Source organism: Spirillospora sp. NPDC048824, from assembly GCF_043198455.1.
Taxonomy (GTDB): Bacteria; Actinomycetota; Actinomycetes; order Streptosporangiales; family Streptosporangiaceae; genus Spirillospora.
Window position 1 is genome coordinate 220710 of the sequence record NZ_JBICUS010000005.1, and the last position, 57671, is coordinate 278380.

The window sequence follows — 57671 nt, forward strand, 5'->3', positions numbered from 1 at the left end:
GCACTTCACGTCGCTCCTCGACCAGTAGGCCGCCGCCCGGCCGCGCGTCAGAACCACGTCCGGACGTAGTCGACGACGGTGGGGTGCTCGGCGTCGGCGTCGTCGACGACCGGGATCATCGTCCACTTGTCGATCGCCGTGCAGGGGTGGGACGGTCCGAGCCTGACGACGTCGCCGACCTCGGCGGAGCCGTCCGCGAGATAGGCGTGCTGGTCGTTGAGCGCGGTGATCCGCGCGCCGTCCACGGGCTCCGCGCCCTTTCCGCGGACGAGCTGCGGCTCGGGCAGCCCCGCGTCGAACGGCAGGTCGCGCCGGCCCGCGTCCAGGATCGCGAGGGCGGGTTCGGGGCGGGACAGGACGCGCGCCCAGCCGTGCATCGCCGAACGCAGCCGCGCACCCGCGCCGCCCGCGCCCCGCGCGAACGGCGAGATGCCCCGGTAGAAGCCGTCGTCGTGGACGATGTACGCGCCCGACCGCAGCACGACCCGCCCCTCCAGGCCGCCGAGGACCTCCGCGACCTGGTCGAAGAACGCGCTGCCGCCCGCCGACACGACCGGCTCGCCGGTCTCGTACTCCAGGCCCTCGTGCAGGTTCGCGAGCCGGCGCAGGTAGGCGTCGACCGTGCCGCGCCCCTCCTCGGACGCGTCGTGGGCGAGGGCGCCCTCGTAGCCGGCGATCCCGGCGAGCCGGAGGGTACGGGCCTTGCGGACGGCGTCCGCGACCGTCCGGGCGTCGCCATCGTCCCGGACGCCCATGCGCCCGCCCGGCCCGCCGAGTTCGACGCACACGTCCACCTGGCGCTGGGCGCGGGCGAGGCGCAGCGCCTCGTCCATCAGCTCGACCGCGCGGACCGAGTCGACCCAGCACTGGAACTCGAACTCGGGGTTCCCGTCCAGCTCGGCCGCCAGCCACGCGAGACCGGCGGGGTCGAGGACGGTGTTGGCGAGCAGGACGCGGCGTACGCCGAACGCGCGGGCGACGCGGAGCTGCGGCAGGTTCGCGAGCGTGATGCCCCACGCGCCGGCGTCCAGCTGCATCCGCCACAAGGCCGGGGCCATCGTCGTCTTGCCGTGGGGGGCGAGGTGCAGTCCGGCCGCGTCCGCCCACTCCGCCATCACCCGGACGTTGTGGTCGAGGGCGCCGGCGTCCAGGGTCAGCAGCGGCGTCCCGAAGTCGTCCAGCGGCAGCCGAGCCCGGCGGGCCTCGCCGACCGTCAGCCCGTGCGCGGACGCCGGGATCGCCTTGAACCGCCAGTCGAGCCGCTCGTCGCCGAGCGCGTCCACGGCCTTGCCGTCGATTCCCACTTACGACCTCCCGTTCGAGACCGCGCCGTGCAGGCGCCCCGTCGCCACCGGTTCCAGTGTGACGAGGACCGCGATCGACCCGATGACCGGCAGCGCACGGCGGCCCGCACCGACGGGCATGCCGCGGGCGAGACCGAGATCACCCGAGTGGACCAGCAGCGCGGCCGAGACCGCGAGCGCGACGAGGACCAGCACCGACACCGGCCCGATCCCGGGGCCGCGCTCATCCGTCCGCCGATTGTGCCGATTGTGATCCCATAGCGCTCTCCTACCCCCTCAAAACACCGATAGCGTGGGGGTTGTGGAGGTTGATGTGGCAGGTGGGATATCCCGCCGCAAAGCTCTCTGGTTCTTGGGTGCGTTCACCGGCCTCACCGCCCTCGGCGCGGACACCGCCCGTCCACAGGACGGCTCCGGTGCGGCGTCGGCGGAGACCACTCCCCGTGCACGGCCGGTCATCCATCCGACCCCGACTCCGACCCCGACTCCGACCCCGACTCCGACTCCCCGTCCCGCAGCGTGGTCGCCGGCGAAGCTGACCGCGCTGGAGAAGCCCGTCCGGGAACTGTCGCAGCTGTCCCCGGCGCCGCCGCCGAACTCGATCGCGCTGACCCTCGACGACGGCCCGCACCCCGAGTGGACGCCGCGGATCCTCGACCTGCTGGCCGAGCAGCGGGTCCACGCCACGTTCTTCATCGTCGGCGAGCAGGTGAAGGAGTACCCGAAGCTCACCCGCCGCATCGCCGACGCCGGGCACCAGATCTGCAACCACACCGAGACGCACCCGATGTCCATCGCGAGGATGTCGGAGAAGAAGGTCCGCAAGGAGATCGTCGACGCGCACGACCGGATCGCCGACGCCACCGGCGTCGTCCCGCAGTTCTTCCGGTCGCCGGGCGGCGCCTGGTCCAAGACCGTCCTCGAAGTGACGGCCGAGAGCGGCATGCTGCCGATCGACTGGGCCGTCGACCCGCGCGACTGGGCGCGTCCGGGCGTCCGGCGCATCCGCAAGGCGCTGCTCAAGGGCAAGGACGGCAACATCCTGCTGTGCCACGACGGCGGCGGCGACCGCTCCCAGACCCTTGAGGCCCTGGAAGACGCCATCCCGAAGCTGAAAGAACGCGGCCTCACCTTCGTCGCCCTCTGACCGCCGGGCGCATGCTCGCCATCCCGGCCGCGCTGTCCGAGATCCCCGGAACCGTCGGCTCTTGCCCGGACGGGTTCGCGGTGCCCCGGTCCCACATCGCGACCATCGGGTGCCTCCGCCGCGACATGGCTCCGAACGGCGTCCCGAGGTGCACTCAGGTACACCCCGCCTTCGGGTTGCGGGCACACTGTGGTCGAGGACGCCCGCCGGAAGACTGGAGTCCGACGGCAAGCGACCTGCGGAGGAACCGGTGAACGGCGAATTGGTGAAAGAGACGCGGCTGCAACGGCACATGAGGACCCCGTGGCGGGGGCTGGCACTCTTGCTGCTCGGCATCCCGGCCACGCTCGTGGGCCTGTGGTTCCTCACGGTCATCTCGATGATCACGAGCTTCATCGGGGTGCTGCTGTTCCCGTCCGCGACGATGCTCATGCGCACCCAGCTCGACGCGTACCGCGCCCGGATCAACAAGTGGACGAACGTCAGGATCGAGCGGCCCTACCTGCCCGAGCCCGCCGAGGAGCCCGGTCTCAACGGCATCATCAAGCGGTTCGTGCGGCTGCTCACCGACCCGGCGACCTGGCGCGACTACCTGTGGGTGGTCGCCGACCCGGTGGTCGTCTGCTTCACCGCCGCGCTGCCCGGCCTGCTGATCCTGTACGGGCTGTGGGGGTACGCCCTCGCGGCGTTCGCCGGCGGGATGATCGGCCGCGCCGGCGGCTACGACTGGTACACTTGGATCCCCGTCCATTCCGGCTACGACGGCGACCCCGAGCGGATCGCGTCCACCGTCGTCGTCGCCACCGTCTGCATCGCCGCCGGGTTCGCGATCGCGCCGAAGATGATGACCGTGTACGGGCGCTGGGGGAAGCTGATCCTCGGCCCGACCAGGAAGTCGGAGCTGGCGCTGCGCGTCCGGCACCTCACCGAGACCCGGTCGGAGGCCGTGGACGCGTCCGCCGCCGAGCTGCGCCGCATCGAGCGCGACCTGCACGACGGCGCGCAGGCCCGCCTCGTCGCGATGGGGATGACCCTCGGCGCGATCGAGCACCTGCTCGACAAGGACCCCGAGAAGGCCCGGTTCCTGCTCGCCGAGACCCGCGCGTCGTCGGCGAAGGCGCTGCACGAGCTGCGCGACCTCGTCCGCGGCATCCACCCCCCGGTGCTCGCCGACCGCGGCATCGGTGACGCGGTCAAGGCCCTCGCACTCGACCACCCGCTGAAGACCGAGGTGGTCGCCGACCTGCCCGCGCGTCCCGAGCCGCCGGTCGAGTCCGCCGCCTACTTCGCGGTGTCGGAGATCCTCACCAACGCCGCCAAGCACTCCGGCGCGTCCCGCGTCTGGGTCGACATGCGGCACGAGAACGGGATGCTGCGGATCACCGTCACCGACGACGGCCGCGGCGGCGCCACGCTGGACGGCGGCACGGGCCTGCGCGGGATCGAGCGCAGGATCGGTACATTCGACGGCGTCCTCGCCCTCAGTTCACCGGTGGGCGGCCCGACGATCGTGACCATGGAGCTGCCGTGCGAGTTGTCATCGCCGAAGACCTCGCCCTCCTGAGGGAGGGGCTGGTCAGTCTTCTCGAGACGCACGACTTCGAGGTCGCGGCCGCCGTCGACAACGGCCCCTCGCTGCTGAAAGCACTTCTCGACCACCGCCCGGACGTGGCGGTGGTCGACGTGCGTCTGCCGCCGTCGTTCACCGACGAGGGCCTGCAGGCGGCGCTGGAGGCGCGCCGCCAGGTCCCGGGCATGCCCGTCCTGGTGCTGTCGCAGTACGTCGAGCAGCTCTACGCGCGGGAGCTGCTCGCCGACGGCAGCGGCGCCATCGGCTACCTGCTGAAGGACCGGGTGTTCGACGCGGCGCAGTTCGTCGACGCGGTCCGCCGGGTCGCGGCGGGCGGCACGGCGATGGACCCCGAGGTCATCTCCCGGCTCGTCGCCACCAGCACCCGCGACACGCCGCTGGGGCGCCTCACCCCGCGCGAGACGGAGGTCCTGGAGCTGATGGCGGAGGGACGCTCCAACGCCGCGATCGCGGAACGGCTCGTCGTCACGGAACGGGCGGTGACCAAGCACACCGCGAACATCTTCTCCAAACTCGACCTGGCCGTCACCGGCGACGACAACCGGCGCGTCCTGGCCGTTCTCGCCTACCTCAACCGCTGAGCGGGCCACCCTCGGCTTCCCTCTCCGCCATATCGGTCTATCCGGGCCCGCGCCGGGTGAAATAGGTTGCTCGGCGAGATGGCCCCGGGAGGGCGCGATGACGGTGATTCTGGTCCTGCTCTGCTTGGCGATCGCCGGGCGCGAGCTGTATTCGGCGTTCGAACGCAAACGCTCGCCGGGCGCGCCCGAGATCGCCGACATCCGCACCCAGCTCCGCGCGCTGAAGGGCACGCGGGACGAGCTGGAGGGCTTCCGCGCGTCCCAGCGGGAACGGCTGGACCGGCTGACGCGGGAGCAGGACCGCGACCGCGAGGCGCTCGGCGAGGCCGACGCCCGGATCCGGTCCCTGATCGCGCAGATCAACGACCGGATGGTCCCGGACGTCAACGACCGGCTGAACCTGCAGCGGGAGACCGCCGACCTGCAGCGCGCCGCCATGGAGCGGCTGGCCGCCGATATCGCCGGGTTCCGTGCGCACCTGGTCGGACGGCTCGACCAGGCCGTCGCCGCGTCCCTCGGCGCCGCCCCCGCCGACATGGTGGCCGGGGCCGTCACCGTCCGGCCGTCCGCGGTGCGGCCCTCGCTGACCGGCCCGTACGAGCGGTTCGCCGAACGGCACGGGCTGCGCGTCGAGCTGACCGACCGGGACCGCTACTACCTGTCGGGCCACAGTCCCCGTGTCCTGGAACGCGAGTTCACCGACCTGGTGCAGGGGCTGCGCACCAACTGTGCGACCTCCGTCGAGGAGGCCCGGCCGCTGCTGGACGCCCTCCGCGACACGGACCGGGGCGGTGTCCAGATCGGGCCCCTCGTCATCGTCCGGACACCGGAGTCGCTGGTCTGCGGGGTACTCCCGCTCGCCGAACTGCTCCGCCCCGGAAGCGCCGGGCTGCTGGACGACCCGGCCACCGCCGCACGCCGCCTCCACCGGCTCCCCGAAGGCCGCTTCTGCGACGTGACCGCACTCGCCGCCCGCGACCCGTCCGGGTGACGCGACCGGCCGCTCAGCGGGTGGGGGCCGTCCAGGTGAAGGCGGGCGGGCGGCGTTCCAGGAACGCGGCGGTGCCCTCCTCGAACTCGCCGACGGCGGCCATCTCCTCCAGCCACCACCGCGTCCTCTCCGCGACGGGGCCGGCGGCGGCGATGGCGTCGACGATGTCCTTCGTCGCCTGCTGGGTGAGCAGGGAGCGGGACGCGAGGGTCCCGGTGAACTGGTCGACCCGCTTGCGCAGGCCGTCCGCGGGGACGACCTCGTCCAGCAGCCCGATCCGCAGCGCGTGCCCGGCGTCGATCAGGTCCGCGGAGTACAGCAGGTACTTCGCGGCGGACGGGCCGACGAGGCGGACGAGACGCGTCGTCGCGGTGGCCGGGTAGACGAGGCCGAGCTTCGCCGGGGTGACCCCGAAGCGGGCGCCGTCCGCCGCGAACCGCAGGTCGCAGGCCGCCGCGAGCTGGCAGCCGCCGCCGACGCAGTACCCCTCGATCGCCGCGAGCGTCGGCTTCGGGAACGCGGCGAGGGCCTGCTCGGCGACCGTCGACAGGTGCGATTCGTCGTCGCGGTGGATGTCGGCCAGCTCGGAGATGTCGGCGCCCGCGCAGAAATCGCCGCCGGCCCCGGTCAGCACCACGACCCGCACGCCCGGGTCCGCGGCGAGGCCGTCCAGGATGCCGGGGAGTGCCCGCCACATGTCCGCCGACATGGCGTTGCGCTTGGCCGGCCGGTCGATCGTGATCGTCCCGACCCCTTCGGCGACCTCTGCGTTGAGCCCGGCGGCCATCGTCCCCCCTATGCTTCGACGCGGCTCATCGTACGAAGGTCTGTTCACCAGGATGATCCCCGGGGTGGTCTTCGACGCTTCTCACGTGGTCTCCTTGGAGACGCACGTCTGCGCCACAGGGGGGCCGCATGAAAGTCATCACGGAACTCCGGGAATGCGAAACCGTCCCGGAGTGCTGTATTGTCGAGACAGCGTCTTCAAGTTGCCACGATTGGCGGCGAGGTCGCTTCTTCCCCGCCCGGGCCATCTGAGAGCTCGGTGATCCCCGGTTCGGTACGCGCGCAGACCGGCGTTTCGAACCGCCGCACAAGGGAGTCGACGTCAGCCCGGTGAACGGAGCTGCATCTCTCACATTTCTCTCGCGTACGCGCCGCGGGTTCCGCCGCCGTACACGGGATTCGACCCCGGGCCGCGCGGAGTGTTCCGCACCGGCCTGAGAAGGGACCCACATGTCCACTTCCACCCTCACCACAGAACGGCCCGCCGCCGAGCGCCGCGCCGATCACAAGTCGCAGGCGCACGGTGTGCCCGCACAGGGCGCCCGGAAGAGCGGGCGCCAGGGACGGCGCCCCGCCGATGAAGGGCCGGTCGTCCCGTTCCACGGCATCCTCGCCGTCCAGGACAAGCACGCGTTCGTCCGCACCTCCGGCTACCACCCCGGGCAGGAGGACGTCCACGTCTCGCTCGCCCAGGTCAACTCCAGCAACCTGCGTCCCGGCGACGCCGTCACCGGCACCGCGAGGCCGCCGAAGTCGGGCCGCGACAAGTTCCCCACCCTCGCCGCCGTCGAGACCGTGAACGGGGTGACGCCCGCCGAGGCGGCGAACCGCCCCGAGTTCGGCATGCTCACGCCGCTGTTCCCCGACGAGCGGCTGCGCCTGGACACCGGCCCGCTCGCCACCCGCGTCATCGACCTGATCGCACCGATCGGCAAGGGGCAGCGGGGGCTCATCGTGTCGCCGCCCAAGGTCGGCAAGACGATGGTCATGCAGGCCCTCGCCAACGCGATCGCGGAGAACAACCCCGAGGTCCACCTCATGGTCGTGCTCGTCGACGAGCGTCCCGAGGAGGTGACCGACCTGGAGCGGTCGGTGCGCGGCGAGGTGATCCACTCGACGTTCGACCGTCCGGCGAAGGACCACACGGCGCTCGCCGAACTGGCCATCGAGCGGGCCAAGCGCCTCGTCGAGCAGGGCCACGACGTGGTCATGCTGCTCGACTCGATCACCCGGCTCGGCCGCGCCTACAACCTGGCGGCGCCGTCCAGCAGCCGCATCCTGGCCGGCGGTGTCGCGACGACCGCGATCTACCCGCCGAAGAAGTTCTTCGGCGCCGCCCGCAACATCGAGAACGGCGGCTCGCTGACCATCCTCGCCACCGCGCTGGTGGAGACCGGGTCCCGCATGGACGACGTGTTCTTCGAGGAGTACAAGGGCACCGGCAACATGGAGCTGAAGCTCGACCGGAGCCTCGCCGACCGCCGCATCTTCCCCGCCGTCGACATCGAGGCGTCCGGCACGCGCCGCGACGAGCTGCTCATGTCCCCCGAGGAACTCGCGCTCTCCTGGCGGCTGCGCCGCGCCCTCCAGGGCCTGGACAGGCAGCAGGCCGTCGAGCAGCTCCTGGAGAAGATGAAGGGCACCTCGTCCAACGCCGAGTTCCTCCTGCGCCTCCAGCAGTCGACCTGACGGGACGTCCAGGCGACTCGTCTCAGCCCCGCTCCGGACGGAACGAATCCAGGACCTTGTCGTAGAGGCGCTGGCCCGGCGTCCACCCCCGGTCGGGCGCGTAGAAGCAGAACTCGTACCCCTCCGCCCGGCTGCACAGCACATGCCTGACGCCGTTCTCGTACGTGCGGGTGACCTCACCCCTCCAGGTGAACTCCCATTCCGCCGCGCCGGCGATGACCTCGGGGGCGGCCTGGAGCCGCAGCCGCCGGTATCCGGGGTAGCGGTGCTCCGCCGCGGCCTCCCGTTCCACGGCGCGCAGCCCGGCCAGAGGGTCGCCCGGCGCCGGGGAGATGCGCAGCCCCCGCCCCGTGCGGACGTCCTTCCAGCGCATCACCGGCCCGTACCGCTCGGCCTGCCAGCCCGCCGGGACGCGCACCGAGTAGCCGCCCGCCTCCCTGTACTTCGTCGTCTTGGCCGTCACACCCGCCGCCGGACGCAGCGCGACCGAGTCGCCCTTGCCGATCGCCGTCCACCGGGCCGCCCACGTGCCGGTACCGGCCGCGAGGACGGCGAGCACCGCCACACCGGCGACGGCGCCCGGCCGGACCCTGCGCCCCGCCGCCAGTGCCGGGACGCGCGGCCTCCACCGGACACGCCGCTCCGGCACGGCCCGCTGCGCCGAATGACGCGGGGTCCACGCGTCGCGATGCCGCCACCAGCCGCGGACTCGCCGTGAACCGCACGGAGGCGTGCCGCCCTGCGGGTCGCCGGGCGGTTTCGCACCGCGCAGCGCCCACGGGACGCGCGGCCCCCGGAACACGCGCACACGAGAGCGTTCCGCGTCCCGCGACACCCACGCGGCGCCCGCCGCGGCCCACGGCGCACGACGGCGGAGCACGAACCGCCGCGCGGAGAAGCCGCGCAGGTCGTGCGGGACGCGACGCAGCGTCGCCGGCGTGGCGCCCGGTTCGGGGACGGTCCCGATCACGTCCTGCAGCAACTCGGCGGTCGCTTCGGCCGTCAGGCGGTCTTCCGGACGCTGACGCAGCAACCCTTCGATGACGGGGGTGAGCGGCCCGGCCCGTACAGGACGCGCATAGTCGCCCAGCAGGACCGCCATCATGGACGCCAGCGCGTGGCAACGCAGGAACGGCGAGAAACCCTCGACCGCCGTGTAAAGCGTCGCGCCCAACGACCACAGGTCGGACGCCTCCACGCCCGGCAGTCCGTTGACGCGCTCCGGCGGGAGGTAGGCGGGAGAGCCCTCGATCCCCGCCGGCATCGTGTCGGCGGTCCGGTGGTCGCCGACCATGTGGACGGCCAGGCCGAAATCGGTGAGCAGGACCCTTCCGTCGTCGCAGGCCAGGACGTTGCTGGGTTTGACGTCGCGGTGCAGGATTCCCGCGGCGTGCGATGCGCGGAGCACCGACAGGACCGCCGCGCCGATCTCCGCCGTCCGGCGCACGCCGAGTGGGCCGTCCTCGGCGACGAGGCGGTTCAGGGAGCACGACTCAAGGAACTCCATGACGATCCAGGGACGGCCGTCCTCGATGATGAGGTCGTGGACGGCGACCACGCCCGGATGTCTCAGCGCGGCGGTGGCCCGCGCCTCGGTGAGCAGGCGCCGGCACATCACCCGGCGTTCGCCCTCCGTGACGCGGCCGGGGAGGCGGACCTCCTTGACCGCGACGTCCCGGTCCAGCATCTCGTCGTAAGCCCGCCAGACGGTGCCCATGCCGCCCCTGCCGACCACAGAGAGCAGACGATACCGGCGCGCGAGCGGTATCAGCCGATCCCCATTCATGCCGGAGTTAATCGCCCGGACGCGCTCAAGGCACGCTCCCTCGGCATCAATCATTTCTTGACCGGTGCCCGCCGGGGAAAAAGTGCCCGGACGTGGTATAACCCCAAGTGTTTAGCCGAGGACGCTCCGGGCCCATTTGTAGTCGGATTTGCCGACGGCCGTGCGCTGCACCTCGTCCACGACCTTGATCTGGCGCGGCAGTTTGTAGCCGGCGAGGCGGCCGCGGCAGTACCCGGTCAGTTGCTCGAGCGTGACCTCCGCGCCCGGCCGGGGCGCGATCAAGGCGGCGACGCGCTCGCCGAAACGCTCGTCCGGCAGCCCGACGACGACCGCGTCGTACACGTCCGGGTGGTCCTTGAGCGCGACCTCGACCTCCTCCGGATACACCTTCTCCCCACCCGTGTTGATCATGAGTGAGCCCCGGCCGAGGAGCACGATCGTCCCGTCCTCCTCCAGGGAGGCGAAGTCGCCGGGGATCGACCAGCGGGTGCCGTCCGCGTCGGTGAAGAACGTCGACGCCGTCTTCTCCGGGTCGTTGTAGTAGCCGATCGGGATGTGGCCGCTGCGGGCGAGCCTGCCGATCTGGCCGGGCGCGACGGGCTTCAGATCGTCGTCCAGGACGGTGATGCCCGGCTTCATCATGAACCGGGCCGTCCCCTCCTTGCCGCCGACGGAAGGGCCGCACGCACCCGTCTCCGACGCGCCGTAGTTGTCGAGGAACATGATGTTCGGCAACTGCGCCTGCAGTGCCTGCTTCGCACCCTCGGTCAGCGGGGCGCCACCGGACGCGACCGCCATCAGCGAGGACGTGTCGTAATCGCCGGCCGCCAGCGCCTTCGCGACAGGCCGCGCCATTACGTCACCGACGAGCATCAGCACATTCGCCTGTTCTTCGGCGAGCAGCCGGAGCGCCTTGTCCGCGTCGAATGCGTGGTCGGTGTAAAGGACGACTTTGGCGCCGCTGAACAAACCCATGAACGCGACCCACTGACCGGCGCCGTGCATGACGGGTGCGCAGTCGAGGACGGCCATCGGCGGCTGTTCGGCGTTGGCGGCGAGTTCTTCCGGGCTTCCGATCGGGTCGCCGAGGACGTTTCCGCCGCCGAGCGCGCCGAAGAAGATGTCCTCGCAGCGCCATTCGACGCCCTTCGGGTAACCCGTCGTACCGCCCGTGTACATGATGTAGCGGTCGTCGTTGGAGCGTTCGGGGAAGCCGTCGCCCGGATCGGCGTCCGCGAGCGCCTTCTCGTACTCGGCCGCGCCGGGGATCTCGTCCGCCGCCCCGTCCTCCAGCACCACGACATGCCGGAGCTTCGGCAGATCCGCGCGGATCTCCTCCGCCTTCGCCAAGAGCGAACGCTCCCCGATGAGCGCGACAGAGTCGGAGTCGGACAGGACGTGCCGCAGCTCCGCGGCGACGTACCGGAAGTTCACCGGCACCGGCACGGCCCGGATCTTGAACGCGCCGAGCATCGCCTCGATCCATTCGGCGCGGTTGTGGGCGAGGATCGCGACATGCTCGCCCGGCCGCACACCGGCCCCCGCGAGATGGTGGCCCACCCGGCTCGCACGCTCGTTGAGCTGGGCGTATGTGCGCCGCTCGTCCCCCGCCACCAGCGCGGAACGTCCGGGCCCGGCCGCGGCCAGGATCTCCAGGAGGTCGGCCAGGTTGTAGCTTCGCACCATGCACGTCCTCGCATGTCGGGGTGGGGACCTGAACCCGATCCTCCCTGCCGCGGGACGGCGAACTCAATCCTTGTTGTAATCCAGTCCAATGAGATGGGTCACATCGGCATCCCCGGCCGGGGCGCCTGATCCGGCCACGCCGTCGGTCCTTACACGGCTCTTATCCGGGTACCGGCATGCTTGGCCGTAACGATTCAGCATCAGACGGGGGTAGTGGTGAGCGCAGGTGCGATGGCGTGGACCCCGCCGACGTGGGAGGAGATCGTCAGCGAGCACTCGACCAGGGTGTTCCGGCTGGCGTACCGGCTGACCGGCAACCGGCACGATGCCGAAGACCTGACCCAGGACGTCTTCATCCGGGTCTTCCGCTCGCTGTCCTCCTACAGTCCGGGCACGTTCGAAGGCTGGCTCCACCGGATCACGACGAACCTGTTCCTCGACCGCGCGCGCCGCAAGCAGCGCATCCGGTTCGACTCCCTCGGAGACGAGGCCGCCGAACGCCTGCAGGGCCGCGAACCGACCCCGCAGCAGGCCTATGACGACCGGCACCTGGACGCCGACATCCAGAAGGCACTCGACGGCCTGGTTCCCGAGTACCGGGCCGCCGTCGTCCTGTGCGACATCGAGGGCCTGTCCTACGAGGAGATCGCCGCGACGTTGAACGTCAAGCTCGGCACCGTCCGCTCCCGCATCCACCGGGGCCGGGCCCAGCTCCGCGACGCCCTGGAGCACCGCCGCCCGGCCGAGGTCACCCAGAGCTGACGCGAGAGTGACGAGCGTCACTAGTGACCGGTGAGTAACTTCTGATTACTCTCGGCCCGTGGACATCGTTTTCGAACGCCGCGGCGACGGGCCGCCCCTCGTCCTCCTGCACGGAATCGGCCACCGCCGGCAGGGCTGGTCCCCCGTCATGGACCTGCTCGCCGCCGAACGCGACGTCATCGCGGTCGACCTGCCCGGTTTCGGCGACTCCCCGCCCCTCCCGCCCGGCACCCCGTACACCATGGACACCGTCCTGACCATCCTCTCCAGGACGCTCGACGACCTCGGCCTGGAGAAACCGCACGTCGCGGGCAACTCCCTGGGCGGCCTGTTCGCCCTCGAAGCCGCCGACCGCGGCCTCGTCAGCTCCGCCACGGCCCTGTCCCCGGCGGGCTTCTTCAACGCCCTCGAACTCCGCTACGCGGCGTCCGTCCTGCGCGCGTCCCGCCTGGGCGCCCGCGTCCCCGACACGCTCCTCACCCGCCTGGCCCGCTCCCCACGCCGCCGCACCGCGATGTTCGGCATGGTCTACGGCCGACCCGACCTGATGGACATCGAGGCCCTCACCGGCGACGCCCGCGCGATGCGCGACGCCCTCGGCTTCGAACCCACCCTCCGCGCCGGCCGAACCACCCGCTTCCTCGGCTCCTGCGCGGACGTCCCCGTCACGATCGCCTGGGGCACCAAGGACCGCCTCCTCCTGCGCAGCCAGGCCATCCGCGCCCAGCGCCGCCTCCCCCACGCCCGCTTCGTCTGGCTGGAGGGCTGCGGCCACGTCCCCATGTCCGACGACCCGCCCCAGGTCGCCGGGGTCCTCTTGGAGGGCAGCGCCCACCCCCTCCAGGGCAGCCACCCCCGATCCGCCGCCTCCTGAGCCTCAGCGGCCCGCAACCCGGCGCCTCGCCCGCCCTTCGATCCGGTGGGCGGGCCGGTTCGCCGTGGCCGAACCCGGATCACCCGAACGCCTCGGCGGGTTCGACGTGGTGCGGGATGATGGCCGAACCGATGGTGGTTACATCAATGCAAAGGCGACGTGACCGGGAGGGGTGAGTGAGCCGATGGAGCCGACCGACCCGGCGGGACGGCGGACGGGCAAGCGCATGACGCGGTTCACGGATCTGATGCGGTCGAGCCTGCCGTCTTCGCCTTCGCAGATCGACACCGCAGTGGAGCCGCTGATACACGAGCACCGCCAGTTCTACCCGCGTGCGGACGTGGATGTGCTGCGCCGCGCGTTCGTGGTGGCGGAGTGGTACCACCGGGGGCAGACCCGCAAGTCGGGGGCCCCTTATGTGACGCATCCGCTGGCGGTGGCGATCCTGCTGGCGCAGATGGGTGTGGACACCGCGACGCTGGCGGCGGCGCTGCTGCACGACACCGTCGAGGACACCGATCTGACGCTGGGGCAGGTCCACGCCGATTTCGGCGAGGAGGTCGCCGTCCTGGTGGACGGGGTGACCAAGCTCGACGGGTCCAAGTGGGGCGAGGGGGCAGAAGCCGAGACGTTCCGCAAGATGATCCTGACGGCGGCCGGCGACCTGCGGGTACTGGTCATCAAGCTCGCCGACCGTGTGCACAACCTGCGGACCCTGGGCTTCCACTCCAAGCAGGCCAAGCGGGAGCGGATCGCGCGGCAGTCGATGGAGCTTCTGGTCCCGTTCGCCGAGAGGCTCGGCATCTACGTCTTCAAACGCGAGATGGAGGACGTGGCGTTCGCGACGCTGCGCCCCGAGGCCGAGCAGGCCATCGCCGCGGCGATGGAGGCCAGCGCCGAGGACCGCGCCGCCGCGCTGCGGCCCCTGGTCGCACGGCTGGAGAAGGCGCTGGCGGACGCGAATCTCAAGGCGGAGGTCGCGGTCCGGGACCGGCACCGGTATTCGATCTACCAGGACCACCGCAGAAACCCGGTGCAGCCGACGGACGCTCTTCAGCCCGGTGAGGTATCCCGGATCACGGTCCTGGTGGACGGGACGCCCGAAGAGTGTTACGTCGCGCTGGGAGTCGTGCACGGGGTGTGGCGGCCGCTCCCGGGCCAGATGAAGGATTTCATCGCGCTGCCGAAGTACAACATGTACCGATCGCTGCACACGACGGTGGTCACCGAAGCCGGGACGCTGGAACTGGCGATCCGCACCCCGGCGATGCACCGTATCGCCGACTACGGAATCGTCAGCCAGATCCAGGACGCCGCCGCCGGGTCCCGGCGGGGGGCGCGGCAGGCCGCGCGCCGCCCGGATCTGGAGTGGCTGCGGAACCTGCTGGCATGGCAGGCGCACGCCCCGGCGGCCGATTTCCTCGACAGCCTGCGGGTCGATCTGCACGGCGGCGGCATCGTGTCGTTCACCCCGTCCGGCGAGGTCGTCCCCCTTCCGCAGGGTGCCACCGCCGTCGACTTCGCGTACGCGATCGACACCGACCTGGGCCACACGGCGATCGGCGCAGTCGCCAACGGACGGCTGGTGCAGATGACCGCGGCGCTGGAGGACGGGCAGGTCGTGGAGATCCTCACCGGACCCGGCTCCGGCCCGTCGGACGAGTGGCTGGACGCCGCCCGTACGGGCCGTGCCCGCGTGGAGATCCAGCAGTGGTTGGCCGGGCGGCGCAGCGAGGCGGCCGGGCAGGCCGGGCGCCGGCTGGTCGCCGACGCCCTGGCCGCCAGCGACGTGGAGCTTCTGGACCTGGAGACCGGCGGGGCCGCGCTGACGGCGGCGCGGCACCTGGGGTATCACGATCTGGAATCGCTGTATTCGGCGGTGGCCGCCAACACCGTCACCGTCGGCGACCTCACCGCCCGGCTCCTGGCCGACGCCCCCGGCCGGCAGGAAGGCGACACGGACCAGGACCCCGGTCAGAAACCGGGTGCCTGAGGGCTCACCTCGCCCTGGTCCGCGGTTTCCTCATCGCCGCCCGCGGCCGCGTTCAGGTCCGCGCGCAGGGCGCGGGTGCGGTCGGCCAGCGCGACGATGCCACCGGTCACCCGCGTGATCCGCGCCAACGGCGACCTGCCGCCACCGCGGGGGTAGGCGTGCAGTGCGCGACCGACCACCCGGTAGAACTCTGCGGCGTCGCGGTAGATCCGCGGGCCGATGCGTGCGGGGTCGGCCATCTGGTTGGACGCGATATAGCGGCAGGCGTGGAACAGGGGCCCGATCTCGGTGACCGCGCGGTCGGTCCGGGTACGGAGCGCGAACGGGGTGGCGGGACACAGGTGCGGCGAGTCGGCCATGTGCCGTAGCTGGTTGCGTTCGGGTTCGGTACGGACCCGCCAGCGCCGCGCCTGGGGGTCGAAGTCGGCGTAGGCGTCGGCGACCGGGTCCCGGTCGATGTTGCACAACGACAGGGTCCCGCGCCCCTGCGGCCCCTGGTTCGCCCACACGTACACCTGGGGGACGTCCAGCGCCGGGCAGGCGTGCACCGGCTTGGTCGAAGGGCGGCCCGCCTCCACCGCGTCCACATGCTCCAGATAGGCGTCGGTCTGCCCGGCGTCCCCGATCACCTGCTCGCGCAGCTCGCCCTCGGTGAAGTACAGGAACGGGACGTTGAAATGCCACAGGTCCCGGTGGACGTCCCGGAAGGCCAGCAGGCGGTCGGCCAGAGCCCGCCAGGCCAGCGGGTCGACCGGCATCAGCCCGGCGGCGTCGGCCTCGGCGTCGGTGACGCCCTCCAGGGTGCCGCTGTGGAACGAGAACGCCCGCACCCCCAGGCCGAACAGTTCCTCGACGCTGTCCACGATCGTCGGATAGTTGATGGGCCACACCGTCATCTGCACCTTGAAGGGGGCGCCCCGCGCCAGGCAGTGCCGGATGATGCGCAGGGTCCGCCGGTGCGCGTACGGGCGGCCGCGCAGCCGGTCGTTCACGGCGGCGTCCATGGAGTCGAGGCTGATGACCAGCATGTACACCTGACCGGAGTCCAGGGCGGCGCCGAAGGTCTCCTCGAACCGCTGAACGGTGACCGCCCCGTGGGTGATGATCTGCTGCGGCCAGCCGCGCCTGCGTGCGTGATCGAGCTTGGCGGCGGTCCCGGCCGGGTCCATCGTCGGCTCGGCGCCCAGCACGTACAGGTCCTGCATGCCGGGGCCGAGGGCGTCGACGTGCGCGATGAACTCCGGCAGCGGCGCGGTCTTGCGGCGCCCGTCCCGGGCCGCCTGCGCCGGGCTGATCTGCAGCAGGTCGCGGGTGTAGCAGCCCGGACAGGCCAGCTGGCAGCGGTCGTCGCCCTGGTAGGTGGCCCGCATGATCTCCCCCTCGTCGGCCCAGGTGTGACCGGACGGCGCGGGAGTCTGGGTGACGCGTTCGGTGGCGGGAGGGAACTCGATGTCCCGGGGGCGCCGGATCCCGGCCCTGTCCTGGACCGGGCTGTAGCGGCGCCGCTCCCTCCAGGTGATCACGTTGTGCACGCCGTCGCCGGGACCGTGCCCCTGACGTGGATCAGCCATACGTGCTCCCTGTTAGGGCCTGCGACGAACGGAACGGGAGGCGCCTCCGTCCGGGGGCCGTCGACCGCCTCGACCAGGTCGTACCCGGCCCGACCAACCAGCGACCGCCCGCCGGGAACCGGTCGCCTCGCCGTGCCGATGGGCGACAGCGTCCGGTATCGGAGACGGCGGGTCTGCCATCGGCATCGAGCCCTGCCTGGGCGACGTCCGTCAGATGCGCCCCGCGAGATGCCCCAGAGGTCACCCGGGCCTACCCGGCGCGGGGGCGGCCGGACGCGCTCGGCCGCTCAAGCGCCCTACCGGGCCCTTGAAGCGGGCTGGGCCCATAGCAGGGGATCATCGCGACCTTGGACGCGAGCTTCACCCTGGCTCAGACGGATCCTCGGCCGGCCTCGAAGAGGTCCTCCAAGATCAGTCGCGCCAGCCACCGCGGTCCAGGAGCGGTTCCACGTCACTCACGCGACCTCCAGTTCCTGCGGTGCGACGAACACGCCACGTCGGCGGAAGGCGGCCGGCGCGTGAACGATGGCGTCGGCCCTGGCGGCAGGAGTGTTGAACGGGAACCAGAAACGGTACAGACGGCGAGACTCGGCCCAGGAGGGGGCACCGAGCCCGTCCCGGGCTGCCAGGTGCTCGGCGAGCGCCGCCAGGAACACGTCCCAATGCTCATCGCCCGTGGATGTGGGTTCGTCAGTGAGGAGCACCAGGCGTTCGGTCCGGGGCTCGTGCCGGTACTCTTCGAGAAACTCGGCGATCAGCCGCCACCGGGTCTCGTCGTCTCGTGTGCCGACCAGGTGATGGGCCAGGCCGACCATGGTCATCGGCTGGTAGCCCTGCTCGGTGCGCATGATCTTCACCTCCACCTCAACCCTACGGCCAGGGGCACCGGACCGGTACGCGCTTGGAATGGTCCACGCCGCGCTCGTCGGCACCGGCACGGGGGCCTGGTCCTCGTCGGTTGTACTCGTCGCATTCCTTGCATAGGCGGCCGCCCATTAGGGCTTGTGGCCGACGGCGCAGAAGGCTGTCTACTTCGGGTTCATTCATCTCAGGGGTCCGGGTTCTCAGGGTCCGGGTTCTCAGGGTGACGGCTGCCGCCGGATTCGTCCCACGGTCCGAACGCCGCGTTCGGACCATTCGCCCAGATGGAGGCACGACTCCGCGTCACACGAGGCCGGTGGCATGGGTAAGAATATTCCTTGACACGAATATTCGTCGTGGAGAATACTTCTTCTCATGGAGGCACTTCTCAGCGCGTTGGCCGACACGGCTCGCTGGCGGCTCGTGGGCCTGCTGGCCGAGCGGCCCCGCTCGGTCGGCGTGCTGGCGCAGCTCGCCGGGGCGCGCCAGCCGCAGACGACCAAGCACCTGCAAGCCCTTGAGCGGGCCGGTGTCGTCACCTCCCGGCGCAACGGCCAGCGCCGCATCTACGCACTCCAGCCCGGCCCCCTGCGGGAACTGGCGGCCGCGCTCGGCCGGCTCGCCGACGCCGCGGACCAGGCGGGCGGCATGCGTGAGACCTACGACCGCCATGGGCGCAGCCTCCAGGCGGAGCGACTCGCCGCGAAGGCGCCGGGATGGGCCGACGGCCGCTCGTTCAGGTTCCCCCGGTCGCTGCCGGGGCGCCCCGATGTGGTCTGGCGCCACCTGACCGAGGTTTCCCTGCTCTCCCGGTGGTGGACGCCCGACGACCTCCGCGTCTCCGAACTCGTCTTCGAGGCGCGACCGGCTGGACGGATCGTCCACGAGTACCGCGATGCCGAGGACGCCGACGGCTCCGACATGGTCGCCGGACGCGCGGAGGGAGTCGTCGACGAGGTACGCCCCGGTGAGCGCCTCGCCTACCGGCTCTCCCCTCTGCTTCCCGGCGGCGGCGTCGCCTTCACCGCCCACGTCGACCTCGACCTCCGGCCCACCGGCGGCGGCACCGACCTCGACGTCCACTTGCGGATCACCGACAGCACCGTCGAGTCGGCGGACTTCATCGCGGGCATCGAGATCGGCTTCGGCCAGAGCCTCGACAAGCTCGCGGCCGCCCTCGCGGCGGACACGCACGGCACCGACCACGACATCGATACAAGGAGCACCAGATGACGGAGCAGATCCCCGGACGCAGGGTGACCGCGAACATCAACCTCACCCTCGACGGGCGTTACAACGGCCCTGGCGGGGCCGCCGACCTGGGCGCGATCGTCCCGTATGCGACCACCGAGGTCGCGCGGGGCCACCTCAGCCGCATCTGGGAGGGCGCGACGACGGCGCTGCTCGGCCGGGTCAACGCCGAAGGGTTCCTGGGGTACTGGCCATCGGTCGCCTCGGACGAGAACGCCGACCCGCGTGATCGCGGATACGCGACGTGGCTGGTCGGCGTAGAAAAGGTGGTCTTCTCGACCACCTTGGACGAAGCGCCGTGGGAACGCACCCGAGTGGTGAACGCCCCCGCCGCGGACGTCGTCGCCGAACTCAAGGCCACCGGCGGAGGCGACATCCTCGTCAACAGCAGCGCGAGCCTCATCAAGGCGCTTCTCTCGGCGGACCTGCTCGACCGGCTGTACCTCATGATCTCCCCCGAGATCACCGGGGGCGGGCAGCGGCTGTTCGACGACGGCCTGCCGGCTTCCAGGTGGACGCTCGCCCACCAGGAGACCGGCGAGCTGGGCGAGATGGCCATGGTCTACGACCGGCTGCGCTGACAGGCCACCGGGTCCTGACCTGATCCGGCGACCAACCGGGTGGCGACGAGAAGGACCCGCGCCGTGGGGTGCGGGTCCTTCCGGGCGTGGACGTGTCAGCCGGTCACGGGGTCAGCCGGTCACGGGGAGGTCGCCGGTCACGGGGGTGGGCACCGGGGCGGCGCTCGGCGGGCCCGACGGGGCGGGCGCCGGGGACGCGGACGGGTCGCCGCCCGGCTTGCCCGGGTCGGACGGCTCGCCGGGCTTGCCGCCGTCCTTGCCGCAGGTGACGGACGCGATGCTGATCGTCTGGGTCTTGCCGGCGACGACCAGGCTCACCTCGATGGCCGTGATGGTGAGGCTGCCGTCCTTGTCGCGGACGTGCCTGTTGAGCGTGACCGTGGCGTTGCCGAGGCTCGGCAGGTCGACCTTGACCGAGCTGTTGGGCGTCGCGGCGGCCTTGAGCTTCTTGCCGTTCAGCGACGCCTTGACCAGGTGGGAGACGCCGTTGCCGTTCTCGCACTTGGCGGTGACCGCGCTCGCGCTGAGTCCGAGCTTGGCGATCTTGAGGTCGGCGACCGAGGCGCGGGCGTGCCCGGACCAGGCGGCGGCGTTGAGCACGCCAGCCTGGACGAGGGGGTTGGCCGGCAGTTCGGCGACGCTCTTGCGCTCCGGCTTCTGGGCGGTGGAGGTCACCGACGGGGTCGCCGGGATCGCGATGGGCCCGCTGGCGGAGACGGCGAACGCGGAGCCGGCGCCGCCGCTGGTCGCGGACGCGGCGGGGACGGCGACAGCGAAGGGCAGGGCGAGCGCGCCGACGGTGGCCACGCACTTGGTGAGTGCCTGCAAACGCACGATGGTTCTCCTTGATTCTGAACTGGTTGGGGTGTGAGCGGGGAAACCGGCCTCACGGCCGGAGAATCGGGGAACGTCAGTCCGTGATGTGGACGGGCGTACCGAGCGGGATCTTGGCGAGGCGCTTGAGGGCGTCCGCGGGGACGCGAACGCAGCCGTGCGTGACGGCCTTGCCGAAGACGGACGTGGACGGCCAGCCGTGGAACGCCACCGTCCCGGGGCCGCCCCCGTAGGTGTCGAGCGTCGCGGAGTGCGCGCCGACCGGCAGGATCAGCGGGCTGTAGGTCGGCTTGGCCGGGGCGAGGGAGGCGAGCAGGAACGTCCGGCCGGTCGGGGTGGGCGTCTTGCGCGTGCCGACCGCCACCTGCCAGGTTCCCTTCGGGCGTCCGGAGTCGAGGAGGGTCAGCTTGCGTTCGCTGAGGTCCACCTTGATGACGTGGGTGCTGCGCGCGGTCTTCAGCCCGGCGTCGGGGATCCAGCCGGTGACGCCGTTGGGGCGGCTCGGGAGCAGCACGCGCCGCCAGCCGGGACGGCTCTCCAGCACGGGAACCCAGGTCGGGCCCTTGAGCTGGGTGGCCGGCAGTTCGGCGACGGCGGGCGCGCCGGGTTTGGCCGACACGGGCGCCGCCTCGTTCGGGTGCACCACCGTCCCGTCCACCTTGGCGGACGGCGCCGAGTCGCGCGGCAGGTCGTCCAGGGTGGTGTAGGTGGTGGCCTGGGGCAGTTCGCCCGCGCCGCCCGCCGGCGACGCCTTGGCGCCGGCCGGCTCCTGTCCTCCCCCGCAGCCGCTCACGAGGATCGCGATGACCGCCAGTGCGGCCGTGCCGGCCGCGGGCCGGCGGGCCCGGAGAACCGTGCCGTGCGGTGTTTCGTCCCTCACGGTTTCGTCGCTCAAGAAGACTCCCGATGTCATGGATGCCGGGTGGACGGGGTCTCCGCGTCCCCTTCCCGTCCTTCCGGTTCGCCTCTGTGCCCGCTGATTACGCACGAGGCCGCCATGGGGTTGCACGGTGTGTGGAACAAGTTGCGGACCGTGTTCCGGGGCCGGTGGCGGACCATTGCCGGGCATTGACGGGCGCCCGGAACAAACGGGGTTTGACAAGTGTTTGAACCCTCAACTAAACTCTGCAGAGTCGTTGAACTTTCAAGCACATCTAGCGCAGGAGTCCCCATGAGCATCGCCACCGTCGCCCCCGGACTGACCGCCGGAACCTGGAACATCGACCCCGGGCACTCCGAGGTCACCTTTGTCATCCGCCACCTGATGACCAAGGTGCGGGGGACGTTCACCGAGTTCACCGGCGCCGTGCAGATCGCCGAGGAGCTCAGCGAGTCGACGGCCACGGCCGAGATCAAGATGGCTTCGCTCGACACCCGCAACCCCGACCGGGACGCGCACGTGCGGACGTCCGACGTCCTGGACGTCGAGAAGTACCCGACCATGGCCTTCACCACCACGGGCGTGCGCACCGAGGGCGGCGAGTACTACCTGGACGGCGACCTGACCATCAAGGACGTCACCCGTCCGCTGAGCCTCCGCGTCGAGTTCAACGGCGTCGGCGAGGACCCCTGGGGCGGGACGCGCGCCGGGTTCTCCGCCGAGGCCACGATCAACCGCAAGGACTGGGGCATCGAGTTCAACATCCCGATCAAGGGTGGCGAGAAGGCCCTGCTCAGCGACAAGGTCGACCTTCAGCTTGAGGTCCAGGCCGTCCTCGCCTGACCCGAACCGAGAAGGGCCGTCCACAGGCTGTGGGCGGCCCTTTGGCCTGCCGCGGCCCTTTGGCGGGCCAAGGCTCAGGCGCGGTTCGGACGCCGGTCGGGGGACGCCGCGGCGAGCGGGAGGCAGAGGGCGAAACGGGCCCCGGCGGGACGGTCCTCGACGCGGAGGGTACCGCCGTGCGCCTGGGCGATCTCCCGCGCGATCGCGAGGCCGAGGCCGGTGCCGCCGGCGCCGCGGCTGCGGGCGGTGTCGAGGCGGGTGAAGCGTTCGAAGATCCGCTCGCGGTCGGCGGGCGCGATGCCCGGCCCGTCGTCGGTGACGGTGAGCAGTGCCCGGCCGTCCCGCCGCGCCACCTCGACCGTGATGGACGAGTCGGCGTAGCGTTCGGCGTTGTCCAGCAGGTTGCCCAGCAGCCGGACCAGCTGCATGCGGACGCCGCGCACCGCCACGTCCCGGGTGACCTCCGTGGCGATCTTCAGGGCGAAGGTGCGGCGGCCGACCTCGGCGTCCGCCAGCGCGGACAGGTCGATCGGCTCCTGCGCGGCGGTCCCGCCGGTGCCGATGCGGGCGAGCAGGAGAAGGTCGGCGACGATCGACTCCAGCCGGTCGGTGTCGTGCAGCGCCGACTCGATGACGGCCCGCAGGTCGTTGTCGTCGGGGTGCATCGACGCGTCCTCCAGGTTGGCCCGCAGTCCCGCGATCGGGGTCCGCAGCTCATGGGACGCGTCGGACGCGAACTGCCGCTGCCGTCCGACCGCGCGTTCCAGCCGGTCGAGTGTCGCGTTGGCGGTCCGGGCGAGCTGGGCGATCTCGTCGTGCCCGGGCGGCTGCGGGACGCGGCGGCTCAGGTCGGTGGCGCTGATCTCGGCGAGCTGGGCGCGGATCGCCTCGACCGGGCCGAGGGTACGGCCGACGACCCGCCAGGTGATCCACGCGACGGCCCCGGCGAGCAGCAGGACGCTCCCGGCGAGCAGCGCCTCCAGCAGCCCGTTCACCAGATAGGACGGCAGCGGCGACGCCGCGTACACGACCACGGAGTCGGACGCCGTCGTGGCGCGGATGGCCTCCAGGACGTAGCACCGGCGGTCCGGCCAGCCGCCGTGGCACTCGGTGTAGTCGCGGACCCGCAGGTTGCTCGACGGCCAGAGTCTGCTCACCGGCGGTCTGCCCGCTACCTCGGGTGTCGCGTTCGTCACACGCCCGCCGGGCGCGACGACCTGGATCAGGACGCCGCCGCGGGTGTCGTCCGCGATGGGCCCTTCCAGCGTGCCGTCGCGGACGCCGCCGCTGACCCGCCGGCCCTCGACCTGTGTCTGGCGGAGGACGTCGGCGTTGACCGCGCTGCGCACGGCGACGTCGACGCCGATCGCGGTGATGCCGAACACGAGGGCGGCGATCACGGAGGCGACGAGCGTGTCCCTGCCCCGGATGGACCGGGGGCGCAGGCTCATGGCCCCTCCCCGAGGGAAATGCCGGTTTCCGGACGAGGCACAACGCTACCCGCCGGTCATCAATCGGGAAGCCCGAAATCTGGTGCCGGGTTTTCACCTCCCCTCACCGGGACATCCCGTTTTATGACGGTTCTTCCGGAGCACAGGGACGGACACATGGGCAGGGACGTGGCTTCGGTCACCATCAGCGGCGAGGACCGGCGACGGTACCGCGACAAGGTACGCAGGTGCCTGGACGTGCTGGCCCGCATGCTGGGTGAATCCCAGTTCGACTTCGAGCACCCCCACATCGGCCTGGAGATCGAGCTGAACCTGATCGACACGATCGGCGACCCGCTGATGCGCAACGCGGACGTGCTCAAGGCGATCGCCGACCCGGCCTGGGCCACCGAGCTCGGCCAGTTCAACCTGGAGATCAACATTCCGCCCCGGGAACTCGGCGGCGAAAGCACCGGCGAGCTGGAGACGGAGGTCCGCGGCCACCTCCAGCACGCCGACGACCGGGCCCGGGAGGTCGGCGGCCGGCTCGCCATGATCGGCATCCTGCCCACCCTGCGGCGCACCGACATCGGCGAGGAGACCCTCTCCGCCAACAGCCGCTACAAGATGCTGAACGACCAGATCTTCGCGGCCCGCGGCGAAGAGATGCGCATCGCCATCGACGGCCCCGAACCGCTGCACATGCACGCCGACACGATCCTCCCCGAGGCCGCCTGCACCAGCGTCCAGTTCCACCTGCAGGTGAGCCCCGACCAGTTCGGCGCGTACTGGAACGCCGCCCAGGCCATCGCGGGCCCGCAGGTCGCCATGGGCGCCAACTCCCCCTACCTGTTCGGCCACCGGCTCTTCCACGAGACCCGGATCAGCCTGTTCGAACAGGCCACCGACACCCGCCCGGACGAACTCAAGGCCCAGGGCGTCAGGCCCCGGGTCTGGTTCGGCGAACGCTGGATCACCTCCGTCTTCGACCTGTTCGAGGAGAACGCCCGCTACTTCCCCGCCCTGCTGCCCCTCTGCGAGGACGAAGACCCGCGCGCCGTCCTCGACGACGGCGGAATCCCCGAGCTGGACGAACTCACCCTCCACAACGGCACGATCTACCGCTGGAACCGTCCCATCTACGCGGTCGTCAAGGGCCGCCCCCATCTACGCGTGGAGAACCGCGTCCTCCCCGCCGGCCCCTCCGTCGCCGACGTCATCGCCAACGGCGCCTTCTACTACGGCGTCGTCCGCATGCTCGCCGAAGACGAACGTCCGGTCTGGACGCGCATGTCCTTCGCCACGGCGGAAGAGAACCTCCACCGCGCCGCCCGCGACGGCCTCGACGCCGACCTTTACTGGCCCGGCCTGGGCGAGGTCCCCGCCGCCGAACTCATCCTCCGCAAACTCCTCCCCCTGGCCCACGAAGGCCTCCAACGCTGGGGCGTCGACCCGGCCCGCCGCGACCGCCTCCTCGGGATCGTCGAGCGTCGCTGCGTCACCGGCCAGACCGGCGCCGCCTGGCAGATCAACACCGTCCAGGCGATCGAGGACTCCTTCGGCACCCCGAGACACGAGGCCCTGCGCATGATGACCCGCTCCTACGTGGACCACATGGGCCACAACGACCCCGTCCACACCTGGCCCCTCGGGCCGTAGTTCTTCACAAGTCCTGCACATTTCACGCTCGATGCGCACATAACAGGCTTCTAGAGTCTGGTTCGTGACTGGGAACGAGACGCGGATCCTCGTCGTCGAGGACGAGCCGACGATCGCGCGGGCGGTGGCCGACCGGCTGGTGGCGGAGGGGTTCGGCGTCGAGGTCGCCGGGGACGGGCCGTCGGCGGTCGAACGCGCCCGCGCGTACGAGCCGCACCTGATCGTGCTGGACGTGATGCTGCCCGGGTTCGACGGGCTGGAGGTCTGCCGGCGGGTGCAGGCGGCACGGCCCGTGCCGGTGCTGATGCTGACCGCCCGCGACGACGAGACGGACCTCATCGTCGGGCTCGGCGTCGGCGCCGACGACTACGTGACCAAGCCGTTCAGCATGCGGGAGCTCGTGGCCCGCATCCGCGCGGTGCTGCGGCGCGTCGACCGGCCGGCGGCGGACGCCGTGGCGGACGAGCCCGTGCGGATGGGCGCGCTGGAGGTCGATCCGCGGGCCCGCCGGGTTCGCCGGGACGGCCGCGAAGTGCATCTCACGCCCACCGAGTTCGACCTGCTCGCCTGCCTCTTGCGGAACCGCGGGACGGTGCTGACGCGCGCCGTCCTGCTCGAACAGGTGTGGGATTGGGCCGACGCGTCCGGGACGCGGGTCGTCGACAGCCACGTCAAGGCGCTGCGGCGGAAACTCGGGCAAGGCCTGATCCGGACCGTCCACGGTGTCGGCTACAGCCTGGAGGGAACGTCGTGACGGCCGTCGAACGAGGGGTCGTCCACAGGCTGTGGACAAGGCTTCCCCGCCCCCTGGACCCACTCCGGTCGATCAAGGTGAAGTTCGGCGTCGTGGTGGTCGTCACCGCCTGCGTCGCCGTGCTGATCGTTCTGTGGGGGTACCCGCTGGGGTTCCGGGCGCGGGAGACGATGCCGGTCGGCCTGCTCATCTCGGTCGTGGTGATACAGCTCGTCGCGCACGGCATGACCGCGCCGCTGCGGGAGATGACGACGGCGGCGCGGGCGATGGCGCGCGGCGACTACAGCCGCCGGGTGCGGGCCACGTCGCGGGACGAGGTCGGCGAGCTGGCGCAGGCCTTCAACCGGATGGCCGCCGACCTCGCCGAGGTCGACCGGCAGCGGCGCGAGTTCGTCGCGAACGTGTCACACGAGCTGCGCACCCCGATCAGCGCGCTGCGGGCCGTCCTGGAGAACGTCGCGGACGGTGTCACGCCCGCGACACCCGACGTCCTCGAATCGGCCCTGGACCAGACCGAGAGGCTCGGACGCCTCGTCACGCAACTCCTGGACCTGTCGCGGGTCGAGGCGGGCGCGGCGGCGCTGGACGTGGCCGACATCGACGTGGCGGCGTTCGTCGCAGACGTCCTGGCGGAAGCCACCGCCGGGCATCCGGACGCCCTGTTCGAGGCCGATGTCGCGCCCGGCCTGCACGCCGTCGCCGACCGCGACCGGCTCCACCAGATCATCGCGAACCTGCTCGACAACGCGGCCCGGCACGGCCCGGACGGCAGTCCCGTCACCGTGACGGCGCGTCCGGCGAACCTGCCGGGCGGTCTCGCCATCGAAGTAGCCGATGAGGGACCCGGCATTCCCCCGGAGGAACGCGCCCGTGTCTTCGAACGCTTCACCCGCGGTTCCGCGTCCGGCCCCCGCGCCGGGACGCCGGGCGGCGGCACCGGCCTCGGCCTCGCCATCGCGAGCTGGGCGACCGACCTGCACGGCGGCGACATCACCGTCTTGGACACACCGAGCGGCTGCCGCATCCGCGTGGTGATCCCCCCGAACATCGGAGAAACCGCATGACGAAACCTCCGCAGGACCCGTCCGGCCGGCCCGAAGAGCCCTCTCCGCCGGACAAGGAGCCGGCCGCCGCCCCCGGCGAGGCGGACACCGGCCCCGCAGATGAGGCGGACTCCGGCCCGGAGGAGGCGGACACCGGCCCCGGAGAGGCGACCGCGGCCTCCGCCAAGGCGGGGGCCGGATGGGCGGCGCCGACGGGTCCCGGAAGGAAGGCCGCTCCTCCCCGGGGGTCGGGGGAGATGGGCGCCGGGCCGGCGGGGGGTGCGCCGCCGCAGGCGCCTTATGGGGCCGCGCAGTATCCGGCGGGTCACGGGGCCGGCCACTATCCGGCCGGTCAGGGGCGCCCGCCCTACTCGGCGCCTCACGGTGTCCGCGGGTATCCGCCGCCTCCTCCGATGGTCTACACGCCGACGAAGCTGGACCGGGCCGTCACGGCCTGGAAGCGTCCCGCGCTTCCGATGTCGCCCGCGCTGGCGGCGGGCGCGGCCATCGCCGGGCTGATCGGCGCCGTCACGGTCGGGCCGTCGCTGCTCGGCGGGCATCTCGGCGTGGGGGTCCTCATCACCGCCACCGCCGTCGCGTACGTGACCGGGGCGTCGGCCTGGTCGGCGGGGCGTCTCGTCCGGAGCGGGCCCGGGAAGGGGGGTTCGTGGTTCAACCGGACCGGGGTCGTGTTCCTGCTGCTCGCGGTGCTGCTGTCGGCGAGCGCGGCGGTCCGGGACGCGGACTGGATCGTCCTGCCGGCGTTGCTGCTCGCCGTCGCCGCCGGCTCGTACGCGGCGTGCGGCGGACGCTCCTGGGTGGAGGTCCTCGGCGGGGGGCTCGCGGTCGTGCCGGCCGTCGGCTACATGATCCCGTGGGCGGGACGCGGCGCGTATCAGGCGGCGTCGCCGAGCCGGGGCAACGCCTGGCCGGTCATCCGGACGGGCCTGATCGTGACCGGGCTGCTCGCGGTGTTCGGCGGCCTGTTCATGGGGGCGGACGCGGCGTTCGGCAGCCTCGCCTCCGGTCTCGTCCCCGAGATCTCGCCGCTCTCCGTCTTCGTGTACGCGTTCGCGGGTGCCGCGACGCTGGCGGTGGCGTCCGCCGCCGCGTACCTCGGGCAGGCGCCGCCGCCGCTGCGGATGCTGAACCCCGACCCCGCCAAACCGGCCGGACGCTGGTCGTGGGCCGTGCCGATCGCCGCGCTCGACCTGCTGTTCCTGGTGTTCTGCGCGATCCAGGCCGGTGTGTTCCTCGCCGGCGACAAGGACAAGCTGCTCGCGTCGACCGGCCTCACCTACGCCGAGTACGCGCGGCAGGGCTTCTTCCAGCTCGTCGTCGTGACGGTCCTCGTCCTCGCGGTCGTCGCGGTCGCCATGCGGTACGCGCCGTCCGGCGGGCGCGGCGACCGCGTCACCGTCCGGGGCCTGCTCGGGCTGCTGTGCGCGCTGACCCTCGTCGTCGTCGCGGTCGCGCTGCGGCGCCTCTACCTGTACGAGGAGACCTTCGGCTGGACGCGGCTGCGGCTGTGGGTGCACGCGTTCGAGTTCTGGCTCGGCGGCGTGGTGGTGCTGGTCGCGGTCGCGGGCGTCGTGAAGGGACGTGTCGCGTGGCTGCCGCGGGCGGTCGCGGCCGGTGGCGCCGTCGCGATGATCGCGCTGGTGTCGATCAGCCCGGACGGGTTCATCGCCGAGCACAACGTCGACCGCTACGAGGACACCGGCAAGGTCGACGTCGAGTACCTGCGGGGGCTGTCCGCCGACGCCGTCCCGGCGCTGGACCGGCTGCCCGAGCCGCAGCGGTCCTGCGCCCTGCGCTCCATCGCCCTCGACCTGAACGACGACGAGCCGGCGATGGGCGCGAACTACGCGCGGAGCAGGGCCCGCGAGATCCTGAAGCGCCGCCCCGTGGACGACTCGGCGAGCTGCGCTACCGACTCGTACCGTTCCGGTTGACGCTGTCGTCCGCGGTCGCCTGGTCGTCCATGGTGAGCAGGGCGAATGCGGCGAGGGTCGAGTCGTCGGTGATGCGGCCCTCCCGCACCAGCGCCGTGAACTCGTCCCTGGAGAACCACCGCTGCCGCATGTCCTGCTCCTCGGGCTCCCGGTCGGTCTCCCCGGCGCGCAGGTCGGACGCGACGAAGACGTTGAAGCCCTGGCCGCTCGTCCCGTGCGAGCAGTGCAGGTGGCCGAGGTGCTTCAGCGTCCCCGCGCGCAGCCCGGTCTCCTGCGCGAGTTCCAGGCGGGCCAGTTCCTCGGGGTCGGCGTCCTGCCGGCCGGGGAGGGAGCCCTGCGGGAAGTTCCAGGTGCGTTTCCCGATCGGGTACCGGAACTCCTCCACGAGGTGGAACCCGTCCCCTTCGACGGGGATGACGAGTACGAAGTCGGGTTTGTCGACGACTCCGTAGATGCCGCGCGAGCCGTCCAGCCGTTCGACCTCGTCCTCCCGGACGACCATCCAGGGGTTCTCGTAGACGACCCGCGTGCCGACCTGGCGGACCGCGGGCTCGCCGGGCTTTCCGGTGTCATGCATGCTCAGGCTCCCGACCCGTAGCGGTAGACGAGTTCGTGCCGGTCGCCGACCACCACCCGGTGGGTTACCTCGACGACGCGGCCATCCTTGTCGTACGCGCGGCGCCACAGCGTGAGGACGGGCTGGTCGGGACCGATCTCCAGCACCTCCTGCTCGTCCGCGCACGGCAGCCGGCACGTCACCGACTCCTCGAACGTGATGCGGTGGCCGACCTCCTCCAGCCGCGAGTAGATGCCGCCCGGACCGGTGTCGACCTGGCGCAGCACCGGGATCTGCTCGACGATCTCGGGGATCACCCAGGTCGTCGCCGTCTGGACGGGCGGTTCGCCTTCCACTCCCTGGACGCGGGCACGTTCCAGGACACGCGTCCCGGGCGGCACGTCCAGCCGGGGCGCGAGCCGCTCGCCGGCCTCGACCTCGGTGACGGTCGTCCGGGTGAACGGCGTGCGGCCGTCCTTGCGCGCCGAGACGTGGAATCCGCGCCACGCCCCGTCCTGCCGGGTGATGTCGGCGGCCGCGCGCCGCACCCGCTGCGCCGTCCGCACCTGGGTGCCGGCGCCGGGACGCGGCTGCACGAGCCCCTGGTCGGACAGCATCCGCAGGGCCCGCCGGACGGTCGAGCGGTCGGCCTCGTACTCCCGCGCCAGCTCCCGCTCGGACGGCAGCCACACGCCCGGATCGAGCTCACCCTCGATGATCCGGGCGGCCAGCGCGTTGCTGATCGCCTGTGCCTTCGTGGGGGGTCGGGGCATACCAGATCCTGCTCCGGGTCGATGTGTTGACCTCACACCGTACAGATGCCACACCGAACGGACGTCTTTTGGGGTTATGCCGAACGCGTTGTGACCGGTGCTAGACCGTCCTATGGTAGACCTACCATAGGCCCACCGAAGGAGCCCGCGCGATGTCGGTGATCATGTGCATGCCCGGCTGGCACAGCGAACGCTCGAACAGCGGCCTGCGGGCCACCCGGGTCAACCCCCTCTCGGACTACCAGCTGCTGAACGGCTGCCTGGAGGAGATCGTCGCGGCGGACGAGGGCGAACTGTGGCTGCTCTGCGACGCCCAGACCCGGCTGGCCGAGCGCGTCGCCACCGCCGAGCGGCTCCGCGCCGGGCCGGCCGGGCCGGGGACGGGCGGCCGGGCCGGGACGGTCAGGTCCGGCGGAAGGTGACCACCTCGCCGGAGCCGCCGACGGCCTCGCTGGGTGGCTGGATCAGGCGTTCGCCGGCGTTGTCCGCCAGCAGCGCGCGGGCGCGCAGCACGATCTCCAGGTCGAACCGCAGGTCCGGGTCGAGAAGCTGGTCGCCGAACAGCTCCTCCAGCTGACGCAGCCGGTACCGGACGGTCTGCGGGTGGACGTGCAGCCGCATCGCGACCTCGTTGGCGTTGCGGCCCGACTGCAGCCACGCCAGCAGCGTCTCGGCCAGCCGGTCCTGCTGGCTGGGCCGCAGGTGCGCCAGCGGCGCGAGACGCAGGTCGGCCAGCGAGGTGATGAGCCCCTCGTCCTGGAACAGGATCAGCGTGGACATGTGCTCCACGCTGCGGATCACGCCGCTCTCCGTCTCGATCACGCCGCGCTGGACGAGACAGAGCGTCTTGCGGGCCCACTGGATCGAACGCGCCGCCTCCATCAGCGGGACGGTCGGGCCGACGACGGCGAGCGTCCCGGCCAGGGCGCGGTCGACGAGCTTGGCGCGTCCGGGGCCGTCCGGATCGGGGATGATCAGGCTGGGCGTGCGGCGGGTGAGGTCGGCGAGGACGTCGGGCGGGAACGCGGGCTGCCGGGCGCCCTGGTGGTGGCGGCCGAGCGCCACCGCGGCGACCGTCCGGGGGACGGGCCAGTGCGCGGCGGCGGCAAGGTCGGCGATGGCCTCCTGTGCGGCGGGCGGGTCGGCGAACAGCAGGTCGAGCAGGCGCTTGCGGCGGCGCTGCATCTCACCCGCGACGGCGGCCTTGGCCTGGGAGAACCCCTCGGCCGCCGCGTGCGCCAGGTCGTTCTGGAACTCCATCATCACCTCGCCGACGGCACCGAGGGTGCGCGGCGAGACCTTCAGGACGTCGGCGCCCTCGCTGAGCCGGCGCCAGGCGATCATGCCGCCGACCCGCATCGCGCTCTGCATGGCGTCGAGGCTGCGCCCCTCCCCGGCCTCGCCCCGGCCTATGGCGCGGAAGAAGTCCACCACCGGCGCGGAGTCGTGCCCGGGGTCGGCCACCCGGTCGACGAAGTAGTGGAGCACGCGCTCGACGGCGAGCCGCAGTGTTCCCGAGTAGGAGCCGTCTCCCGGCCGGTCGTACTCCCTGACGCGCGTCTGGATCTCCTGGATCATGTCGTCCGCCACCTCGTCGAGGTGCGGCCGCATGTGGTCTGCCAGTTCCCTCGGCAGATCCGGCCACAGGCGCCCGTTCGTGGTCGAACCATCGTCCGCCACAGAACCTCCCAGCTCTCGTGCCCCTGCGTTGCGCGCCGTACACGGGGGGTAATTACTTACTTACGTTACTCGTGTGAGGCAAATCATGACCCGTGTGGAGCCCGGGAGCAAAGTGTAGGTCGATATTCGACCTAATTCGGCCGGGATCGTTACAAAGAGTCAACACATCGGGGAACTCCGGCCGGTTCGCCCGGCGAAACCCTCCGGCCCGCCACTGTCAGGGACCACCCGATCACCGGAAGCACCACCTGCGAAGATTCCGTCCGCGGCGGGACTCGCCCCGGCGACCCGCCGGGACCCGGCCGCACCATCGGCCGTTCACGATGCGTCACGACCGGAATGCCGGCCCGAAATCCAGGTCGAAGCCGGAGGCGCCGACACTGCCGGCGATCGTGGCCGCATCGGACCCCGCCGCAGCACGCTGCCGGGGATCCAGCGCATCGAACGGCTCGACCGTCAACGCCAGCCGGTCCCGTTTCCGCCGTTGCCGCCATACCCCGGCGATCTCACCGTCGACCAGCACGATGCCCGGATTGGCCGCCGGCCGCCACACCGCCTTCCGCAGGGCCGGGTCGGGCACCAGGAGATGCCGGTCGCCCAGTTCGGTGAGCGGATCGTACGGCGGCAGCAGACGGACACCACTCGGATCAGCCGCCGCCCCGAGCGCATCGATCTGCTCGGCATGCGCCCAGTACTGGGCCCCGTCCACCTCGACGGGACGCAGCTCATCCTCGACGGGTTTCCACCAACGACGCGCAGCGCCCGGCGTGATGCCCAGCCAGGACGCAAGCTGAGCCGGTTTCGCCGGACCGGACGTCGCCAGGAAACACCGAACCAGCTCGGTGCGGCAGCCGGGTGGATCCGCAGGCGGGAACGGCTCGGCCGGACGGTAACGGAACCGGCTCGGAGCCGCGGTGTCGACCTCGATGACGAGCCCGGCCTGAAGCGTCGCCCGCCGGAACAACTGATCCTGGACGTGGAACACCCCGCAACCCTCACACCACGGCGTGAGCCGCCGGTCCACCTCCGGGCTCACGGCGCCGCTGAGTTCACCCTTCGTCGGCGACCGCCCGTCCGCGACCACCGCCCGCATCGCCGTGGCGACCTCGTCCAGCGCGGCGCCGAAGGCGATCCCCTCCTGGGCGAGTCCGGCACCGAACGGCCCGATCGACTGCGGAGGCAGATCGGCCCCGTCCTCGACCCGCAGCGCCGCCGCCAGCCGTGCCAGGTCGGCGGCACGGTGCATGTGCATGGCGGCCCGTATCGAATGAACGAGCACCGCGTCCGGCGCCTGGCCCGTCCGCAGCCGCAGGGCGAGTGACGCGCTCCGCCCCGGCGGATAGTCCTGGACGCCGGTCGCCAGCACCGTCTCCGCCCGCCCCTCGGGGCCGAGCCCGTGCGCGGCGAACCGGTAGGCGATCACCTGCGTCCGGCCGGCCATCATTCCGCCTCCCGATCCCGGGGCTGAGTGGACCTGAGCATGTCAGACCACGCTAGGCCGCCATCCCGGTCACCGCACCCCCCCACCTGCGACGGGTCCGGCGCGGCGGGAGGCATAACTTCCGCGAGCCGGGTAGGGGCAGTGACCTGACCAGGGTTCGGGACCCAACGGCTGGACGTGACATGTTCGAGATCGAGGACATTCGGCAGTGGCGCGGCCGCGAAGTGATCGACGAGAGCGGAAGCAAGGTCGGCCAACTGGAGGCCATCTACGTCGACACCGCGACCGATCAGCCTTCCTTCGCCACCATCAAGACCGGCCTGCCGACCCGGCAGCGCCTCGTGTTCGCTCCGCTCTCCGGGGCGTCGGTGGGGCCGGAGTACGTCCGTGTCGCGCACGCGAAGAAGGAGATCAGGAACGCTCCCGCGATCAGTACCGACGGAGAGCTTCTCGCCGGCGATGAGCAGGCGGTCTTCGACTACTACGACCTGCCCTACCAGGCGGCCCCGGACGAGCGCCGCCTGGCACGCCGCTGACCGGCCACCACGTCACCAGGGAGGGATCGCCGTGGCATTGTTCCTGTTCATCCTCTTGGTGGCGATTGCGCTAGGAATCATCGGATTCGTCGTGAAGGGCCTGTTCTACCTACTGATCATCGGTGTGCTGCTGTTCCTGGCCGACCTCGTCCTAAGCGGAATCCGCTTCGGCCACCGCCGAGCCTCCCGCCCCACCCGCTGACCCCACGTGAAGTTCACGGACGCCGCCGCCTGACGCGGACGGGAGCGTGGCCGGCGCAAGGCCGGTCGAGCGATCAATCGCACGCTTCACACGATCAACCACGATGACGGGGACGTGGCGAAGCTGGACCCCATGACAGCCGCCCAGTCGTCACCAACGTCCCCCGGCTCTTCGCCGCCCGAGGTCTCGGCTCCGCCGGGAACCCGTTCGAACTGGTCACCGATCGTCGCGCTCGCCGCCGGGATCGCGGTGCTCGTGGCCAGCGAGTTCCTGCCCGCCAGCGTGCTGCCCGCGATGGCCGCCGACCTCGGGCTCAGCGAGGGCACCGTCGGCCTTTCCGTGGCGGCCACCGCGATCGCGGGCGCGGTCACGGCGCCGAGCATCGCGGCGCTGCTGCCGCGGACCGACCGGCGTACCGTGCTCGTCGGGCTCCTGGTGGCGGCCGCCGTCGCGAACCTGGCCGTGGCGATCGCGCCGGGCTTCGCCGTCCTGCTCCTCGGCCGCCTCGTACTCGGCATCGCCATCGCGGGATACTGGTCGTTCGCGTTCGGCGCGGGCACCCGCGCCGTGCCGGGACGGGACAGCGTGGTCTCCACGTCGATCGCGCTCGGCGTCACCATCGCGACCATCGCCGGCGTCCCGCTGGCGTCCCTGGTCGGTGACGCGGTCGGCTGGCGCTCGGTGTTCGGCGCCGCGGCCGTCCTCAGCGCCGCCGCGGCCCTGGCCGTCGCCGCGACGCTGCCGCGGGTGCCTCCGCATCCGGCCGCAGGATTCACCATGCTCAGGTCGGCGCTCGCCAACAGGTGGCTGATGGCCGGGGTCCTGGGAGTGGTCCTGGTCGCGTTCGGCAACTTCACCGCCTACCCCTACATCAAGCTCGCGATCGAAGGGGTCGACGCGGACGCCACGGTATGGCTGCTGCTCGCCTGGGGCGTGGGCGGAATGGCCGGCAACCTCGCGGCCGGACGGTTCGCGGGCCGGTTGCGGATCGTGGCCGCCGCGGCACCGCTGCTGCTGGGCGCCGGCCTCCTCGCCACCGTGACCGCGACGTCCCTTCCGGTGCTGGCCGTGGGGATCGTCGTGTGGGGTCTGGGCTTCAACATGGTCCCGGTCGCCACCCAGTTGTGGGTGACCCGCGTCGAGCCCAAGCGCGCCGAATCGGCTCTGTCGTTGCAGGTGACCGCGTTCCAGGTGGCGATCACGCTTGGGTCGGCGTCAGGAGGCGCGCTCCTGGACGCGCACGGCGTCACGGCCGCCTTCCTGCTCGGCACCGGATTCGCCGCGGCGTCCGGGACGGTCTTCGCCGCCCTGCGCGTTCCGCGTGGGTGACATGTCGCGCCAGGCCTGCGGCGCGACGCCATGGTGGGACGAGAACGCCCGGCTGAAGGCGGCCGCGGAACCGTACCCGACGGCATACGCGACGTACTCCACCGGACGCGAGGGATCGTCGAGCAGTCGGCGCGCCTCCCGCATCCGCACCTCCCGGAGCACCTCCGCGGGTCCGCGGCCGAGCGCGCGGCGGAACCGCTCGCCCAGCGCGGAACGCGACAGATGGACCAGGCGCGCCATTTCCTCGACGGTCCACGGCTCCCCCGGTCTGGCCGTCACCGCGGCCACCACGGCGGCGACGGCCTCGTCCATCCGGACGTTGTCGCTGCCGCCCTGGTCCTCGATCCACGAAGCGGTCATCGCCGCGCCGATCAGATTTCCGTAGCTGGCGGCGAAGAGGGAGGGCTCGCACACGCGCTCAAGCGGGCACTTCCCGACGAGCTCCGCGACGCCCGTGTGCCGGGTGCCGAAGCCGCGAACGATCAGGGGGTTCGGCAGCCGATGGACCGGTACGGCCAAGCGCAGATCCCCGACGACCAGAACGGACCGCTCGTGCCGGTTCGACGCGATGGCCCGGTGAGCGATACGGGCGTCCACGAGGACCGCGTCGCCTTCGGCGAGAACGCTGGACCCCGATGCCGCCTCAAGCGTGACCTCACCCGCCAGCACCAGCCCCCACCACGAGCCCGACGGTGTCCTGAGCGCCGTGCGGGCCCACAGCCGGACATGGTGCGAGCTCGACATCTCCCACACCGCTGCCGGCGACGCGGCCCCGTCCACCCCGGCACGTGCGATATCCACGACGTTCGCCACTCAAGGTCAAGCACAGGGAGAACCGTCTGCTATTCCCCGCCGTCCACCGAACACGGCGAACGTCCGGTTCCTCCCGCCGCCGGCGTGGCTCGGTCAGCCGAGAATCAGTGGGATCGTCACGGCCAGGTCGCCCAGTTCGGCGGTCTCCGCGTCCGTCGGCGCTCGACGTCCGGTGCCGACCAGCAGGGCGTCCGTGTCGGAGAACGCCACCGGAATCCGTGCCCCGGCGATCTTGTCCAGTGCCGCGCGGGCGGCGGCGAGGGTCTCGGCGGGCGGTCCGGCGGCCGAGGGCAGGTGCGCGATCAGGTCGAGGTGGTGCAACGTCCATTCGAGGACGTACGCGGACAGGTAGTCGCCGGCGGTCAGCACCTTGTCCTGGGTGCTGACGCGGACGCCGGGGTCGGCGAGTTCGGCGGCGCGCCCGGCGGCGGACCCGACGTCGTCGAAATGGAACTTGAGCAACCTCGGCTCGCCGTACGCGGCGGCCAGCCGGGGGATCAGTGCGTCGAGCGGGTCCTCGCCGGTCGGGGGTTCGACAAGGTCCCAGTAGGTGACCGAGTCCGCGGTCGGTTCGGTGTCGGCGGGCGTGACCAGCGTGATCAGGACGTCCTGGGCGTCGATGATCAGGTGGCACACCAGGTCCCGCACGAGCCAGCCGGTACAGCCGGACGGCCGTTCCCAGTCCTGCTCGGAAAGTTCGTCGACCGCGGCGCGCAACGCCGTCCAGGAACGCGAGAAAAGATCCACCCCGGCAAGCTAGTGCCGCACCGGAACGGCGAACCAGCACATTCACACGGTCGCCTCGCCTGCTCGTCGCGCTGGACAGTCGTCGGGGATACCAACGAACGTCAACCCACACCAAGATGATCAAAAGGCAAATGTTCGGCCGAGCCCGGCTGCCGCTGCTACGAAACGGGTTCTGCTCACCGCGGCCGGACCCGAGGGCGCAGCCGCCACAAGATCATTAAGACAGGCGAAGGGACGCGCCGCTATCGTGCCGACCCATGTCGAAACGGCAACGGCGCCTGCCTGGCCAACCTCTCAGTGCCAGCGCCTACGTGCTCGAACGATCCTTCAACGGCTCCGCCGAGTGGGCCATCATGCTCGTCTACAACCAGCCCGAACACATTCAAAGCTGTCTTGATCAAATCTACGGCCCGACCGATGGCCCTCCACGGCCGATCGACATCGGCTTCGGCGCCAAGGAGACCGAATACCTCTGGGCGGTGCAACGCGGCCGACTCACCTGGGGCGTCGACATACACGACTTTCTGCAGATCACCTGCCCGGACGGCACGGTGCACACCATGGCGGCCCTGTGGCGAGCCTTCGACCATGGCCTGCATGACCAAGACAGCGACATAGCCGAGCTCAAACAGATCTACGACCGGAACATCACCATTGACGCCACCGGTCACGGCAGCATCCACGCTGCATTCATCTCGGTCGACTGGGAGGGCCTGAGCAGCGTTCTTCCCCATCTAGAAGAACCGCTGCTGCAGCACCGCCAGCAGCTACGCATCGAGCAGCCCGCCGTGCACCCAGCGCCAGAGGCCGCGGACGACACCTACCTGGAGATCTGCATCCAACCCCGTGATCTCTTGGATGAGGAGGAGGGCGAAGACATCGACGATGACTACTGCAAGATCTACTACGGCGTTCAGGAACTCATGCACGAGGCCTACGGCGTCCAGAACGTCGATCCTGGGGAGGGCTTCACCGACCCTGATCCAGCACCGGAATAGCCGGGAGTTCGTGGGGCCGGTGGCGGCGGGCGCTCAGGGCCTGGCCGCTGCAGCCGCACCGTGTTGTGGGTCGCGACTCACCGTCCAGCCGCTGTCCTGCGAGCCGACGCAGCGCGCGTGATGCCGACCGGTGTCCGCCCGCAACTACGGCGGGCTCGTGGCCTCGGGAGAGCACCGGCCGGCTGATGCTTCCTAGGCGCCGCGGCGCAGCGTGAACCAGAAGGTCGGCACCGAGTTGGTGCCCGGGGTGACGTCGAGCAGCTCCCAGCCGGAGAACCTGGCGCGGAGCTCGTCGGCTGTGACGCCCGCCGCCCACGACGTGACCTCGGGAACCGGATTGCCGAGCGGCTCGGGACCGTACCCGAACATCAGCAGCCGTGCTCCGGGAGCGGCGCGGTGGGTGAGCCCGGCGGCGTAGGAGTCGCGGCGGTGCAGCGGGACCCCGCAGTAGCAGCTCAGGTCGAAGAACAGGTCGAAGGGGCCCGGCACGTCCAGCTCGTCGAGACGGGTGACGTCCCCGTGCAGCAGCCGTACCTCCGCTCCCTCCGCCGCGGCCTTCTCCCTGGCCTGGTCGACGGCTCGGTCGATCAGGTCGACGCCCGTCACCTCCCAGCCGTGCCGTGCGAGGTAGACGGCGTTGGTCCCCGTGCCGCAGCCGAGTTCCAGGGCGCGGCCGGGCGGCAGCGCGCCGTGCCCCTCTACCAGGGCGACCAGCTCGGGCGGCGTCACGCCGGTGTCCCACGGTGGCTTGCCGGTGCGGTAGTAGCCCTCCAGCGCGCGGCGGACGGACTCCTCCTCAGGGTCTCGCTGCGTTGAGGCCAGGTCCGATTCCGGCCGCTGGGTGGCCTTGGGCTGGTCCATCGTCTCCTCCAAGTATCTAGAGTTGAACTCTAGTGATGTACTCTAGAGATATACTCGCAAAATGGACGAAGTCAAGCGGCCGGACAAGCGAGCCGAGCGCTCACGCCGCACCCGTGAGAAGGTCGTCGAGGCGGCTCGCGAGCTGTTCGCCGCGCAGGGTTACGGGGCGACGAGCCTGCAGGAGGTCGCGGACCGGGCGGGCGTCGCCGTCCAGACGGTCTACTTCGTCTTCGGCAACAAGCGCACGCTGTTCAAGGACGTCGTCGACACGTCCATCGCCGGCGACATCGAGCCGGTCGCCACCATGGATCGTGAGTGGTTCCGCGCCGCGTGCGCCGAGCCGACCGCAGCCGGGCAATTGCGCGCCCACGTCCACGGCACCTGCGAGATCCTGGGCCGGGTCGCCCCGATCATGCCGCTGATCGCGGCCGCCGCGGCCACCGATCCGCAGATCGCCGCGCAATGGCCCGACGACCCCGACCCGCGCTACACCGTGCAGCACGCCGCGGCCCAGGCGCTGGCCGGCAAGCCCGGAGCCCGCCCCGACGTCTCCGTCGAGACGGCCGCCGACGTACTGTTCGGGCTGCTCAGCCCGCAGCTGTACCTACTCTTCGTCCAGGACCGCAACTGGTCGCCGGAAGAGTGGGAAGAGTGGGCCTACGCCACTTTGACCGCCCAGCTCTGCACCGCCCCTGCGGCAGACCCGGGGCACCCGGAGAACCGCGGCTAACCGACTCGGGTAGCGCCGAGCGTGGGACCTAGACGAAAAGATCTTCCTTGACCGTCAAGGTCTCCTCCAGGAGCTTGGGGCGGCAGCAGGGAGTCTGGCCGCCAGGAATGCCGGAGGCGGAGGTTTAGTCGAAGAGGTCGTCAGCGGTGTCGGCGGTGGAGGCGCGCTGAACCCAGCGCTCGATCTGGTCGAGATCGGTGCAACCTTCGACCCGGCCGCGGACATCATCGGTGACGGCAATGCCACGGCTCTGCAGGACCAGCAAGAGCGCCCTGACCTCACCTTCTGTGTGGCCCTCCTCGCGGCCTTCTGTGTGGCCCTCCTCGCGGCCTTCGGCGCGGCCCTCCTCGCGGCCTTCGGCGCGGCCCTCCTCGCGGTGGCTCTTAGCGAAGTCCGACTCCCATTCGTAGCCTTTGACCGACATGGTCTCCTCCAGGAGCTTGCGGGCCGCGTCAGACAACCGCGACGTTACGTAGTCATAGTAGAGCTTGCGTGTGTCACCGGCCACCGAGTGAAGAGCGTCGGTCAGGCTGTCGAGGACGGCTCTGACCTCTGGTCCTTCCGCATGAACGGGGGCAGCGAGCACCGCGAGTTCGGGGAGCCGCCGCGCCTGCCCGGGGTCCACGATCGGTGGGAGCATGCCCGGGTGGACGGTCAGGGGATTGAGCACCCAGCCGGGGTGACCCATGTCGATCGGGGCGGCGCAACCGCGCGCGGTGACCTTGTCCGGGCAGAGGACGAGAAGCATCACGGGACATTTACGGCGCTGGCGCAGTGAGGCGAGGTAGGCCGGCCAACTGTAGGACTTCTGATCCCGTGGGCGTAGCTGCGACTCCACAACCACACCCAGCTTGGGGCGCTTGGGATCCCCGAGCAGGACGGTGGCGTCACACCTCAACTCGGCCGGGTTGACGTCGGCGTAGGACTCCGACGTCAACGTGGTCGACACAAGGTCGGGCACGTCGAGGCCGAAGACGCTGCGCAAGAGCTCGGGAACGAGCTGCGGCCGGTTGCGGACCATCTCAAGCGGCAGCTCGTGCTTGTTCGTGGGCACGAACTACAAACTAACAGTAATTGGATGACCACGTAGGGCTTACTTCGGTCGGACTGTCAGCGATGCGGGGCTCGTCTCCCGATGGGCGGCAGCGGGTCACAGGTCGCCTGCCCAGTCGAGGGCTTGATCGACGGAGCGGCGGGTGAGGCCGGTCGCGGGGCCGATGGGGATCAGCAGGGTGGGCTCGTCGTCGAGGAGTTCGGTGATCCACGTCCCGTGCCCTGGATTGATCCGGACGGGTTCTTCACCTGGGAAGAGAGCATGTTCGGCGAAGCCCGAGGGGCAGCGGGAGGAACCGAACGGGTTGAGCACTCCGTCGACGTCGAGGAGGAGCAGCGGACGGGTCATCCTGGTGATTCCCTCCCGAGACGAGCCCCCGTCCAATGAGGGCGGGGGCTCCTTCCGGGGGCTGGCAGGTCGGCTCAGGGAAGGTCGTGGGCGTTGGCCTTGATGTGGCTCGTGAACTCGCGCCAAGCTGCGTTGCCGAAGGTCAACTTCGGGCCGTCAGGGTTCTTGGAGTCCCGGACAGCGAAACCCGGCGCCGCACTCGCGACTTCAACACAGGCGCCACCCTCGTGGCCGCTACGGCTCGACTTACGCCAGTTCACGGCTGACAAATCAGGTTTGGTCATCCGTACTCCTCCATGATGCTCTTGATCAGGGTCCGTGATTCCTCGACCCGAAGCGCGTTACCTCGCAGTGAGTTGTACCTTACTGCGAAGCGCGCGACGATTCGCGGCTCCTGGAGGAGCATCCCCTGCCCCGCTATCTCGCCGTAGACGACGTCCGGCGCGTTGGAGAAGCTGAGAATGGTGAAGCCTCCTGTGAGGCCGGGGTAGTACCCCTCACTCAACGGCACGACGTCGATCGAGATATTGGAGCGTTCACCCAAGGCGAGGATGTGGGCGAGTTGCTCCCGCATGACCTCCGGGCCCGAGATCTCACGGCGTAGCGCCGCCTCATCGAGGGTGAACCACGCGTGCGGCGCATTCTCGCGAGTGAGGAGCTTCTGTCGTCCGAGGCGTTCTGCGACGAGCCGTTCGGCGGTGTCCGGGTCTTGGTCGTGGCCGACCACAGCACGGATGTAGTTCTCGGTCTGGAGGAGGCCGTAGATCAGCGTCAGTTCGAAGTTTCGTAGCTGGCTGGCTTCGGCCTCGCGCTCCTGGTACTCGGGGAAGCCTGGTGGGAGGACGGCCTGGTAACGGGTGTCGATGATGCGCTTCCACAGGCGGTGGAAGAGGCCGTTGGTCTTGAAGTAGGTGTCGAGGTTCTCGGCGAAGTCCCTGGACGGGATGCTCTTGGCCGCCTCGACCTGGCTGATCCACTGCGGGGTGTAGCCGAGGACCTCGGCGAGGCCAGTCCTGGTCAGTCCGGCCTGTGAGCGCCACTCCGCCATTTCGCAGGCGAATGTCTGAATTGCGGGGGCTTCATATGGTTCACTCCTCGATCCCATGGGAACTCCTTGTGAAACCCGTCGCCGGGTTTCGTTGATCTTTCGGGGGGTCGGCATTGATCCGTTCGACTTGCTGGCCGGGAACAATGCGCTGCTGTGATTCTTATAACACATATCCCGACAGCGAATCCGACCCTGGGGCCATCCGTGAAAGACACATCTTCGTTCGATAACCCGGCTCTCGATCGGCTCCGTGAGGACTTTCCCGGACACCACATTTGGCGGTCCCGGCGCTGGGACGGACATTTCGGGGAATACGTGGCCACGCTCATCGACCCGAGGGCCGGCGTGGACGCGACCGTGATGCGTCCCGACCCGGTCGAGCTCCGGGCCGAGCTGATGAGGGAGGCGTTCCGGGCGCGCGGTACCACTCGGAACCTCAGGTGACGGAGGTCGCGCCGTCTCCGCTGGACGGCCTTCGGGTGCGGCGTCGTCTGAACCGGTTGGCTCGTCGACTGCGACGGCGCGGCTGGAGCGTTCAGGGTCGCCGGGACGGTCGCCTGTCGCGGCTGCGCGTGTTCGATTCGCGGGTTCCGTGCATCGGGGAACACGTCGCGGCCGTCCGGGACGCCGACGGGTGGTGGTTCGTTTCGAGCACCGGAGAGCGGCTGGGGCTTTGCGACGATCCGGAGCGCGCGGCGGTCAGGCTCGCCGCTCTCCTCGTTCCATGGATCGTCCGCGCCCTCGGTGGGACTGCGCCCGTCCCTTCCGACGACGAGGAGTGCGCGTCCCAGGAAATTTCACAACGGAGCGGTGATCAGACCGGTTGAATCTTTGCGGTGTCCGCTAGGCCATTTGAATGCGTCGGGAGAACATTTCGGAGGGTGAGCGGTGACGCCACGTGGCATTCGACACGACCGTTCTCCCGACCGGCCGACGGTGACGCTCTGTCGCCGGTTCTGGTTCCGCGGTGCGACCCGGTGTGATCGACTTCACTCTTTACAGTGACCCCGGACGGGCGCTACGGAAGGTCACGCCAGCGTGATTTTCAGCATTTGAAGACCCTGCGGCCCGGGTGCCGCAGACCCCGCCGGCATGAGGGTGGCCGACTCCGCGTCGCTTGCCTTCGGGCCATGTTTTCGCAGGTCAGAGCTCTATCGAAATTGTTTCGGAGAGGCGGTCGCTCGACCAATGCGGAGGGTTTACACGAATCTCAGCATGACCGAGTCAGGCCATTCACCAGCTGTTCTCCTGCATTTCGGGTTGCGCCGCAACCGGTTATCACTACACTGCTGCCTCATCGTCCTCCTACGTCTCCCCGGGCTTCGCTAACTGCGAGCACACCCGCCTTGTCTGCCGCGTCGTGCGGCATCCCCCGCCATCGCTAGGTGTGAATCCCACCCGAGGGACATGAGGGTTCCCCGATCATGAGGAGAAACACAATGCGCTCAACCCGGCTGGCCGCGGCAGGAGTCGCCGCGGGGGCAATGGTGCTCGGGATGGCGGGCCCGGCACTCGCCGACGGCAAGGCCTCGGCTTCCCCCAACCCGTTCACGGCGGGCTCGAAGATCACCGTCACGGTGGAAGGCTGCGAGACCAAGCCGGTGCTCGCGCACCAGGGCACCATGGTCTTCAACGGGCTGGTGAAGTTCACCCAGAGCGGCACCACCTGGACCAGCGCCCCGGTCGCGACGTTCGACAGCAGGCACCTGAAGGCCGGCCAGAGCTACGACTACAAGGTCACCTGCTACGACCCGAACAACAAGAAGCTGACGCTGACGCTGCCGCTCACGGTCGCCAAGCCCGACGGCAACGACCCGACGCCGACGCCCACGACGCCGACGTTCAAGTTCGGGTACGACAAGGTGAAGCTGTCCACCACGCGCGTCGCCCCCGGCCAGAAGGTCACGTTCACGGTCAACTGCCCGACCGCGGTCACCGTTTCGGGTAACGGCTACACCAAGAACCCGCTGCCGGTGAAGAAGACGGGCGACGCCACCTGGACCGCCCAGGGCACGTACCGCAGCAACCCGCCGGACCCGACCACCGTCACGGTGGTCTGCAAGGACTTCGGGTCGGTGAAGTACAGCACCAGCCCGGAGAAGGGCACCGGCAACGGCACCGGCACCGGCATGAAGCCGAAGACGCCGAAGATCCCCACCGGCCCCATCAACACCGGTGACGGCAGCTCGCTGGGCACCGATGGCTCGCCGATGATGGCCGCCGCCTGGGGCGCGTTCATGTTCCTGGGCCTCGGCGCGGTCGCGCTGCGCCGCCGGACGGTCTCGGAGCGGTCGTAAGTTGCCTGACTTCTCAGCAACGGCCGCCGGTCGCCGCGCCATGGGCGTGGCGACCGGCGCGCTGCTCACCGGACTCCTGTTGAGCGGCTGCGGTGGCGATGACGGCAAGGTCACCTCGGAGGGCAGCCCTGCGGCGACCCCCTCCTCCGGCACCACCGCCGCGGCGGTGTCCGCGCCGCTCACCCATTCGCAGCCAACGAAGATCACCATCGAGAAGCTCGGCGTGTCGGCTCCCGTCGGCGAGATCGGGCTCCTGCCCAACGGGCGCGTAGAGGAACCGCCGCTGAGCAAGCCGAACCTCGTCGGCTGGTACAAGGAGGGCGTCACGCCGGGCGAAATCGGCCCGTCGGTCCTCCTGGGCCACGTCGACGCCAACGGCAAGCAGGCCGTGTTCTACCGCCTGAAGGAACTCAAGGCGGGAGACAAGATCCAGGTGGCGCGCAAGGACGGCACCACCGCCACGTTCGCCGTGCAGCAGATCCAGCGCGTCGACAAGAACGCCTTCCCGCACAAGAAGGTGTTCGGCGAGCAACTGGACCACGCGTCCCTTCGCCTGGTGACCTGCGGGGGAGCTTTCGACCCCAAGTCGGGCCACTACAAGGACAACGTGATCGTGTACGCCAAGCTGGCCGGTTCCTGACCAGCTGAACGCGACCGCCCGCCCGTCCACGGCTGTGGAGGGGCGGGCGGTCTCTTCTGTGGACGGCGGCCCGGCGGTGAGGCCCGTCCAGGAGCGGGGCTTCAGCGGCGGTAGAGGTTCAGCTTGTCCTCGCCGATGCGTTCGCGGAGGGCCGGGTCGTCCACGCCCTGGCCTTCGCCGGTGGCGCCGCACAGGACGGCGACCTTGCCGATGTGCTGGTTGGTCTGGACGGCGCGGGTCGCGGCGCCGGCCTCGTCCAGCGGGAACACCGCCGACAGCGTCGGGTGGATCATGCCGAGGCCGATGAGGCGGTTCACCTCGACGGCCTCGTGGTAGTTGAAGCCGTGCGAGCCGATGATGCTCTTGAGGCGCATCCAGAGGAACCGGTTGTCGTACTCGTGCTTGTAGCCCGTGGAGGAGCCGCAGGTGACGACCTTGCCGCCGCGCTTGGCGACGTAGACGGACGCGCCGAACGTCTCCCGGCCGAGGTACTCGAAGACGATGCCCGGGTCCTCGCCGACGAGGCGGCGGATCGCCTCGCCCAGCATCCGGCCGGCCTTGGGGTGGCGGAGGCCCTGCTCGCCGAGGTCCAGGTCGTTGCGGTTGATGACGTTCTCACAGCCCTGGGAGCGGACGATGTCGGCCTTCTCGTCGGACGACACGACCCCGACGGGAATGCCGCCGCCGTTCTTGACGAGCTGGGTCGCGTACGAGCCGAGGCCGCCGGTGGCGCCCCAGATCAGCACGACGTCGCCCTGCTTCATCCGGGCGCCGTGCGTCCCGACGAGCATCCGGTAGGCGGTGGCGGCGCAGAGGGTGTTGGAGCCCGCCTCCTCCCAGGTGAGGTGCGCGGGCTTGGGGATGAGCTGGTTCGCCTTGACGATGCAGTACTCGCCGAGCGAACCGAAGTTCGTCTCGAAGCCCCACGCGAGCTGCGTCTCGCTCATCATGCCGTCGTCGTAGGAGCCGTGGTCCTCCTCGTCCACATAGGACGGGGACAGGACGACCTTGTCCCCGACCTTCCAGCTCTTCACGCCGCTGCCGGTGCGGACGATGACGCCGGAGCCGTCGGAGCCGAGGATGTGGTAGGGCAGGTCGTGCCTGGCGCCGTACCAGCCCTGCCTGCCGAACTTCTCCAGGAACGCGAACGTGGGGATGGGCTCGAAGATCGCCGACCAGACGGTGTTGAAGTTGATCGCGGCGGACATCACCGCGACGACGCACTCGTCGGGCGCGAGTTCGGGCATGTCGACCTCGCCGACGTGCATGGAGCGGCGCACGTCCTTGTCGGCCTGGCCCTCGAAGATCCCGACCTCGTCCTTGCGGGTGAACGCGGCACGGAAACGGGTCGGCAGGTCGATGTCCTGCAGCTCGGGTCCGGTCGCGCCGGACCGTACGGCGTCGAGCAGGTCATGGGACTGGGCCATGGGGGTGTCCTCCGTGGAACGACGGGGTTCGGGGGGTGGGCCCTCAGCGGGCCTGGTTCGACGTGTCGGTCGGGGCAGCGTGCTCCCGCCGCCCTGCCAGCCGGCCCTCCAGGTGCGCGGCGAGAGCCTCCACACCGGGCGGGTCCAGCAGGTTGAGGTGGTGCACCCCGGGGACCGTGACGATCTCCAGGTCGGAGCAGAGCCCGCCGAACCCGTTGGTGCCGTCGAGCACGTAGCGGGCATCGCGGACGGCCCAGGGGGTTTCCTCGGGCGCGTAGTAGAGGATGACGCGGCCGTCGTACGGCCCCGGCTGGTACGCCTCCAGGGAGCGGGTGTCCTGGTGGGACGTGAGCTGGTGGGTGAGGGCCGCCGGGGGGATGTAGTCCACGAGCGGGGCCGCACGCTCCATGACCAGCGCGAACTGCGCCTCCTCGTCCAGCCCGGACAGTTCCTCGTAGGTGAGGGCGACGTCCAGGCCGTACGTTTCGTTGATGTAGTCGGCGAACGCGGAGAACCGGCGGGCGAGGGTGTCGGACTCGTCGTCCACGGCCAGCGGGAGGCCCGCGTCGAACAGCGCGACGAACTCGACGTCGCGTCCGGCGGCGGTGAGCTGCCGCGCCGTCTCGTAGGCGAGGACGCCGCCGAACGACCAGCCGCCGAGCCGGAACGCGCCGTCGGGCTGCGCCTCCAGGAGGTGCTGGACGTACCGGGCGGCGCGTTCCTCGACGGACGGCGCGTCCTCGAACCGCTCCAGGCCGTACACCGGCTGGTCGTCGCCGAGCAGGTCGATGAGCTGCCGGTAGCAGGCGGTGGTGCCGCCGGCGGGATGCGCGATGAAGATCGGGCGGCGGCCGCCGGACGCGTCACTGTGGGGGGACGACCCCCCACGCCCCCCGCAACGGCCCGGTGTCAGCGGCCGGACGGTCTGCCGCGCGGCCTCCTCGTCGGCGGCGCGGATGAACTCGGCGACGTTCTCCGCCGTCGGCACTTCGAACAGCTCACCGCGGGTGACCTCGCCGCCCAGTTCGGTCGCGACCTTGGCGACGACCTGGTCGGCCTGGTCGTCTCGGCCTCCGAGTTCGGCGAAGAAGTCGGCCGTGACGCTGACGCGGTCGACGCCCAGGACGTCCTCGAAGATGCGGACGGCGAGGCGTTCGGCGGCGTCGCGCGGCATGACGTATCCGGCTTCGGCGTTGGAGACGGCGGCGGCCGGGGCGGGGGCCGGGGCGTCCGACAGGCCCAGTTCGCCGGCCGCCCACTCCTCGAAGACGTTGACGCTCGCGCCCTGCAGCAGCACCGACGCGGGGACGGTCAGCCCCAGGTCGTGTTCGACTCCGCTCTTGATCCGGACGGCGACGAGGGAGTCGAGTCCGAGGTCGGTGAGCGGGACGGCCGGGTCGAGGCGCTGCGGGTCGAAGCCGAGAACGGCCGCGATCCGGTGCTTCACCTGCGTGGCGATCATCTGGCGGGCGGTGGCGGGGTCGACGTCCTTGAGCGCCTCGACGCCGGGCCAGTCGCCCGCGTCGCCCGCGCCGGCGTCGTCGGCCGCCTCCGTCAGCGCGGCGAAGTACGGCATGTTGCGGATCTCGGGGAACAGCCCGACCGCCGTGGCGGGGTCGAAACGCAGCACACCCGTCGCCGGCATGTCGTGGACGAGCAGCGCCTCCAGCGCCTCCGCGCCCTCCGCCGGGCTGATCGGATCGATGACGGTGACCGCCATTCCGGCCGCCCCGCCGACCTGTGACCAGGTGCCCCAGTTGATGGTGGTTCCTGGGCGTCCGCCTGCCCGCCGGTACGCCATCAGCGCGTCGATCGCGGCGTTCGCGGCGGCATAGGCGGCCTGGCCGGGCGAGCCGAGCAGCGCCGCGGCCGACGAGTGCATGACGAGCCAGTCGAGGTCGAGGTCCCAGGCGGCCTCGCTGAGCCGCCGCGCACCCTCGACCTTCGCCGTCCACACCCTGTGGAGATCGTCGGCGCCGAGGTCGGCGATCAGCCGGTCGTCGATGGCCCCGGCGCCGTGCACGATGCCGCGCAGCCGGGCGCCGCCCTCCTGGGCGACCCTGATGAGCCGTTCGGCCATGCCCGGCTTGGCGATGTCGCCGAGGACGACGCCGACGTCCACGCCGTCCTCGCGCAGGCGGGCGATCACCTTCTCGGCGTCGGCGTCGGGGCCGCTCCGCCCGGACAGCACGATGCGTCCGGCGCCGCGTTCGGCCAGCAGCCGCGCGGTGACGAGCCCGATCCCGCCGTAACCGCCGGTGATCACGTAGGCGCCGCCGCGCCGGACGACCCGCTTCGGCTTGGCCGCCGCCTCCGGCAGCCGCGCCTGCGCGAGGCGCGCCACATGGCGTACGCCGCCGCGCCAGGCGACCTCCCGCGCGTCGTCGTCGCCGAGAAGCTCCGCGACCAGATCGGCGGGACGGTCGACGTCCACATGCGTGGCCCGCTGGACGGTCCGCTCGAACGCCAGCACGCGGGTGAGCGCGCTGATGAAGGCGTGGCCGGGTTCGCCCGGCTCCCCGTCCTTCACGGGGAGCGCCCTGTGCGTCGCGACGTAGAGCCGCGGGCCGTCCGGGAGCGCACGGCTCACACCGGCGACGGTGAGGACCAGGTCTTCGTCCACCAGATCCGCGGACGGGACGAGAACGACGCCGTCGACCGGGTCGTCCATCGCCGGATGCTCGTCGGGCGGGCGGTTCGTCAGCCGGTGCCGGACGACCCGGCGCCCGCGTCCCTCCAGGCCGGCGACGGCCGCGGACGCGAGCGCGTCCTGCTCGTCGGAGAGCACCAGCCAGGTGCCCCCGCCGCCGTCGGCCTCGTCGCCGCCGGTCTCGGCGGGTGCCCGGCCCGTGTCCGGCGCGGGGGTGTCGAGTTCGGACGTGTCCGTACCGGGCAGCGGGGCCTCGTCCCAGACGAGTTCGACGAGCTTGGCGGCCACCGGGACGGGCACGTCATGGCGTTCGACGCGGCGCAGCACGATGCCGGTGGCCTCGGCGAGGACCTGGCCGTCCGCCGCGAGCAGCAGGACCGAACCCGTGATGCCCTCGTCGTCGTGGGACACCGCGGCCCGGACATGCCCGCCGCGATGCGTCGGCCCGTGCACGCGCAGGCTGCCGATGGTCTCGGCCAGCCACGTCCCCTCGGCGAGGGCGGCCGCCTCGTCCGACAGGACGGACAGGCAGCGGCCGAACACCTCGGGGTGCAGCCGGTAGTGGCGGCTGCCGCGCTCGGCCCCCGCGACCTCGGTGGCGGCGCCGGGCTCGGACGCCGCCGGGGGGCGGTGGTCCTCGCCGACGTCGGCGCTGGCCAGCCGCGTCCATGTCCCGGCGGGCGTCAGCGTGTGGATCTCCACCCGCTGCTCGGCCTCCGTGAACGTCGTCGTCACGGTCGTGTGGTCGGCGAGCGCGAGCGGCCGCTCGATCCACAGGCTGTTGACGCGGACGTCGTCGGTGCCGAGCGCCGTCGCACCGGCGGCGAGCGCCATCTCCGCGAACGCCGCCGCCGGAAGCGTCGGCAGGCCGTGGACGGCCGCCCCTCCGAGCCACGGCTGCGCGGCGAGGCCCACATCGGCGCGCCAGGCGTGCCGTTCCTCGCCGGGCATCTCCACGTGCGCCCCGAGCAGGGGGTGCTCGTCCCGTCCGCCGGACGCGCGCGCCGACAGGTCGACCCAGTGCCGCTCGTGCCGCCACGGCGACTGCGGGACGTCGATGATCCGCCCGTCCGCGGGCGCGGCGACCGCGTGGCCGTACGCGGCCAGGGTGGCGAGCTGCGCGTGGAAGGTCAGGGTGTCGTCGGTCTCCTGACCCTTGGGCGCCCGTTTGAGCGTGTGGGTGACGAGCGCGCCCGTCCCCTCAAGGGTCTCCCCGACCGCGTGCGCGAGGATGGGGTGCGCGTTGACCTCGACGAACGTCCGGAACCCGTCGTCGGCGGCCGCCGCCACGGCGTCCGTGAGCCGGACGGGGTTGCGCAGGTTCGCCGCCCAGTGGGAGACCCCGAGCCCGTCCTCACGCTCGATGAGGGCGCGGGGGTCGTCCAGGGCCGCCGTGTAGAGCTTGATGCCTTCGGCGAGGGGCGTGCCGCGTTCGGCGCCCACCTCGGCGAGGAGTTCGCGCAGCTCGGGGAGCAGCGGGTCGACCTGGGGCGAATGTCCGGCGCCCTCGGCCTGGACCATCCGGGCGAGCCGGCCCTCGGCCTCCGCGCGCTCGACGATCTCGGCGACCTGGCCGGCGTCGCCGGTGACGACGGTCTGCTTCGGGGACGAGTGCACGGCCGCGTACACCTCGGGCAGTCCCTCACCCAGGCGCGCGACCTCGTCGGCGGACGCGCCGAGGACGGCCATCGCGCCGCCGCCGACGAGCCGCGTCAGCAGGCGGGACCGGCGGCAGATGACGCGGACGCCGTCCTCCAGCGTGATCGCGCCGGCGACGACCGCCGCAGCGACCTCGCCCATCGAGTGGCCGATGACCGCGCCGGGCGTGACGCCGTACGACTTCCACATCCGGGCCAGGCCGATCTGGATCCCGAACAGCAGCGGCATCGTGACGACCGGGCCGTCCGGCTTCTCGCCCGCTTCGAGCAGCGACCACAGTTCCGGGCCGCCCTCCTCGGCGAACAGGCCGTCCAGGTCGTCGATGGCCTCGGCGAACGCGGGCTCCTCCTCCAGGAGCCGCTGGGCCATGCCCGCGCGTTGCGCGCCGTACCCGGAGAACACCCACACGGGACGGCCCGGAGCGCCGAACGCGGTGCCGTTCACCACTCCGGGGTGGGGCCGGCCCTCCGCGAGAGCGGTCAGCCCGTCGATGAGCCCGGCGCGGTCCCGGGCGGCGACGGCGGCGCGGGCTCGTCCACGGCCACGGCGCCGGTGCAGGGTCCGCGCGACGTCGGGGAGTTTGGCGTCCCGGTCCGGGAGCCACTCGGCGAGGGCGGCCGCGTGGTCGCGTATGCGGTCGTCGCTGGTGTCGGACAGCGGGAACGTCCGGACGACGGCCGGCTGGACGGTCGCCTCCTGCGCGGGGGCCTCTTCCAGAAGGACGTGTGCGTTCGTCCCGCCGAAGCCGAACCCGGACACGCCGGCACGCGCGGGGTGACTCCGCTCAGGCCACGGCGTCTCTTCCGCGACGACCGCGAGGCGCAGTTCGTCGAACGGGATGTGCGGGTTGGGTTCCTTGTAGTGCGCGCTAGGCGGGATGACCCGGTGATGAAGCGCGAGAACGGTCTTGATGAGCCCGGCTATGCCCGCCGCCGACTCCATGTGCCCGAGGTTGGACTTCGCGGAGCCGAGCAGGAGGGGCGCATCCGGTTCACGTCCGGCGCCGAGGACGTCACCGACCGCCTTCGCTTCGATCGGGTCGCCGAGGAACGTGCCCGTCCCGTGGGCTTCGACGTAGTCGACCTCACGCGTGTCGATGCCCGCGCTCGCGTACACGTCGCGGAGCAGGGCGCGCTGCGCGTCGGAGTTCGGAGCGACGAGGCCGTTGGACCGTCCGTCGGAGTTGACGCCGGAGCCCTTCACGACCGCGAGGATCCGGTCGCCGTCCCGCACCGCGTCCGACAGCCGCTTCATGACGACGGCGCCGCAGCCCTCGGCGCGGACCATGCCGTCGGCGGACGCGTCGAACGCCTTGCAGTGCCCGTCGGACGCCGTCCCGCCCGCGAGGTCGAACGTCATCGTGACGGTCGGCGACAGCAGGAGGTTCACGCCGCCGGCGAGCGCCACGTCGGCCTCGCCGCTGCGGAGCGCCTGCACGGCGAGGTGGGTGGAGACCAGCGACGACGAGCACGCCGTGTCGACGATCATGCTGGGGCCGCGCAGGTCCAGCAGGTACGACAGCCGGTTCGCGATGATGCTGAGCGCGGCGCCGGTCGCCGTGAACGGTTCGAGGGACACCAGGTCGGACGCGGTGAACGCCGCGTACTCGGGTGCGGACACGCCGACGAACACGCCGGTCCGGCTGCCGCGCAGCGACGCCGGCCCGATGCCCGCGTGCTCGAACGCCTCCCAGGCGACCTCCAGGACGAGGCGCTGCTGGGGGTCCATCACCGCCGCCTCGCGCGGGGTGATGCCGAAGAACTGCGCGTCGAACCCGGCGATGTCGCCGAGGAAACCGCCGAGCCGGGTCGTCTTGGCGAGCAGGTCTCCGACCTCGGGGGAACCGTCGTCGAACGGGTCCCAGCGGCCGTCGGGCACCTCGCGGATCGCGTCGCCCCGGCCGGTCAGGAACCGCCAGTAGTCTTCGGGTCCGGTGAGGTCGCGTTCCCCGCCGGGGAAGCGGCAGCCGATGCCGACGACGGCGATCGGCTCGTCGTTCGCGGCCTCCCGCACGGCGGCCGGTGCGGGTTCCGGACGCGTCGTCTCGGCGGCACCGCCCGCGAGCGCCAGGGAGAGCTTGTTGATCGTCGGATGTTCCCAGACGAGGGTGGCGGGGAGGGACCGTCCCAGCATCTGCTCGAGCTCGCCCGCGATCGCGACGGCGTCCCGGGACGCCAGCCCGAACTCTTCAAGCGGCCGGTCGGGGTCGATTTCGGTGACGGTGATCCGGGAGCGACGCGCGATCTGCTCGATCAGGTGCCGGCGGATCGAATCCTCACTGATCCGAGTCTCGTCCTGCGCGTTGTGCTGCGCGGCTCCGGAACGATCATTGCTCTGCATGCGGTGGGTTCCCCCCAAAACCGGGATCGTTCAGCGAAGCGGAGGAACCCACTTTGTCCTACGATGACGAACTCACGATGCGCACCCAGACCACTTTTCTCATCAGCTACTTGTCACGGTGATGACAAGACTCGGGAGTAACCATTGTGGCCTGATGGGATAGTTGAGGCGCCTTGGCCACAGTCAGGGTGGAGTAACGACCTGCCAACCAATAGTAACAATAGCGACGAGCGCTTTAGGGGGAAGCGGCGGATTCCTGACTGTGGGGATTTCACGCCGTACGCACAGTGACCCGGGGCCGGTACCGATGGGCGCTGGCGGTCGTGGCCGTCAGCGCGTTCATGACCACCATGGACAACACGGTGGTCTTCACGGCGCTGCCCACGATCATGGCCGACCTCGACATGTCGTCATCGGCCAAGGACTGGGTCGCCACCGGCTACATCCTGATGTTCTCCTGCCTGATGATCATGGGCGGGAGGCTCGCCGACGTCTACGGCTGCCGCGTCACGTTCACCTCCGGCATGGTCGTCTTCACCGCCGCGTCGGCCGTCTGCGGGCTCGCGCAGAGCTCCGACGTGCTCATCCTCGCCCGCATCGTGCAGGGCGCCGGGGCCGCGCTCGTGCTGCCCGCCACGCAGGTGATGGTGACCGTCGGACGCACCGACAAGCAGCGCTCCATCGGCAACATCGCCTTCATCGGCGCCGCGTCCAGCGCGACCGCGCTCGGCCCCACCATCGGCGGCATCATCGTCCAGCACTGGCACTGGGGCTGGATCTTCCTGATCAACATCCTGCCCGGCATCTTGGTGATCATCCTCGGGCTGTTCGTCCTCACCTCCCACGGCGACAACAAGCACGCCCGCATCGACCTGCCCGGCGTGCTGATCTCCGCGACGATGCTGTTCGCGTTCATCTACGGGCTGGAGTCCGGCAACAGGTACGGCTGGTCCAACCCGTCGGTGCTCAGCGTCTTCGCCCTCGGCGCGATCGCTCTGGTCTGCTTCGTCCTGGTGGAGAGCTGGGCCCCCGACCCGATGATCGACCTGCGGTTCTTCCGCAACCGCGTCTTCAGCGGCGGGCTGATGTCGCAGATGCTCTACGGCATCGGCTTCAACGGCATGATGTTCTACTCGCAGCCGTTCCTGCAGCGATTCCTCGGTTTCTCGCCCCCCGAGGCGGGCCTCGTCATGCTGCCCCCCGCCATCGCGATCATGGTGCTGACCCCGGTGGCGTTCCTGCTCGCGGCCAAGGTCGGCCCGCGGCCGGCGATCGGCGCCGGCATGGTCCTGATGGGCCTCGGGATGTTCCTGTTCTCCACGCTGCGGACCGGCGACGGCTACGCCGACCTGATGCCCGGCGTCATGCTCGTCGGCGTCGGAGCCGCCCTGGGCATGCCGCTGGTGATGTACGTGCTGAAGGCCGTCCCCGAGCGGCGGGCGGGTGTGGCCAGCGGCGTCATCAACGTCATCCGCGAGGCGTCCGGCGCCTTCGGCATCGCCATCATCGGCCTGCTCATCCACACCATCCCCGACGAGCGCGCGAGCGCCGCCGAACTGGAGACGTTCCGCGACGGCACCTCGTCCGGCCTCGTCCTCGGCGCCGGCCTCGTCCTCATCGGCGGCATGATCAGCGCCCTCACCCTCCCCAGCCGGCGCGGGTGGCTCGGCCCCAAGCACGGCAAGCAGCCCCCCGTCATCACCGAGCCCGGCCCCCGCGAGACCCACCCCGGCCCCCGCGAGACCCACCCCGACCCCATCCCGGTGACCCCTCTGGGTGCCCCCGTCGACCTGGCCGTCGTCAGCGCATCCCTGCCCACCGCCCACGTTCCGCTCCCAACCGCCTGGGAGGACGAACCCATGCCGGACGACCGCGTCTCCACCCCCGGCCCCCACTGGTGGACCGACACCGACGACGACGCCGACACCGAGACCAAGCCCAGCGACGACACGTTCAGCTGGCAGAAGGACATCGGCCCGCCGACTCCCTGGCCGGCGCCTCCCTCCGACCCCCCGCCCGCTCCGGCGAACGCCTGGGACGACTGGCCCGCCGCGGCCGGCGCCGCGCCCCCCGGCGAGGGCGCACAGGGCGTCACCGTCCCCGTGACCCCGCCCCCACGCGTGACGGGTACCCGGAAGGACACCCCGGCACGGCCCGCCGACGAACCGGGGACGCTGCCCGCGACCGCTGAGGGCACCCCCGCCGGGGACACCGGTGCGCCGCAGAGCGACTCCCAGCCGGTGGCGGGCACCGGTGAGCGCCCGAGCGAGGGCGTCAGGACGCTTCGTGTGACCGCCCGGCCCGTCGCGGTCGACGAAGCCGGCGCGCCGGGTGCGTCGCCGGTGGACGAGGTCGTGGGCGGCGAAGGTGCGGCCGGGCTCTCCGCGGAGGAGGACGGTGAGCGGCCGACGCCTCCGGACGGGTGGTACGAGCCTTATCTCCCGGAGGAGACCCCGGTGGACGAGCCCAAGATCGAGCCGCGTGGCGACGCCTGGTAGCGACGCCTGGTAGGAGGACAGCGTGAGCAGAATCGTGATCTTCGCGGCGGGGTCGCGGGGGGACATCCAGCCGTGTGTGGCGCTGGGACGGGTGCTGCGCCGACGGGGGGACGAGGTGCGGCTGGTGGCGAGTGCGCGGTACTCGCCGATGGTCGTCGCCGCGGGGCTGGAACTCGCGCCGCTGACCGCGGATCCGACGGAGATCCTCGAATCGGATGCCGGTCAGGAGTTGCTGGCGGGCGGGCGCAACCCGGTGAAGTTCCTCGGCGGTTTCCGGCGGATACTGGGGCCGATGGCCGAGAGACTATTGGCGGAGTGTTTGGACGCCTGTAAGGGCGCCGACCTGATATTGGGCCCCACTCTCGGTTTTCTCCCCCAGCATATCGGCGAGCATCTCGGTATTCCTTGGGCGCTGATTCATTTTCAACCCAGCCGGGCTACGGGTGCGTTCCCGCATCCGTTCGTCCCGCAGGCGCGGATGTTCGGGCCGTGGGCGAACCGGGCGAGTTTCCGGGCGGTCGACCAGATCGCGTGGCAGTTGTCGCGGCCGTTCATCAACCCGTGGCGGGACGAGGCGCTGGGGTTGCCGCGGCTGCCGGTGCGGGGCAGACGGGCGGACGGCGGGACGGTGCTGGCGTGTTTCAGCCCCGTCGTGGTTCCGCGGCCGAAGGACTGGCCGTCCAATGTGAACCTCACCGGGTACTGGTTCCTCGACGAGCCCGATTGGGAGCCTCCGGCGGAGCTCGCGGAGTTTCTGGCGGCGGGCCCCGCACCGGTGTACGCCGGGTTCGGGAGCATGGTGCCGAAGGACTCCGAAATGACCGGAATGGTGGTACGGACGGCGTTGAAGCTCGCCGGAGTGCGGGGCATCGTGCAGGGCGATCCGGACACTTCGGATGATCAGGTTCTCGCCGTCCGGGACGTCCCGCACTCGTGGCTGTTCCCGCGAATGGCCGCGGTGGTGCATCACGGCGGTGCGGGAACGACCGCGGCGGGCCTGCGGGCGGGTGTGCCGACCGTGGTGTGCCCGTTCTTCGGCGACCAGCCCTACTGGGGGGAGCGCGTCGCGTCGCTGGGGGCGGGGCCGGTTCCGCTGCCGTTCCGCGCGCTGACGGTGCCCCGGCTCGCGTCGAAGATCCGGCGTGCCGTCCGGGACCAGGGGATGGCGGACCAGGCGGGTGAGCTGGGCCGGCGGATCCGCGACGAGGACGGTGTCGGGCAGGCCCGGGAGATCATCGACTCGCTCCTCCGGTGAGATCAGGCGTCGTCCTGTACCTCGCCCCAATGCCATCCGCTGCCGTCCGGGTTGGGGACGATCGCCCGCTTGGTTCGGGGAGTGTGCGGAGGCGCCGGTTGCGGCGGGCCGTCCGCCCAGGGGGTCCACGGCTCCTCGGCCGGCCTGTATCCGCCGTTCTCCTGGCGTGACGCCGCCTCCGAACCGGGGGGCGTCTGGAAGACCAGCCTCGGTGGCTCCTGCGCGGCGGGTGGTGTGACGAGCCTGAAGGCGTCGTTCGCGTCCACCTGCTGGGGCGGCGGCGTGTGCGCCCGCGGGGCGGCTGACGGCTCGGGACGCGCGGCAGGCGGCATCGGAGGCGCGGCGGGCGGCCTTTGCGGCGCAGCGGGCGGCCTTTGCGGCGCGGGCCCGCGACCGGGCCTCCTGGGACGTCCGGCGGGCGGTGCGGCGGCCCTCGGGGCTGCGGGGGCGGCCGTGGGGTGAGCGGCACGGCGGGCCGGGGCGGGGCCGGCCTCCTCCCAGTGGAGGGCGTACGGGAAGGGCTGCTCGTCCGGCAGGCGGGGCGGGACGGCGGGGCCGGCCGCGGCGAGGGGGCTGCTGCGTTCGCGCAGGTCCATGCGGGCGTGCAGGCCGGCGAGGAAGCCCGGCAACCACCAGTTGGCGGCGCCCATGAACCGCATCGTGGCCGGGACGAGGAGGGAGCGGACGAGCATGGCGTCCACGACGACGGCGACGAACATGCCGACGCCGATGAGTTTGACGACGGTGATGCCGGCCGTGCTGAACGCGCCGATGACGACGAGGAAGAGCAGGGCGGCGCTGGTGATGATGCTGCCGGTGTGCTGCATGCCGCGCGCGACCGCGGCGCGGTTGTCGTGGGAGAGGTCCCATTCCTCGCGGATGCGGCTGAGCAGGAAGACCTCGTAGTCCATGGACAGGCCGAACACGACCGCGAGGA

Annotated in this window: 50 protein-coding genes and 1 pseudogene (2 of these 51 cut by a window edge); 27 read left to right on the forward strand and 24 right to left on the reverse strand. The window is 71.1% G+C overall.

The genetic code is table 11. From position 1 onward, the window contains the following. On the forward strand, positions 1-28 hold the 3' end of the coding sequence (locus ACGFIS_RS12235) for a TetR/AcrR family transcriptional regulator (protein ID WP_392909362.1). 602 nt of this gene lie to the left of the window's left edge; only the last 28 of its 630 coding nucleotides appear in the window; its start codon lies beyond the left edge, outside the window; the stop codon is at positions 26-28. Positions 29-47: 19 nt separating this feature from the next. Here ACGFIS_RS12235 and ACGFIS_RS12240 read toward each other — a convergent pair whose 3' ends face one another. Both ACGFIS_RS12240 and ACGFIS_RS12245 read right to left on the reverse strand, forming a co-directional pair. Then, positions 48-1304, reverse strand: a complete 1257-nt coding sequence (locus ACGFIS_RS12240) for an amino acid deaminase (protein ID WP_392970583.1) — start codon at positions 1302-1304, stop codon at positions 48-50. Then, a complete protein-coding gene (locus ACGFIS_RS12245) occupies positions 1305-1505 on the reverse strand; it encodes a hypothetical protein (protein WP_392909366.1) in 201 nt (66 codons plus the stop codon). It abuts the gene before it with no gap. A gap of 112 nt (positions 1506-1617) precedes the next feature. Between ACGFIS_RS12245 and ACGFIS_RS12250 the strand changes: the two genes are divergently transcribed. From ACGFIS_RS12250 to ACGFIS_RS12265, 4 genes are all read left to right on the forward strand, one after another. Further along, on the forward strand, positions 1618-2451 hold the full coding sequence (locus ACGFIS_RS12250; protein WP_392909368.1) for a polysaccharide deacetylase family protein: 834 nt from the start codon (positions 1618-1620) through the stop codon (positions 2449-2451). A 250-nt stretch (positions 2452-2701) separates the two neighbouring features. After that, complete coding sequence (locus tag ACGFIS_RS12255) at positions 2702-4015, forward strand: sensor histidine kinase (protein WP_392909370.1); 1314 nt, start codon at positions 2702-2704, stop codon at positions 4013-4015. Then, a complete protein-coding gene (locus tag ACGFIS_RS12260) occupies positions 3979-4623 on the forward strand; it encodes a response regulator (protein ID WP_392909372.1) in 645 nt (214 codons plus the stop codon). Before ACGFIS_RS12255 ends, ACGFIS_RS12260 begins: the two co-directional genes overlap by 37 nt. A 97-nt stretch (positions 4624-4720) precedes the next feature. Next, positions 4721-5614 carry a hypothetical protein gene (locus tag ACGFIS_RS12265; protein WP_392909374.1) on the forward strand — a complete coding sequence of 298 codons (894 nt, stop codon included), beginning with the start codon at positions 4721-4723 and terminating at the stop codon, positions 5612-5614. 13 nt (positions 5615-5627) lie between these two features. On the opposite strand, the gene ACGFIS_RS12270 is transcribed toward ACGFIS_RS12265, so the two are convergent. Continuing rightward, a complete protein-coding gene (locus ACGFIS_RS12270; RefSeq protein WP_392970586.1) occupies positions 5628-6401 on the reverse strand; it encodes an enoyl-CoA hydratase/isomerase family protein in 774 nt (257 codons plus the stop codon). A gap of 563 nt (positions 6402-6964) precedes the next feature. Between ACGFIS_RS12270 and rho the strand changes: the two are divergent. Then, positions 6965-8089: pseudogene (rho, locus tag ACGFIS_RS12275) on the forward strand (transcription termination factor Rho); the annotation flags it as partial. A gap of 22 nt (positions 8090-8111) precedes the next feature. Here rho and ACGFIS_RS12280 read toward each other — a convergent pair. After that, a complete protein-coding gene (locus ACGFIS_RS12280; protein WP_392970589.1) occupies positions 8112-9929 on the reverse strand; it encodes a serine/threonine-protein kinase in 1818 nt (605 codons plus the stop codon). A 57-nt stretch (positions 9930-9986) separates the two neighbouring features. Next, positions 9987-11561 (reverse strand): acyl-CoA synthetase, encoded by a 1575-nt coding sequence (locus ACGFIS_RS12285; protein WP_392970592.1) that lies wholly within the window; start codon positions 11559-11561, stop codon positions 9987-9989. A gap of 231 nt (positions 11562-11792) precedes the next feature. On the opposite strand from ACGFIS_RS12285, the gene sigE reads away from it, so the two are divergent. From sigE to ACGFIS_RS12300, 3 genes are all read left to right on the forward strand, one after another. After that, positions 11793-12323 (forward strand): RNA polymerase sigma factor SigE, encoded by a 531-nt coding sequence (gene sigE, locus ACGFIS_RS12290; protein ID WP_392909789.1) that lies wholly within the window; start codon positions 11793-11795, stop codon positions 12321-12323. A 58-nt stretch (positions 12324-12381) separates the two neighbouring features. Continuing rightward, positions 12382-13197: an alpha/beta fold hydrolase gene (locus ACGFIS_RS12295; protein ID WP_392909382.1), complete on the forward strand. Its 816-nt coding sequence runs from the start codon at positions 12382-12384 to the stop codon at positions 13195-13197. Positions 13198-13369: 172 nt separating this feature from the next. Further along, positions 13370-15190, forward strand: coding sequence for a RelA/SpoT family protein (locus tag ACGFIS_RS12300; protein ID WP_392909384.1), 1821 nt, complete (start codon positions 13370-13372; stop codon positions 15188-15190). Here the strand turns inward: ACGFIS_RS12300 and ACGFIS_RS12305 are convergent. Continuing rightward, positions 15172-16761, reverse strand: a complete 1590-nt coding sequence (locus tag ACGFIS_RS12305) for a radical SAM protein (RefSeq protein WP_392909386.1) — start codon at positions 16759-16761, stop codon at positions 15172-15174. The two genes, ACGFIS_RS12300 and ACGFIS_RS12305, sit on opposite strands and share 19 nt — an antisense overlap. Positions 16762-17216: 455 nt before the next feature. Beyond that, positions 17217-17624, reverse strand: a complete 408-nt coding sequence (locus tag ACGFIS_RS12310) for a hypothetical protein (RefSeq protein WP_392909388.1) — start codon at positions 17622-17624, stop codon at positions 17217-17219. 373 nt (positions 17625-17997) lie between these two features. Here ACGFIS_RS12310 and ACGFIS_RS12315 point away from each other — a divergent pair, with 373 nt between their 5' ends. Both ACGFIS_RS12315 and ACGFIS_RS12320 read left to right on the forward strand, forming a co-directional pair. Then, positions 17998-18855 carry a metalloregulator ArsR/SmtB family transcription factor gene (locus tag ACGFIS_RS12315; RefSeq protein ID WP_392909390.1) on the forward strand — a complete coding sequence of 286 codons (858 nt, stop codon included), beginning with the start codon at positions 17998-18000 and terminating at the stop codon, positions 18853-18855. Then, the gene (locus tag ACGFIS_RS12320) at positions 18852-19454 is read left to right on the forward strand and encodes a dihydrofolate reductase family protein (protein ID WP_392909392.1); all 603 of its coding nucleotides are present in this window, start codon (positions 18852-18854) and stop codon (positions 19452-19454) included. The genes ACGFIS_RS12315 and ACGFIS_RS12320 overlap by 4 nt, the downstream gene beginning before the upstream one ends. Positions 19455-19565: 111 nt before the next feature. On the opposite strand, the gene ACGFIS_RS12325 is transcribed toward ACGFIS_RS12320, so the two are convergent. Both ACGFIS_RS12325 and ACGFIS_RS12330 read right to left on the reverse strand, forming a co-directional pair. Beyond that, a complete protein-coding gene (locus ACGFIS_RS12325) occupies positions 19566-20288 on the reverse strand; it encodes a hypothetical protein (RefSeq protein WP_392909394.1) in 723 nt (240 codons plus the stop codon). A 76-nt stretch (positions 20289-20364) separates the two neighbouring features. Next, positions 20365-21183: a L,D-transpeptidase gene (locus ACGFIS_RS12330; RefSeq protein ID WP_392909396.1), complete on the reverse strand. Its 819-nt coding sequence runs from the start codon at positions 21181-21183 to the stop codon at positions 20365-20367. Between the two features lie 276 nt (positions 21184-21459). On the opposite strand from ACGFIS_RS12330, the gene ACGFIS_RS12335 reads away from it, so the two are divergent. Continuing rightward, positions 21460-22011, forward strand: coding sequence for a YceI family protein (locus ACGFIS_RS12335; protein ID WP_392909398.1), 552 nt, complete (start codon positions 21460-21462; stop codon positions 22009-22011). Between the two features lie 74 nt (positions 22012-22085). Here the strand turns inward: ACGFIS_RS12335 and ACGFIS_RS12340 are convergent, their stop codons facing one another. Continuing rightward, positions 22086-23462 carry a sensor histidine kinase gene (locus ACGFIS_RS12340; RefSeq protein ID WP_392909400.1) on the reverse strand — a complete coding sequence of 459 codons (1377 nt, stop codon included), beginning with the start codon at positions 23460-23462 and terminating at the stop codon, positions 22086-22088. A gap of 156 nt (positions 23463-23618) precedes the next feature. On the opposite strand from ACGFIS_RS12340, the gene ACGFIS_RS12345 reads away from it, so the two are divergent. The 4 genes from ACGFIS_RS12345 (at position 23619) to ACGFIS_RS12360 (ending at position 28852) form a co-directional block, all read left to right on the forward strand. Continuing rightward, positions 23619-25100 (forward strand): glutamate--cysteine ligase, encoded by a 1482-nt coding sequence (locus tag ACGFIS_RS12345; protein ID WP_392909402.1) that lies wholly within the window; start codon positions 23619-23621, stop codon positions 25098-25100. Positions 25101-25164: 64 nt separating this feature from the next. Further along, positions 25165-25854: a response regulator transcription factor gene (locus ACGFIS_RS12350; protein ID WP_392909404.1), complete on the forward strand. Its 690-nt coding sequence runs from the start codon at positions 25165-25167 to the stop codon at positions 25852-25854. Then, a complete protein-coding gene (locus ACGFIS_RS12355; protein ID WP_392909406.1) occupies positions 25851-26918 on the forward strand; it encodes an ATP-binding protein in 1068 nt (355 codons plus the stop codon). The genes ACGFIS_RS12350 and ACGFIS_RS12355 overlap by 4 nt, the downstream gene beginning before the upstream one ends. Then, positions 26915-28852 carry a DUF4153 domain-containing protein gene (locus tag ACGFIS_RS12360; RefSeq protein WP_392909408.1) on the forward strand — a complete coding sequence of 646 codons (1938 nt, stop codon included), beginning with the start codon at positions 26915-26917 and terminating at the stop codon, positions 28850-28852. Before ACGFIS_RS12355 ends, ACGFIS_RS12360 begins: the two co-directional genes overlap by 4 nt. Here ACGFIS_RS12360 and ACGFIS_RS12365 read toward each other — a convergent pair. Beyond that, positions 28827-29429: an NUDIX domain-containing protein gene (locus tag ACGFIS_RS12365; protein ID WP_392909410.1), complete on the reverse strand. Its 603-nt coding sequence runs from the start codon at positions 29427-29429 to the stop codon at positions 28827-28829. The two genes, ACGFIS_RS12360 and ACGFIS_RS12365, sit on opposite strands and share 26 nt — an antisense overlap. Before the next feature lie 2 nt (positions 29430-29431). After that, complete coding sequence (locus ACGFIS_RS12370) at positions 29432-30181, reverse strand: GntR family transcriptional regulator (RefSeq protein WP_392909412.1); 750 nt, start codon at positions 30179-30181, stop codon at positions 29432-29434. Positions 30182-30333: 152 nt separating this feature from the next. On the opposite strand from ACGFIS_RS12370, the gene ACGFIS_RS12375 reads away from it, so the two are divergent. Further along, positions 30334-30603, forward strand: coding sequence for a hypothetical protein (locus ACGFIS_RS12375; RefSeq protein WP_392909414.1), 270 nt, complete (start codon positions 30334-30336; stop codon positions 30601-30603). Here the strand turns inward: ACGFIS_RS12375 and ACGFIS_RS12380 are convergent. Together ACGFIS_RS12380 and ACGFIS_RS12385 are read right to left on the reverse strand one after the other, a co-directional pair. Next, entirely contained in the window at positions 30584-31861 is a 1278-nt protein-coding gene (locus tag ACGFIS_RS12380) for a helix-turn-helix domain-containing protein (RefSeq protein WP_392970595.1), read from the reverse strand. The two genes, ACGFIS_RS12375 and ACGFIS_RS12380, sit on opposite strands and share 20 nt — an antisense overlap. A gap of 328 nt (positions 31862-32189) precedes the next feature. After that, the gene (locus ACGFIS_RS12385) at positions 32190-33305 is read right to left on the reverse strand and encodes a winged helix DNA-binding domain-containing protein (protein ID WP_392970598.1); all 1116 of its coding nucleotides are present in this window, start codon (positions 33303-33305) and stop codon (positions 32190-32192) included. 179 nt (positions 33306-33484) lie between these two features. On the opposite strand from ACGFIS_RS12385, the gene ACGFIS_RS12390 reads away from it, so the two are divergent. The 3 genes from ACGFIS_RS12390 (at position 33485) to ACGFIS_RS12400 (ending at position 35369) form a co-directional block, all read left to right on the forward strand. After that, positions 33485-33838 (forward strand): PRC-barrel domain-containing protein, encoded by a 354-nt coding sequence (locus ACGFIS_RS12390; RefSeq protein WP_392909420.1) that lies wholly within the window; start codon positions 33485-33487, stop codon positions 33836-33838. A gap of 31 nt (positions 33839-33869) precedes the next feature. Continuing rightward, on the forward strand, positions 33870-34040 hold the full coding sequence (locus ACGFIS_RS12395) for a hypothetical protein (protein ID WP_392909422.1): 171 nt from the start codon (positions 33870-33872) through the stop codon (positions 34038-34040). A 132-nt stretch (positions 34041-34172) separates the two neighbouring features. After that, on the forward strand, positions 34173-35369 hold the full coding sequence (locus tag ACGFIS_RS12400; protein WP_392909424.1) for an MFS transporter: 1197 nt from the start codon (positions 34173-34175) through the stop codon (positions 35367-35369). Here the strand turns inward: ACGFIS_RS12400 and ACGFIS_RS12405 are convergent. Then, the gene (locus tag ACGFIS_RS12405) at positions 35256-36113 is read right to left on the reverse strand and encodes a helix-turn-helix domain-containing protein (protein WP_392909426.1); all 858 of its coding nucleotides are present in this window, start codon (positions 36111-36113) and stop codon (positions 35256-35258) included. The genes ACGFIS_RS12400 and ACGFIS_RS12405 overlap by 114 nt on opposite strands. Before the next feature lie 162 nt (positions 36114-36275). Next, entirely contained in the window at positions 36276-36929 is a 654-nt protein-coding gene (locus ACGFIS_RS12410) for a maleylpyruvate isomerase N-terminal domain-containing protein (RefSeq protein WP_392909428.1), read from the reverse strand. Positions 36930-37186: 257 nt separating this feature from the next. Here ACGFIS_RS12410 and ACGFIS_RS12415 point away from each other — a divergent pair, with 257 nt between their 5' ends. Further along, the gene (locus ACGFIS_RS12415) at positions 37187-37927 is read left to right on the forward strand and encodes a hypothetical protein (RefSeq protein ID WP_392909430.1); all 741 of its coding nucleotides are present in this window, start codon (positions 37187-37189) and stop codon (positions 37925-37927) included. A 192-nt stretch (positions 37928-38119) separates the two neighbouring features. On the opposite strand, the gene ACGFIS_RS12420 is transcribed toward ACGFIS_RS12415, so the two are convergent. After that, positions 38120-38788, reverse strand: a complete 669-nt coding sequence (locus ACGFIS_RS12420) for a class I SAM-dependent methyltransferase (RefSeq protein WP_392909432.1) — start codon at positions 38786-38788, stop codon at positions 38120-38122. A gap of 61 nt (positions 38789-38849) precedes the next feature. Here ACGFIS_RS12420 and ACGFIS_RS12425 point away from each other — a divergent pair, with 61 nt between their 5' ends. Beyond that, positions 38850-39518 (forward strand): TetR/AcrR family transcriptional regulator, encoded by a 669-nt coding sequence (locus ACGFIS_RS12425; protein WP_392909434.1) that lies wholly within the window; start codon positions 38850-38852, stop codon positions 39516-39518. A gap of 124 nt (positions 39519-39642) precedes the next feature. On the opposite strand, the gene ACGFIS_RS12430 is transcribed toward ACGFIS_RS12425, so the two are convergent. The 4 genes from ACGFIS_RS12430 to ACGFIS_RS12445 form a co-directional block, all read right to left on the reverse strand. Continuing rightward, entirely contained in the window at positions 39643-40572 is a 930-nt protein-coding gene (locus ACGFIS_RS12430; RefSeq protein WP_392970601.1) for a hypothetical protein, read from the reverse strand. A 96-nt stretch (positions 40573-40668) separates the two neighbouring features. Then, positions 40669-40920: a hypothetical protein gene (locus ACGFIS_RS12435; protein ID WP_392970604.1), complete on the reverse strand. Its 252-nt coding sequence runs from the start codon at positions 40918-40920 to the stop codon at positions 40669-40671. Between the two features lie 74 nt (positions 40921-40994). Next, the gene (locus tag ACGFIS_RS12440) at positions 40995-41204 is read right to left on the reverse strand and encodes a DUF397 domain-containing protein (RefSeq protein WP_392909441.1); all 210 of its coding nucleotides are present in this window, start codon (positions 41202-41204) and stop codon (positions 40995-40997) included. Continuing rightward, positions 41201-41968, reverse strand: a complete 768-nt coding sequence (locus ACGFIS_RS12445) for a helix-turn-helix domain-containing protein (protein ID WP_392909443.1) — start codon at positions 41966-41968, stop codon at positions 41201-41203. Before ACGFIS_RS12445 ends, ACGFIS_RS12440 begins: the two co-directional genes overlap by 4 nt. 315 nt (positions 41969-42283) lie before the next feature. Here ACGFIS_RS12445 and ACGFIS_RS12450 point away from each other — a divergent pair, with 315 nt between their 5' ends. From ACGFIS_RS12450 to ACGFIS_RS12460, 3 genes are all read left to right on the forward strand, one after another. Beyond that, a complete protein-coding gene (locus tag ACGFIS_RS12450) occupies positions 42284-42412 on the forward strand; it encodes a hypothetical protein (protein ID WP_392909446.1) in 129 nt (42 codons plus the stop codon). 995 nt (positions 42413-43407) lie between these two features. Next, a complete protein-coding gene (locus ACGFIS_RS12455; protein ID WP_392909448.1) occupies positions 43408-44265 on the forward strand; it encodes a hypothetical protein in 858 nt (285 codons plus the stop codon). Between the two features lie 40 nt (positions 44266-44305). After that, positions 44306-44905 (forward strand): class F sortase, encoded by a 600-nt coding sequence (locus tag ACGFIS_RS12460; protein ID WP_392909450.1) that lies wholly within the window; start codon positions 44306-44308, stop codon positions 44903-44905. Between the two features lie 101 nt (positions 44906-45006). Here the strand turns inward: ACGFIS_RS12460 and ccrA are convergent, their stop codons facing one another. Together ccrA and ACGFIS_RS12470 are read right to left on the reverse strand one after the other, a co-directional pair. Then, positions 45007-46332, reverse strand: a complete 1326-nt coding sequence (gene ccrA, locus ACGFIS_RS12465; RefSeq protein WP_392909453.1) for a crotonyl-CoA carboxylase/reductase — start codon at positions 46330-46332, stop codon at positions 45007-45009. Between the two features lie 43 nt (positions 46333-46375). Beyond that, positions 46376-52981, reverse strand: coding sequence for an SDR family NAD(P)-dependent oxidoreductase (locus ACGFIS_RS12470; protein WP_392970607.1), 6606 nt, complete (start codon positions 52979-52981; stop codon positions 46376-46378). 287 nt (positions 52982-53268) lie between these two features. Between ACGFIS_RS12470 and ACGFIS_RS12475 the strand changes: the two genes are divergently transcribed. Together ACGFIS_RS12475 and ACGFIS_RS12480 are read left to right on the forward strand one after the other, a co-directional pair. Then, positions 53269-55479 (forward strand): DHA2 family efflux MFS transporter permease subunit, encoded by a 2211-nt coding sequence (locus ACGFIS_RS12475; protein ID WP_392909458.1) that lies wholly within the window; start codon positions 53269-53271, stop codon positions 55477-55479. A 22-nt stretch (positions 55480-55501) separates the two neighbouring features. Next, complete coding sequence (locus ACGFIS_RS12480) at positions 55502-56734, forward strand: glycosyltransferase (RefSeq protein WP_392909460.1); 1233 nt, start codon at positions 55502-55504, stop codon at positions 56732-56734. A 2-nt stretch (positions 56735-56736) separates the two neighbouring features. On the opposite strand, the gene ACGFIS_RS12485 is transcribed toward ACGFIS_RS12480, so the two are convergent. Continuing rightward, positions 56737-57671: the final stretch of an MMPL family transporter gene (locus ACGFIS_RS12485; RefSeq protein WP_392909462.1), read on the reverse strand. Its footprint extends 1921 nt past the window's final position; the window shows 935 of its 2856 coding nt (coding positions 1922-2856); its start codon lies off the right edge, out of view; the stop codon is at positions 56737-56739.

Coding starts and splice junctions, on each gene's coding strand:
- ACGFIS_RS12265 (WP_392909374.1), top strand. CDS start 4,721: ATGACGGTGATTCTGGTCCTGCTCTGCTTGGCGATCGCCGGGCGCGAG.
- ACGFIS_RS12270 (WP_392970586.1), bottom strand. CDS start 6,401: ATGGCCGCCGGGCTCAACGCAGAGGTCGCCGAAGGGGTCGGGACGATC.
- ACGFIS_RS12280 (WP_392970589.1), bottom strand. CDS start 9,929: ATGATTGATGCCGAGGGAGCGTGCCTTGAGCGCGTCCGGGCGATTAAC.
- ACGFIS_RS12285 (WP_392970592.1), bottom strand. CDS start 11,561: ATGGTGCGAAGCTACAACCTGGCCGACCTCCTGGAGATCCTGGCCGCG.
- sigE (WP_392909789.1), top strand. CDS start 11,793: ATGGCGTGGACCCCGCCGACGTGGGAGGAGATCGTCAGCGAGCACTCG.
- ACGFIS_RS12305 (WP_392909386.1), bottom strand. CDS start 16,761: ATGGCTGATCCACGTCAGGGGCACGGTCCCGGCGACGGCGTGCACAAC.
- ACGFIS_RS12315 (WP_392909390.1), top strand. CDS start 17,998: ATGGAGGCACTTCTCAGCGCGTTGGCCGACACGGCTCGCTGGCGGCTC.
- ACGFIS_RS12320 (WP_392909392.1), top strand. CDS start 18,852: ATGACGGAGCAGATCCCCGGACGCAGGGTGACCGCGAACATCAACCTC.
- ACGFIS_RS12335 (WP_392909398.1), top strand. CDS start 21,460: ATGAGCATCGCCACCGTCGCCCCCGGACTGACCGCCGGAACCTGGAAC.
- ACGFIS_RS12340 (WP_392909400.1), bottom strand. CDS start 23,462: ATGAGCCTGCGCCCCCGGTCCATCCGGGGCAGGGACACGCTCGTCGCC.
- ACGFIS_RS12345 (WP_392909402.1), top strand. CDS start 23,619: ATGGGCAGGGACGTGGCTTCGGTCACCATCAGCGGCGAGGACCGGCGA.
- ACGFIS_RS12360 (WP_392909408.1), top strand. CDS start 26,915: ATGACGAAACCTCCGCAGGACCCGTCCGGCCGGCCCGAAGAGCCCTCT.
- ACGFIS_RS12365 (WP_392909410.1), bottom strand. CDS start 29,429: ATGCATGACACCGGAAAGCCCGGCGAGCCCGCGGTCCGCCAGGTCGGC.
- ACGFIS_RS12370 (WP_392909412.1), bottom strand. CDS start 30,181: ATGCCCCGACCCCCCACGAAGGCACAGGCGATCAGCAACGCGCTGGCC.
- ACGFIS_RS12375 (WP_392909414.1), top strand. CDS start 30,334: ATGTCGGTGATCATGTGCATGCCCGGCTGGCACAGCGAACGCTCGAAC.
- ACGFIS_RS12385 (WP_392970598.1), bottom strand. CDS start 33,305: ATGATGGCCGGCCGGACGCAGGTGATCGCCTACCGGTTCGCCGCGCAC.
- ACGFIS_RS12390 (WP_392909420.1), top strand. CDS start 33,485: ATGTTCGAGATCGAGGACATTCGGCAGTGGCGCGGCCGCGAAGTGATC.
- ACGFIS_RS12400 (WP_392909424.1), top strand. CDS start 34,173: ATGACAGCCGCCCAGTCGTCACCAACGTCCCCCGGCTCTTCGCCGCCC.
- ACGFIS_RS12405 (WP_392909426.1), bottom strand. CDS start 36,113: ATGTCGAGCTCGCACCATGTCCGGCTGTGGGCCCGCACGGCGCTCAGG.
- ACGFIS_RS12415 (WP_392909430.1), top strand. CDS start 37,187: ATGTCGAAACGGCAACGGCGCCTGCCTGGCCAACCTCTCAGTGCCAGC.
- ACGFIS_RS12420 (WP_392909432.1), bottom strand. CDS start 38,788: ATGGACCAGCCCAAGGCCACCCAGCGGCCGGAATCGGACCTGGCCTCA.
- ACGFIS_RS12425 (WP_392909434.1), top strand. CDS start 38,850: ATGGACGAAGTCAAGCGGCCGGACAAGCGAGCCGAGCGCTCACGCCGC.
- ACGFIS_RS12435 (WP_392970604.1), bottom strand. CDS start 40,920: ATGACCCGTCCGCTGCTCCTCCTCGACGTCGACGGAGTGCTCAACCCG.
- ACGFIS_RS12440 (WP_392909441.1), bottom strand. CDS start 41,204: ATGACCAAACCTGATTTGTCAGCCGTGAACTGGCGTAAGTCGAGCCGT.
- ACGFIS_RS12445 (WP_392909443.1), bottom strand. CDS start 41,968: ATGGCGGAGTGGCGCTCACAGGCCGGACTGACCAGGACTGGCCTCGCC.
- ACGFIS_RS12455 (WP_392909448.1), top strand. CDS start 43,408: ATGCGCTCAACCCGGCTGGCCGCGGCAGGAGTCGCCGCGGGGGCAATG.
- ACGFIS_RS12460 (WP_392909450.1), top strand. CDS start 44,306: ATGGGCGTGGCGACCGGCGCGCTGCTCACCGGACTCCTGTTGAGCGGC.
- ccrA (WP_392909453.1), bottom strand. CDS start 46,332: ATGGCCCAGTCCCATGACCTGCTCGACGCCGTACGGTCCGGCGCGACC.
- ACGFIS_RS12470 (WP_392970607.1), bottom strand. CDS start 52,981: ATGCAGAGCAATGATCGTTCCGGAGCCGCGCAGCACAACGCGCAGGAC.